Raw genomic sequence first — 48,401 nt, forward strand, 5'->3', positions numbered from 1 at the left:
TCCCGTTCTTTTAACCGTAATCCGTAGCTGACGAAATACTTGTATTCACACTGATAGAACGTCTCCATCTGAGAAATGGAACTGTAGATCGATGGTCCATATAGTGCCGCAGCTTGTGCTTGAGACAAAGGAATCGGAATATTTTGATGAGTTTGGCTTTCAAATACTTGGGCAGCTAAATCTGTCCATTCCGAACGCAGCAGCGCTTGTTTCAGCTGCTCCCAAACCCTAGGCAAATTCTCTTTGTTTTTTTGCGCTTGCTGACTGAGGTTATTGATTTGATAGATCAGGCCACGGTAACTGCCGACATAGTTTCTTGGATCGCTGACTAGCGTCAAAATCCCTCGCTCTTGCAGTGGGACATCCAAACGTTTGACCACGCGATCTAAATAAGGCGACATTTTGATGTTTTGCTGGGTATCAAAATTAACGGCATAGGACAGTGATAAGTGTTCCGTTGCTGAAAGCAAGACAGAATAAAAGGCAAATGGCTCCTTGACACTGCCTTCCACCACTGTATCTCTAAGGTATTTTTCACCATTGAACAACTGATTGAAATGCTGACGTTCTTCATTCGTCAACAACGTTTTGTTCTCTATTTTTCTTGGCAACGCCGTTTCATTCAATCCCGGTGCAAATGTGATCTTTGCTTGCTTTGGACGTGCCAGATCAAGGCGATTGATGTTGACTTGGTCGATCGCTGTTGGGATCTTCCCGAATGTGACATTTTCTAAGCCAGTCAATAAGACATCCTCAAAGAGCGCAAAATCAAAGGACTCTTCCCCATAGATCGCAGCATATTCATCCAGCAAATCCATCAAGGCTTGCCATGCTTGTTCATGATTACGGGCTTGATCCAACTTCCCTTGCTGGATTGCTTGATCTCGCCAATGCCGCAGTTGTTCTTCAACACCGGCATTCAGTAAAAAGCGATACAGCAGTTCGACCGCATCGCGGTTCGTTCTAGCAGCCGTCAGCCAGTCTAGAGTATCAGCAACATCTTGTTTAAAGGCCCTGCGCAACTGGTTGGTATACGCTGTCAAATCCACTTTATCCGTCTGCTCTTCTTCCGATTGTAAATACTCGATCAGTTCCCAATCTTCGTTTCTCGTCCAACTCGCTCCTTGGAAATCATGAGCCAACGCTTTGTTCTCGGTAATATCCACCAACTTACGAAACTGGTCACGCCCAACGAGCCAATCTGCTTCGGAGCGATAGGCTGCCGGTAAGTAAAGTTCCGTTCTAAGCAACCGTAAAATATCATTTAAGCGAAAGCCGTAGGATTGACAAGCAAAAAAAGCATTCAAAAACTCAACCAATGGATGTTGCGCCATCATCTGCTCTTCATCGATATAAAAAGGAATCTCAAACTCAGTAAAAATTTTAGGGATATATTGATGATAGATTTCTGGTTCAGCGATCAATAATTGGATCTCTCGGTATCGTAATGTTGGGTACCGTTTCTTATCGCTCATCATCCCACGGATCGACGCTGCAATCTGACGGATCTCTTCTTCTGGATTCCCAACTTTCCAAATTGCCAGAAAGTCCTTCACAGAGGACTGTTGCTGATAGTTGACTTGTGACTGAGTCTGCCGCCAAAATGTTTCAATTTCATTATACGCCTGTTGCATCGATCCCTTCGCTTCCTTGTCTACCTCTTGGTTGACCGAAAGTTTCTGATCCAAATAAATCGGCACTTGATTTTCTCGGGCAAAACTGATCAATTGATAATAGGTTCGCCCTGCTTCATAAAACAAATTTAACGGTGAAGGCAGCTCTTGTGGATACCCACGATCCAGAAAAAGATCAATAATGACATGACTTTTTTTCATCAACACTTGAATCAGCTGCTGTTCCTGTGTTGAAAAAGCGGAAAACCCACTGATAATAAATAAGGCATGGGAAAGATCTGGTGCTTTGTTCATTGACACCGCGTTAGGCATTGCTTGCTCCACTGGAGAATCATCCAGCAAGGAACCTTCAAGAAAGCGTGTCAACAAGGTGATCGGTTGTTCGACTTGTAATGCACGCTCCAGAAGTTCTTGTTCAAATCGTTGAAATATTTTCGCTAATTCACTGTATTTTTTCTCCTCGTCTTGGGTTGCGCTTGGTGCAGCACCACCTGCCAATAAATCTTCGATCCCCAATCGACTTGTATGCATTTCTTGATAGAACGCCAACAATTGCTGGATAAAACCCGCTTTGTTGATCTCACCACGGTATAAGACGAGTTCTTCTTCTAGTTCCAAAAGCAGCTTACGCATGATCATGGAGGCACCATTTTCAGTGATGGCATTTTGAGAAAGCAAGCCGGTTTGCTGCAAATAAAACCAAGCCAAACGGTGAAAACTATACACTTGCGCGCGAATAGAAGCAAAATCTTCTACGCGATCCTCTTTCAGTAATTGAAGGATCTCACGCTCTCGTTCAAATTTGTTGTAGTTAGGTACCAGAAAAAATACTTCTTGATGGTCTTTTTCTAACCAACTTTTTGCATTTTCTATCACTGCTTGATCATGACGACAACGGCCATCGCCAAGGATAAATCGTAAACTCATGAAAGGACTCCTTCTCTCCATCGTCTTTTAAAAAAAACACTAAAAATCAGCGACACGCTTCTTCAAATGCGTCTTTGTTTTTAAAAGAATCTCCTTAAAAACAAAAAAACGGTCGCAGAATTTCACTCTTTGCCTAGCATACCAAAATCGGCTATTGGCCAGAATACAAATTTTACATCACCCAAAATCGTTGCTTCATCGATCAGACCTAATTGACGACTATCTTTGGAAATTCGGCGGTTATCCCCTAACACTAAAATTTGACCTTCAGGAATGACTTCAACACCAAATAACCCCATATCAAAATCACTTGTCAATGGAAAGCCATCTGTGACAGCTGCTTTGAATTCATCCAAGTAGGGTTCATCATATGCTTGTCCATTGATATAAAGGGCATCGTTTTGATAGGAAACCTGATCGCCAGGTAAACCGATCACGCGTTTGATATAGTTTTTGCCTGCTTCATCCGGTGCTTCAAACGTTATGATATCGAAACGTTCGATCTCGGTATTTTTCAAAGCAATCACCCGCTCACCATCATGTAATGTGGGGTCCATCGAATCTCCTTTTACGATCACAGGAGTAAAGACATACTGTCTTAATAACAAGAGGAATAAAGTGAAGATCACGACAAATCCTACTGTTTTTAAAAGCTCTTTTACTTGTTGCACGCGTCCCTCACTCCTTGAATATTTTACTATATTTTCCAAGAATCGAACAAACATTCTTATTTTTCTATTCTACCATAAAATGATAGGAGCAGGACATTTCCCCTTTGGTTCTTTACAAAAATTTGGAGAATCAAGAGACTTGCATATGAATTGTCATCCTTTCTGATCCGTGCTAGGGTTAAATAAGAACCCATTATTGAAAGGAAGTGCCAAGATGAACCAACAGTTACCACAAGTACCAACAAAGTTATTGATTAACGGAAAATGGCTTGAAGGAACAAAAGAGTCGGTTTCGGTTACCAATCCTGCCACTAATGAAGAACTCGTAAAAGTCAGTCAAGGAGGGATCAAGGAAACCAAGCAAGCAATCGATGCCGCAGCGATTGCTTTTCCCGAATGGTCAAAACGCTCCCCTCGAGAACGTGCCGATTTGATGAACGTCATTGCTGATTTGATGGAGGAAGAAAGCGATCGTTTAGCAAAAATCATGAGTATGGAACAAGGAAAACCATTAAAAGAAGCGGAGGCAGAAATCCAATCCAACGTTGACAATTTCCGTTGGAATGCAGCTGAAGCGCAACGGGTCTATGGCGAAGTGATTCCAGCCCCTGAACACAATCATTGGCTGGTACGCAAAGAAGCGATCGGAGTTGTTGGCGCGATCACACCTTGGAACTTTCCTTCTAACATGATTGCAAGAAAAATTGCACCTGCTATGGCCGTTGGCTGTACCCTTGTTATGAAACCATCAAAAGAAACCCCACTATCCGCATTAGCTTTAGGCGAGCTTTTTCAACAAGCAGGACTTCCAGACGGGGTCGTCAATATCGTCTTAGGTGATTCTTCTGAGATTGGGAAAGAATTGACCGAAAATGAACAAGTCAAAAAAATCACCTTTACCGGCTCCACGAAAGTTGGGATGAAATTATATGAACAAGCAGCACCAACTCTGAAAAAAGTTTCATTGGAGTTAGGTGGTCATGCCCCGTTTCTTGTTTTTGCTGATGCTGATTTAGATTTAGCTGCTGAAAAATTAATTGCAGCAAAATTCCGCAACAACGGTCAGGTCTGTACATCCCCCAATCGAATTTTTGTCGAAGAGTCCGTCAAAGACGCCTTTACCAAAACATTACTAGCGAAAATGGAAACCGTAACGGTCGGCAATGGTCTGGAAAACCCTACTGTTGGTCCTTTGATCAACCAAGCAGGCGTTGAAAAAGTCATCGAGCAGTTGGAAGATGCGGTAAATAAAGGAGCTAAAGTTTTACTCGGTGGTAAGAAGCTTACTGAAGGTGAATACGAAAAAGGCAACTTCTTCGCACCAACGGTCATCGATGGGATTACTTCTGAGATGGCTATCTACTATGAAGAAACCTTTGGACCTGTGATTCCATTGATCTCATTTACGGATCGACAAGCAGTCATCGCTGCGGCAAATGATACGGAATTTGGACTAGCTTCCTACTTCTTTTCAACGAATTTGCAAACGATCTCGAATGTAGCCCAAAACCTCCAATATGGGATGGTTGGGGTCAATGACATTGCGATCTCAAATCCGGCGGCTCCCTTCGGCGGCGTCAAGCATTCCGGTTTTGGTCGTGAAAACGGCAAATATGGCCCTGAAGAATACGTGACCGTTAAATTCATTGCTATCGATGCCCAATAAGAAAAAGTCAGGTGCGTTTGCCTGACTTTTTGACGTCCCAAGCATTTTCTTTTACTAACATTAAGTAAGAATGTATACTTCACTCTATGACAATAGAAAAGGTGGGAATACGATGACAAAATTTCTTGATACAATCAAACAGCGCCGCTCAATCTATGGGCTAGGTAAAAATGTGGCTCTTTCCGACACTGAAATCGAAGACATTGTGAAAGAAGCAGTGAAAAATAGTCCAACTGCGTTTAACGCACAATCACCAAGAGCCGTGATTTTATTTGGCGAAGCCCACGAAAAATTGTGGACATTAACAGAGGCTGCGATAGAACCATTGACACCACCCGAAGCGTTTGAAGCGACAAAACAAAAACTTGCTGGTTTTAAAGCGGGTTACGGAACCGTTCTATTCTTTATTCACACGGATACCGTGAAAAATTTGCAAGAGCAATTTGCTCTATATGCAGAGAACTTTCCCGTTTGGGCAGAACAATCGAATGGGATCGCTCAAGCGAACGCTTGGACCGCTTTAGAAGAAGCTGGATTAGGTGCCAACTTACAGCATTACAACCCTGTCATCGATGATGCTGTTGCAGCTGAATGGTCAATTCCTGGAAATTGGCAACTGCGGGCGCAACTAGTCTTTGGTTCAAAAGAAAGCGAACCGAACGAAAAAGAATTTCTAAGTGACGATGAGCGCTTCCGCGTGTTCCATTAATCAATTTTCGACCTAAAAAAAGACCCTTGATTACGCCTTAAAATGGCAGTAATCGAGGGTCTTTTAGTCCTTTGTTCCTTGATCATGATCGACTAAAATATCGATCGGTGTCCCTTCATTCAAGTGTTCTGACAAGAAAACAACCAATTCTGCTAATGGCTGCTTGAATTTCATTAATGGGCCTCTCATCCCTCTTCGAAAATAGTTCATCTTGATGGGCTGCCCTTCCTTTTCTTGAAATAAAACGACTCGATCGATCTCTTGGTATAGTACCCCTTTGATACTCATTGGATGGACAATGATTCGATCAAGTGCTAAGCCGCGGCTATCTAAAACAAAGCTCAAAAAGACCAAACCCGAAACGATCCCTCGCACCCGATTATCAAGTGCCTCTTCCATCATCACCATAGATAGGATAATCATTACTGAAAAAATCGTAATGGCGACCTTGCTTAGTTTGCGCTCCACAGCAAGAAATTGAATGTCTTTCCTTACCACGAATAAATAAAGGTATAAAACGATCGTAAAGGCACACATCACTAGCGTTAACCCACTCATAATACTCTCCGTTCTGTTTTCTTTTCCTTATTCTACCAAAAAACCATCTGATACAAAAGGCTTAGCCTATTTCGTAGGTTTTTTGATATCTATTTTATCAAGAATTCGGTACAATAGGAAAAAAAGGAGGAATTATCATGAATGCATTTTTTGATAAATTACAACGCTATGATTTACTTCGTGCCGTCGTATATATCGTCTTTGGCTTCATCATCTTGATTGCACCACGATCTGTCTTCAACACGATCGTTTATCTTGTTGCCGGGTATATTGCATGTTTAGGGATCATTAGCTTGTATACGAGCTACAAAGAAAAACAAAAGGGCTATCGCAATGTGCAATCCGTCTCTGGTATCTTACTGTTGATTGCGGCAGCTGCGATTTTAGTTTTTGCCAAAGGATTACTTGCCATCGTGCCATTTTTCTTAGGAATCATGATCACCATCAGCGGTTGCGCCCGATTGATGGCAAGCTTTAACCAAAAACGCATTGGTTTACCTTATATCACTAGCTTGATCATCAGTCTATTGATCATTGCTGCAGGGATCATCCTAGTATTGAATCCCTTCGCCACTTGGTTGTTATTCTTCCAAATTTTTGGCGGGATCTTGATTTTCATGGGTGCCTCCGATGCGGTCAACCATTTTCAACGAAAAAGAGCCTAATAAATGAGAATGTTTTAAAATTTCCTACGAATCTAACATCTACATGTAGACTTTTCCCGCTATTCCTTTTAAAATAGGAGATATCAAACAGTCAGTCCATTGACACGCGGGAGGTGCGACATGAAGAAAATCAAGCAAGAAGCAAAACATCCAAACGATGTACCGGTAATTTTTTTGACCGATGCAACTGGCAAAGTCGTACGAAAAATCTCGATCAATGAGTGGCGTGCGCTTAAAGCAACCCCTGACCAGATCGAAGAACTTGATATCAAATTGTATCGTGAAGCAATCAGTTTTTATCTTCAAGAAGACTACGCAAAAGCAAAAGATCTCTTGCATTTCTTGATCAACAAAACAGACTATAGTCATTATGAATACGTGGAACGACTAGCAAATATCTACCGCATCGAAAACCGTCCCGCTAAAGAAAAAGACCTGTTACTGACTGCTTATCATGCAATCAAACCGTTGGATTCCTCTGAAGGGATTTTAAGAAGGATCGAAAATCGATTGCAAAAAATCGATGCCTTTGATTTTCCAACTTCGACACAATTCAGTCATTAAAAAAGCAGCTATCCTTCGATAGCCGCTTTTTTTTATGCATCTGGCAGTTTGCGCAAAAGGCGCAACCCGTTAAACAATACAATCAACGTACTTCCTTCATGGGCAAATACCCCCAGTCCAATATTCATTTTTCCAAATAGATTCAACCCGACTAGTAATGCGACGATAAACATGGAGAAGAAAATATTTTGCCAAATGATTCGATCCATTTTCTTCGCTAAGCGATAGGCATACGCGAAGCGTGAAAGATCATTTTTCATGATCACGGCGTCCCCCACTTCGATAGCAACATCTGACCCTTCCCCCATCGCAAAACCGATGTCTGCCTGAACAAGTGCGGGCGCATCATTGATGCCATCCCCCACCATGGCGGTTTGTCCGTAGGCTTCTTGGAGTGCTCGAACCGCTTCCGCTTTGTTCTCAGGCAACACATTAGCCGCCACTTGATCAACATTTAGCCGCTTTCCGATGGCTTCCCCAGCAGACGCACTATCTCCGCTGATCATAACGGTATGGATCCCTTCATTTTTTAAATAACGAATCACAGAAGCTGCCTGTTCGTTCGGCTCATCCATCAAAGCGATGATTGCGACAACCTCTTCATTAATGGAAAAAACGACCATCGTTTTTCCTTGCGCCTCCAGGTGACGGTACTGTTGCTCCAACGAACCTGTTAACTGGGAGTTTTCGGTTCTTTTTCCTAATCGATAGGTTTTTGTTCCTGAGACGGCTACTAAACCGGAACCAATCTCATTCGTAACCGTCAGCTGTTCGCTTTGCTGCTCTTTATTGTTCTTCTCAAAATAAGTAACGATCGCATCTGCCAATGGATGATTGGCTTGTTTTTCCAGCGAAACGATGATGGAAGCGGCCTCTGCTTGATCGATGGCTTCAGCGAAAATGACATCCGTGACCGTTGGTTTTCCGACGGTCAACGTGCCCGTTTTGTCAAATGCCACCGCTTTGATCTGAGCAAAATTCGTTAAGTAGTTGCTGCCTTTAAAAAGAATCCCTTTTTTCGCTAGATTTGAAATCGCAGATAAACTAGCAGGTACCGCACTTGCCGCTAACGCACAAGGAGACGCTGCAATCATCATCACGATCCCGCGATAAAAACTGGTATACCAATCCCAACCAAGTAGAAACGGTGCTGTTAAGATGAACAAAGGGACTGCAATGAAAACAATGGTTACATAGATTGGTTCGATTTTTTTGATTCGTGTTTCTGTTGGTGACTGATTCGACTGTGCCGCTTCAACGACTGAAAGAATTTTGGCAAAGACCGTTTCCGAGCTGTCTTTTGTGACTTCCATCAAAAATGTTCCATTGCCATTGATGGTACTGCCATAAACTTCGTCTCCCGCTGTTTTTTCTCGCGGTATACTCTCGCCATTGATGGAAGCTTCGTTGATGGCACTCGTGCCAGAAAGAATCACCCCATCTGTTGCTAACTGATCACCAGGCAAAACTTGTAAAATATCCCCTTTTTTTATCTCTGAAGCAGCAATTTTTTTGGCTTTCCCATCTGGGCCCATCAAACGTGCTTCCGTTGGATTCAATTTGAGAAGATTGGTGATTTCTCGTCGGCTTTGCCCTTCCGCGTATTCTTCTAAAAAGTGAGCACCAGCAAAAATCAAAATCAGTAAGGCTGCCTCATTAAAATTGCCTATGATCATTGACCCTATCGCTGCTAATAACATCAATAGATGTACATTTGGCGTAAAGCGCCGATTGATTCTTGTGCTTTTTACGGTATCCTCGATCCCTTCCCACGAAATGTGGTAGCCCGCTAATAAAACTGCAGCAAAATAAACCCCGTCTTTTACCCATTGATTCGAAATAAACAGCGCCACTATAAAGAAGATTACCCCCGCGAAGTAAACTTTACGAGGAAACGTCCCATGATCATGGGTATGCGTATGTCCCTTCGTTTTTGTGTGCTCGTGTTGACAAGTATGTTCAGCCATCATCAAAACCTCCTCTATTCCATCGAACATATGAACGATCAATCATGTTTATACCCTGATTATATATGAGCAAACAATCATATGTCAACCGAAATAAGTTTTTCTTGTGAAATGTAAGCGTTTATGGTTTTGAGAATGCGGATGGCATGCTAGAATAAAGTTAGGAGAAAAAAGGAGTGTTGGCTATGAGAACATTTACTGGTGGAATTTCACTAAGTCCCCCGTTACAAATGTTAAAAGAAAAATTAATGATCGAACAAGATGAAATCCTTACCTTTTCACCCACGATGGTCTTTATCCCTTTGGCACAACATATTGGTGCCCCTGTCGAACCGACGGTTTCCGTTGGTGAGTACGTCAAGCAAGGGCAAGTGATCGCTGAAGCAGATGCCTTTGTATCTGCGAAAGTCCATGCATCTGTTTCGGGCAAAATCGTCGATATTGTCGATTGGCCAAATCAAAACAATGAAGAAGGAAAAACCATCATCATTGAAAACGATTATGCCTTCGATAATGATTTTTTGTCTACCCCATTCAACTGGCAATCTGCTGCTAACGAAACGATCCTCAAAAAAATCCGTCAAGGCGGTATCGCCGGCAAAGGCGGTGCAACGTTTCCCACCCATGTCAAATTCAGTATTGATGAAAATAAAAAAATCCATACCTTGATCTTAAACGGATCTGAATGTGAGCCCTTTTTGCGCAGTGATGCCTTCTTAATGCAAAAAGAAGCCAAAAAAATCATCCAAGGGGCAAAAATTGCCCAAAAATTGTTAGCTGATCCAAAAATCATCATTGGCATCGAGGATGATAAACCGCTAGCCATTTCAGCGATGCAAGCCGCAAGTGCAGAGGATGACACGATAGAAGTCGTTACTGTCCCAACTGTTTATCCAACCGGTGGTGAAAAGCAGTTAGTAGAGTTATTGACCGATCAGGAGGTACCTTTAGGCGGCTTGACTGCCGATATTGGGATCGTATTGATCAATGTTGCCACCAGCTTTGCCATCGCTGAAGCGGTCTGTTATGACAAACCGCTGATTGAACGCTATACAACCGTGACTGGTGATGTTCAACATCCACGCATCGTCAAAAATCCTTTAGGAACACTCGCAGGAGAGTTGATCGATTTTGCTGGCGGCTTTCAAGGTGCGCCCAGCAAGCTGATCCTTGGCGGCCCCATGATGGGGAAATCCGTCAAAACATTAAAGGTTCCGGTCACCAAAGGCAGCAACGGGATCGTTGTTTTTAATGAAGAAACCGATTGGCTATATGCCGAAAACCCCTGCATTCGCTGCAATAAATGTGTCGAAGCTTGTCCGATGCGCCTGATGCCGATGGAGATCGATCAATTCTATCGAGCAGGCGATTATCAAAAATGTGAAGAATTGCTGGCAGAAGCGTGTATCAATTGTGGTGCTTGCACCTTTGTCTGTCCAGCCAAACGTTCCTTAGCTGCCAACATCACTGCCGCAAAAGGCAAGGTTGCACAGCTGCAGAAGGAGGCGAAGGAAAGTGCCTGATTACTACAAGGATTCCGATAGCGAGCGCCTCTTTCAGCAACGAAAAAACCAAGAAACACCACCAAGCCCCCATATTCGCAGCAATGACGAAACAGTCAAAATCATGGGCTGTGTAGTACTAGCCTTACTACCAGCAGTTTTATTCTCTGGCTACCTTTTCGGGCTCAAGGTATATGGGTTGTTTTTCATTGCGCTAGCCACGGCGTTTGCCGCCGACGGAATTTGGTCCTACCTCATCAAACGGCCATTTCGTTTCGATCTAAGCATCGTTGTGACGGCATTGCTTTTAACGATGAATCTTCCACCGACCGCACCTTGGTATTTCCCAGTGATCGGGGTGGCGTTTGCCGTGATCATCGTCAAAGAATTTTTTGGCGGTATCGGCTATAACTTTTTAAATCCAGCCCTTGGCGGTCGCGCCTTGTTGATTGGCTTGTTTTATAACCAGATGTTTTTGATCAGTTGGCCAGATCCACCTTTTGGCAGCATCGCTCCTGATGTGGTTTCGCAAGCTACGGCGAACGATGTCGTTTCCGGTGCTACGCCATTAGCTGTCATGAAGGCCGGGGACACCTTAAGCGGTTCTGATCTGTTGGATGCTTTTTTAGGATTTACTGGGGGACGAATCGGTGAAACCAGTGCCTTGCTTTTACTTCTGGGTGGAATTTTTCTCGTTTACAAGAAAATCATCTCCCCTCGTATCCCGCTGATTATTTTTGCAACGATCGGGCTCTTTGCTTTTATCCTTGGTCCAGAAGGACTTTTTACTGGCAGTTGGCAAACGGTGATTGGGCATATCATCAGCGGTGGTGCCATGTTGGGTGCGATCTATATGGCGACTGATTATTCTTCGACTCCAGGAACAAAAGCAGGAGAAAATCTTTTTGCCTTAGGCGTGGGGCTTCTCGTTGTCCTCTTCCGTTTCTTTGGTTTCACAAACGAAGGCATGAGCTATGCCATCTTGATCATGAATTGTTTTACTCCACTCATCGATCGCTTCTTACGCCTTCGCATTTTAGGGGAAGGAAAAAAGACCCCGTTCAACCTTAAAATCATGAGCTAAAACGCAAGAAAGGAGCGTTCTCATATGATGATCGCCAATCGACTAGTGGTCTTCCTAGTCATTCTACTCACAAATTACGCCTGTCAAAATTTGGCGCCGACCGTCAAAGAAAAAAAACCGAACGTGACGACACGGGTGGTTTTCCTGTCAGGGATCATTGCAATCGCATACTTGTTGAGCGGTTTAAGTTTTTATCTTTTGCTTCAAAATCGCTTTGTCTATGGCAATCAAGTGGTCACCAATTTGGTAAGTGCTGCCATCATCGCCTTGATTACTGCCAGTTTATGCTTACTGATCGTTCCAGCAAAAAAACATTTCTTGACGAATGATCTAAAAAAGACGACCCTAGTCAGTGTCATCTTGCTGACGATCGCCACTGTGACCCAATTTCCCTATACCGATTATTTAACCAATTTATTTGTTGCTGTAGGCATGTATTTTCTCTTTTCCTGTGCTTTGTCAGGGGTTCATACACGAAATCAAATTGCCGCAATTCCGCCAATTCTGAAAGGCCTACCCCTGGACATCGTGACACTTTTTCTATTTTATCTGAGCTTTTCCTTTCTCAACGGTGTCTTCTTCAATTATTTATTCTAAACAAAAAGCAAGTCCCGCTTTGGCAGCGGAACTTGCTTATTTCTTGCGGAATATTTCTCTGAAGGAACCGATCAAAAAACCAGTCGAAAAAGCATTTTGTGCTTTTTGTTCTTTTTCAGCAGCGATTTTTTGTCGTGTTCGCAGCCCTTTATTGGCATTTTTGGACTTCTTCCCTTCACGGAGTTCTTTCGAAGCCTTTTGAAACTCTTTTGAGAAACGGTTATACCCAACCATTCCTTTTGCCTCCTTTCTTTTTACGTGGCACATAATAACGAGGATTTATTATAGGAATTGCCTTTCTGATGCAAATCAGGTAACATAACAGACAGAAAGATGATTTATCCCAGGTTTATCAGAAAGGAAGATCCCATGAACGAAACCCACACTGGATTGTTAGTCAATAGCCGTGTTTTTCAAGAAACGCCAATGATGCTAACAGGTATCCAACTTTTAGAAGACCACAAAATCGTGAATTGCATTATTAAGGATCGCTACTTAGCCAGTTATGTCTTACGCCTTCCTTTAAATAAATACCAATTAGAAGTCGAAGGAAAATGGAACAAGCGGGAACAGTTAGTGATCAAGCATATGAAAATCAAGAATATCGATGAGTTTATTAAAATCGTCGGTACGCCAGAATAACAGGACTCACGAAAAGCAAGTGCAGGCAACTGCCCTTGCTTTTTTTTGAAAAAATCCAGCTGATTTTTCCCGCGTGTTCCTTCAATCGTGTTCCTCCGATGTTTATCGCGACATTCTGGTAAACCGATCGATCAAGGCTTTTTGCTCCTCTTTGATACCGATCGCCAACGGTTTGATCATTAGTTTGACAGTGGTCGAAGGTGTCTGAATCTGGACTTTTTTATTTACCACACCGCCTAGTTGTAATTTTGTGATCTCGTGGATCATAATTGTCTGCATCCCTTTTTCATGAAATTGCAGATCTAACTGAATCAAGTGGATTTTTTCTTCGTCAACCACCACGATAAAATACTTTGGTGTTGGCAGGGCAATCATTTTGGCTTCCTCGGCATAACCAGCCAGTTTTCCATGGAACTTCGCACGGTAGCTTTCTAAATCATCTTTTTTCACGATCCATTTCATCAAAAGCCACATCCTTCCTTAGATACCTTAAGGATACCTGCAGAAACCGCTTTTGCACAACAATATGCCTGCTTGTTTCCTCACATAACCCCTTTCACCTCATTTGATCGTCAAAGACTTTTTCCTCTAGTCATGGACGTTTTGCCCGACACTAGCTAATTCAACAAAAAAAGCGAAGCGCTTAGTGCCCTTCGCTGTTGTTCTTTGGATAGTAGTGTTGGAAAAGCCGCAGAAAGATCGGTGCTAGTAACAGATAAAAAATGCCATTGCCTATTGCGTGGAGGGCATCAAAGCTCAATCCTTGAAAATAATAAGCCCAAAAGCTAGGAAACCCATAAAGTTTGACACTGATCCAAGATATCACAAAGCCATAAGCAAACCCTGCAAATACACTGTAGCTGACTTGTAAAAGCAACCGTTTCATAAACAGCTTGCTTTTTGACAACAGATACATCCCCAAAATAATGATTGCATAGCTAACTAATTGAGCAATCGTCCATATTCCCATTCCCATGTAAAAATTGGTAATCAGCATCGAGAGCAGACAAACGATCAATCCACGACTAAGACCTAAATGGATGGTTACTAATAAAAAGATCACCGTCATTGGTTGAACATTGGGTAAGGGTTGAAAAAGTGACCTGCCGACGACGGCCGCTGCCACAAGCAACCCTAAATAAGCAATTTCTTTTCCAGCAAATGCAAGTGGTTTATTCGAATTTTTCATAGGTGAAAACCACTTTATCGTTGTTTCCTAAAAAGGTATCATCTGCCCCAGTTGTAATCATTTCATCATTGATCGTATATGTCCAATAATAGCCAGCTTTTTCATCTTGCGCTAAACCGTCAATGCTGGTGATCATCCCTTGATTTTCTTCCAAGTCAAAGTTCTCTTTCATGATAGTCATCAAAGAAACCCCTTCTTTAAAAGTGACCGTTTTGGTTTCGATCTCCTGGTCTTGCTCTTCACTTTTATTATTGAAGCTGATTTGGGCAGTGCGCTCTTCGGCGTTTTGTTGGACTGACGAAGATTCACTGGAGGAGTTTCCCGCATCCATCGATGGTTTGGCACAGCCGGCAAAAACCAGACTTAGTAAAAAAATATAACTAAAAACAACTGTTTTCTTCATAATAATGGCTCCTTTGATTTTTTTTACAACACCTTATTCTACTAAAAATAAATAAAAAAGGCGAAATTTTTTTGTTCCTCTCTATAGAAAGCATTGTAAAACCATGAGACTATGGGTATACTAGCTTCAATCATTCGTAAGAAGAAATGAAGGAGTGTTGGAAAGATGGATAGAAAAAAAGCGTCCTGTACCACTTTACTAGTAGGAAAAAAAGTATCGATCGACGGCTCGACCATGATTGCCCGCAATGAAGATTCTGGAAGCGGTTCGGAACCGCAAAAATTCGTCGTCATCACTCCAGAACAGCAAGGAAATGAATTTTACGCCGTTTTAAGCAACTGTCGAATCAGTTTGCCAGCAAAATCATTACGCTATACTTCAACCCCTGAAGCAGATGAATCGCAAGGAGTTTGGGCAGCTTCAGGAATCAATGAAGAAAATATCGCCATGACTGCAACAGAAACGATCACAACCAATTCACGCATTTTGGCTATTGATCCATATGTGGAAGATGGTATCGGGGAAGCTGATTTCGTCAGCATCGTACTGCCTTACATCCATTCCGCTAAAGAAGGTGTTTTACGCTTAGGGGAACTCTTAGAAACCTATGGGACCTATGAAGCCAACGGGATCGCTTTTTCTGATGCCGAGGAAATCTGGTATATGGAAACCATCGGTGGACATCACTGGGCAGCTGTTCGCATACCAGATGATGCCTATGTCGTGGCACCAAATCGCTTAAACATTGATCACTTCGATTTCGCCTCAGAAATGACGTTGTGTTCGCAGGATCTCGAACAGTTGATTGAAGACTATCAATTAAATCCTGATTTTGAAGGCATTAATCTACGCCATATTTTTGGCAGCTCCTCAGAAAAAGATACCCGTTACAATAACCCGCGGGCATGGTACATTCAAAAATACTTTAGCGGAACAGCCGCTGAACCGATCGATCAAGAGCTCCCGTTTGTATGCTACCCAAAACAAAAGCTATCCGTGGAAGATGTAAAATGGGCATTGAGCTCCCACTTCCAAAATACGCCTTTTGACCCTTACGGTACAGGGAGCGAGACACAAAAAACACAATTCCGATCGATTGCTCTCAATCGCAACCAGCAAGTCCATATTTTACAGATCCGCAACCACGTGCCCGCAGCAATCGCTGGCATTCATTGGCTTGCCTTTGGCCCCAATACCTTCAATGGCGTTGTGCCCTTTTATGCAGCTATCACTAAGACCCCACTTGGCTATTGTGATACGACAAAGACCTACGATCCATCAAATAGCTATTGGTTAGGACGCACCTTGGCGTTGATTGGAGACAGCGACTACGATCGCTATAGTGATCTTGCCAACCGTTTTGAAATGGAAACGATGGCGGCTTGTCGCCGCATCCAGAAAGAAACTGATCGTAAAGCTTCCGCTGACAAGCAGCCTACTCGTCTGCTTGAAGAAGCCAACGCTGAGATGGCCGAACTGTATTTAAAAAATGCAACAACGTTACTAGGAAAAATGGTGGAGTCTGGCAGTAATAAAATGGCCTTGCGTTTTTCTTTAGCCGATTAGTCAATCGCTGAAAATAAAAGGATTAACAAAAACTTTACATGGAATTGCAGCAATCTAAACATTGCTCTCCTATACTAAAGATACCAATTCGTTTTCTTTTTCCTTGCTGGTACAAATCAAGCAATTGATTTGTACTAGTCCCCCTATTGAAGATCAATTGGTAAAAACCGTTGGGAGGAATGAACATGACTACAAGCATTTATCGGACTGTCACCAACGAAATTGTTAAAGGTGAGATCATCAAGAGCAAGAGTCAGCAAGATATGCTGATCATTCAAGACAAAGAAGGTTATTTCCATGTCGTTGAACCAATCCCCGTTACTACTGCAATGACTCCCCGCACGACGAAAGACTAAAAAACCACTGGCGATCAGAAAGAATACAGGATCTTTCTGATCGCTCAGTGGGTTCTTTTTTATGTCAAACTCAATGTGAATCGCTTCAAGCCATCAATGAGTTTTTCTCGCGAACAGCCAATGTTTAGGCGCAAAAAATTTCTCCCCTCTTTCCCATAGAGCTCTCCTGACATAATCGCGACTTTCCCCTTTCGAATCATTCGTTGCTGCAATTCCACCATCGTTAAACCCAGTGCTGTACAATCAATCCACATAAGATACGTGGCTTCGCTTTTCGTGACCACGAGTTCTGGGTGATGTTCCTGTAAATAAGCGATCACATAAGCAATGTTACCATCAAGATAGTCATTGAGCTGATCCACCCACTTACTTTCATTATCGTAGGCAGCAATCGTTGCGGTCATGCCAAAAATACTGGTGGAGCTCAACCCATCGGCTTCTTTTAACTGAGTTAAGAAGCGCTCACGCAACTTGGGATCAGGAATGATTCCATAAGAATAAATCAACCCTGGGAAATTAAATGTTTTACTTCCCGAAGTAACAAGGGCTACATTTTCTTGCAACAAATCAATGATCGGTTGATGCCTTTGTCCTTTTCTTACAATGTCCATATGGATCTCATCAGAGATGATAAATACATCATGGGTTTTCGCCAATTCGATGATTCGTTGCAACTCATCCTTTTGCCAGACTCTCCCAGTTGGGTTATGAGGACTACAGAGGAGAAGAACTTTATTTTCAGGCTGTGCCATCAATCTTGTTAGCTCTTCGAAATCAATGCGATACGACTTAGCATCATAGATGAGTGTATTAGGTACGATTTTTCTTTTGTTCTCTTTGATCATTTTATAAAACGCATCATACGCTGGCGTCTGAATAATGATCCCATCTCCTGGTTCACTGAGTAGGGTGACGAGCTGTTTAACGCTATACATAACGGAAGGACTGTAGACCAGCCAATCGCTTTTGATCATGCTGTTAAAACGTTCAGAATACCATTTGCAGACCGCTTGCTTGAATTCATTATGATTCCAACGTGTATACCCAAAAACCGGGTGCTGCATCCGCTTGATAAGTGCCGCTTCAACTGCAGCTGGCACCTTGAAATCCGTATCGGAAATCGTAAATGGCAACAAGTTTTTTTCACCAAAACGGTCTTCAACATAATCCCATTGAGTACACTGGGTTCCTTTACGATTGATTGGTTCATCAAAAAACATTTTCTTCACTCCTACTACTTGACAATTTTGCTAAAGAATCGCATCAAGTTGATTTCTGACTGTTGTTACTTTCGTTCCAATGATTACTTGCACGTTAGTATCATCTAAGTGAACGACCCCAAGCGCACCTAGTTTTTTCAGCCGTTCATCATCAACCAATGTACCATCGTTTAGAACGAGGCGTAGCCGTGTAATGCAATTGTCTAAAGAATCAATATTGCTTGCTCCCCCTAAAGCTGCCAAAATACCATGGGCATCATAGCCACTCTTTCCAGAATAGGTCATTTCCTCTTCCAACTCATTCGTTTGATCACTGTTCTCTTCTCTACCAGGTGTCTTCAAGTTCTTGCGAAGGATTACTGTTTTAAAAACAAAGTAATAAAGGGCAAACCAGCAAGCTCCTACAATCAGAACGAGCCACCATTTTGTATATGCGCCTTGCATCACGCCAAAGATAAGAAAATCAAGCACGCCCCCATCGGTATTTCCAATCGTGACACCTAATAGACTCATTACCATAAATCCAGCACCTGTCATGATGACATGAAAAATCCATAATAAAGGGCTGATGAATAAGAATAAAAATTCGATTGGTTCAGTAATTCCTGTCACAAAAGTTGCAATGACGCCTGAAATCAACAAACCTTTTATTTTTGAACGATTCTCAGGTTTTGCCGTGTGGTACATAGCTAATGCTGCTGCCGGTAAGCCAAACATAAAGGTTGGCATCTTCCCTTGAGACAAGAACGCAGTTGCACTTGGTGAGATGCTCAAGCCGTTTTGTAATTCCGCATAAAAAATATTCAACGCCCCAAAGACTTGCTGACCATCGATCAGCTGACTTCCCCCGGCTTCGGTAAAGCGAATCATGGAAACCAAAATATGGTGTAATCCAAATGGCAGTAACAAGCGCTCACCTGAACCAAATAAGAACGGACCGAAAGGACCAGCTTGTTGGATCAAATGTCCGATTCCTGTGATGATCATAGCAAACAACGGCCAAATCATCGGAATGATCACCCCGACCACAGCTAAAGTAAGCGAGGTGATGATTGGAACAAAACGTGCTCCTGAAAAGAATGCAAAACTATCTGGCAATTGAAAATGGTAGAAGCGCATATGCAATTTATAAACGATCAATCCTGCGATAATACCTCCTAGAACACCCATTGATAATGTTTGAATGCCAAAAACGATCTCTTGCCCTGCTTCTCGTAGTTGATCTGCAGCAGCTAATTGATTCGTTTCTTGTAAATAAAAATTGATGGATAAATGCATCACGACATAGCCCACAAAGCCTGAGAATGCCGCAACTCCCTTCTCTTTTCTTGCTAGACCTAAAGGAATCGCCATCGCAAACATGACGGGTAAGTAACTAAAGGCAAACCCACCGATCGTTGACATGAAACGAAAAACCACTTGGAGCCAAGGGGCACCTAAAAATGGGAAAACGTCGATCGTTGAAGAAGATGAAAATGAACTACCAATCCCTAAAAATAAACCCATGAATGCGAGTAAAGCGACTGGCAACATAAATGTTTTCCCAAGTCCTTGAAAAATTTCCATCCAGCTTGCTTTCTTTCCTTTTTGCATATCATTTCCTCCTAACACTTTTATCTCTTAAAATGTAAACGATATCAAGAAGGCTTACAATACAGTTCCCCAAAGAAGAATGACCATTCACAAAATGGAATGGTCATTCAGGATCAAGTCCTGCTTCGATTTGATTGGCGTATTGAATAATTAAAATATCCAGTAACGCCGCTAAGGAGATCCGCGGGCTCAAATCGACTTCATGATGATAAATCGCTGTCATTTCAACAGGAAAAGAGAAGGTGGCAAGCTTTTCTAACGTGCTTTTTGGTTGACCAATACAGGCTAAAATCGGCACGCCTCTTTGTTTCAAACGAGTAGCATAATTTAGCATCCCGATCGTTTCTCCACTATGACTAATAAAAAGAGCTAAATCATTTTTTGATAGTTGGTTCGCGATGGTTGTCAATTCATCCCAATCCGTTGATGCACCCACTGTTTTACCTAAAAAGCGCAATTTTCGACTTGCAGATAATGCGACCGGCGCACTTTGCCCTAAAGCGAAAAATTCGATCCGTTGTGCTTGCTGCAGCATTTCCACGGCACGCTGAAAGTCAGCTTCTTCAATCATTGATAAGGATGTCGTCAGCTGGTCAATCATTTGCTTGATCAGTGGGGATAAACCAAGAGAGGCTTGGGTAGCTGACTCGTTTCTTTCAAGGCTTTGATAACTTTTCAATGAAAACTTGAATTCTTGAAAACCCGTAAAGCCAAGCTTTTTCGCCATTCGACTGATCGTTGCCTGACTAGTATAGGTTTGAGAAGCTAACTCATCGGCCGTCATTTCCGAAACTTTCTCAGGCGCCCTCAAACAATAGTTAAGGACGGTTCGTTCTACTCGGTTTAGCTCAGGGATTTTGTATTGGATTCGTTTGTATAAATGGTTCATCACCTGCTTCTCCTCTCCACTATGCTTCATTTACTCATTATACCTTCCCCCAAGAAAAGTACCAACTGATGATGAAGAACTTGACAGCAAAAAAGTGACTCACCTTTTACCTGGTGAGTCACTTCTTCTATTTTCTCTCTATCTATCATTTTTGCGCAGTCAATTCTGTAAACTCTTGCCCATTGCCATAGTCACTTTCTTTTGAGGGTTGCTTTCCAGATATTCGTTGTCGGCAACTGGCAAGTTTATTTTCGACATATTCCATTGTATTGGCGGCGAACATTACTACATTTGCTAGACCTTTGATCAAGGGATCATTTGATTCCATCCTCTATTCCCCCATTTACTTCACGTGTAAGTCGTTACTGACACTTCCTTATCAATGAATATAGACGAGGTACCTTAAATCAAACTAAAAGAGGACCAACACTACGAAAAGCAAAGCAGACTAGTTTCCCTTTCTGGTAAAATATGGTACATGTAGTAGGAAAGGATGATCAATCTCATGATAAAAACCTTAGTGGTGGCTAGCCACCCAGATTTCCACAACTCTCTTTCCCAACGTTTTTTCAGTGAAAGTGCCAAACTTCCTAATGTCACCATACACTTTCTTGATGATTTTTCTGACTTTTCTCTTGCCGATGAACAGGCGCTGCTGCAAAACTGTGACCGTTTGGTTTTACAATTTCCCTTATATTGGTACAGTGTTCCAGCAAAAATGAAAGCTTGGATCGATACGGTTTGGGAAAATTGCGCGCCTGCTTTGGTGGGAAAAGAAATCAGTTTCGCCGTTTCTACTGGTGTTGCTGCCAAAGAATTTCAGTTAGGCGGTCGAGAAAATACGACCTTTAACGAAATTTTGCATCCACTCGTACTGATGGCAAAAAAACACCAAATGACCGTGTTACCCATCGTTGTCCTTGACCAACTGATGTATAAAACGGAAAAAGAAAAGCGTGCCTTTGTCATTGCCTATCAGCAATTATTATCAATGCCCGCTCCCTTTACGTTTGATCAAAAGCAACAATGGTTTGCTGAGAAGCTGGCGCATTTGGTTTCTGAAAAACCACAGCTTTCTCCTTTGCTATCCCTGTTGCAGGAAAACCATGAAACATTGAACGAATTAGAAGATGCTTTAGCTGAATTGGAGGTGCTTTGATGGGTCATGATTGGCTAACACCGCTGATAGAACAATCCATTCAAGAAACCACTGATTACCACGAAAAAGCATTTTTGCAAGAGCTGGGACAGTTGTTGCAGCAGCAAGAAACCCGCATCGAATTGAAACAAGGAGAACTTGACGGGAAGTTGTGGAACCCTAGTGAATGGTAAGAAATAATTTTCAACGCAAGAAAAAGCTTTGGTCCCACCCAGCCTTAAAAATACTGGGTGTTGCCAAAGCTTTTTCAGGTGGTTTCTATTGCATAATCACAATGAATCGCTTTTATTCTTTGTGGCAGCGATATACGCTGTTTGCAATTGTTTCGTGATTGAACCCAATACGCCAGTGCCAACGGGTTTCCCATCAATGGCAACGATCGGAACGATTTCCCAAACTGAGTTGGTCAAGAAACACTCTTGCGTGTTGCGTAGTGCCTCAATCGGGACGGGTTCTTCTCGATAGGGAATTTCTAATTGGCGACACAACTGAAGGACCTTCATTTTCGTGATCCCCGGTAACACCAATCGCCCGTCCGGATGAGTATAGACGATCCCATCAATGACAAACCAGAGATTGGATGCAGATGCTTCTGTAAAAAAGCCATCTCGTTGCAGTATCGCATCATCGAAGCCAGCTTCGATCGCTTGATCCAGCGCCAAAAGATTCCCTAACAAACTCAATGATTTGATATCACAATGCAACCAGCGTTCATCAGGAAGGACGGTTGCCGAAAGCCCTGCTTGCTGCATTTCATCTGGTCGTTCAAAGGGGATCACATTTGCCGTCACCACCCCTTTGACCGATCCGGCTGGTGGAAACTCGTGATTTCTCGGAGAAGCGATTCCTCGGGTGATCTGAAGATAGATTTCTCCTTCTGTGATTCCTTCAGTCTTAATGAGTAACTTTAGATTTTCAGTCAATTGGGGAATCGAATAGGGTAACGTCAGCTTAATTTTTTGTGCACTGCTTTCCAATCGAGCCATATGCTCCGCTAACATAAAACAGCGGCCATTATATATTCGGATAACTTCATAGATCCCATCACCATACTGATAGCCACGGTCTTCGATATCAATTCTCACTACCTCTCGATCAACGATCTGATCATTCCACAAAACCTTCATTTCCTCACTCCTATCGTCGTTTTCGTTTCAATCAGTATAGCATGAGTCTTTCTACCGTGCTATGTGTCATCTAAAACAAAAAACTTGCTGATGAAGATTTCTTCAACAGCAAGTTTTATTGTTACAATGACTCCTTATCGATCACAGAACGTTCTAGTTTGCGTTCCTGGAAAAAACGGAGTAGCGTGCCAGACATCGCCATTATGATCGAATACACTGGAAGTGCAACGATCATACCAACAAATCCCAGCAAGTTGCCTGCGATCAATAATAAGAACACCGCAATAATCGGATGGATATGCAACACTTTATTCATTACTAGAGGTGAAACTAGATACGATTCACCCAATTGAATGATCGTGATGCCCACTACCAATAAAATGGCAGTCCGGATATCTAAACTTAAAGCAAATAGAAACGCGGGTGCCGCTCCGATAAATGGTCCGAAGTATGGGATGATATCCAAGACACCACAAATCAGGCCTAAAAGCAACGCATTCTGCAAACCTAGCAAAGAAAAAATCAAATAACTGGAAACGGCAACGTACGAACATACAAGCAATTTCCCGCCAATATAAGCAGACGCTGCTTGGTGGAAATCACTGCATAATTGACGCATCAAACCTTGATACTTTTTCGGTGTTTTGTTTGCTAAAAAGTCTGGCACTTTCTCACCGTCTTTAAACATATAGACTAAGAGCAGTGGGATCGTAAACAAAACGATCGCTGAGTGAGAAACGATGGAGATCAAACTCGTCAGACTATTCGTTGCCCCGGTAATAAACTGCAAAGCGAAATTGCTCGCTTGCGAAATATCGATCGAATCAATGAAAGGACCGAAAAGTTCCTCCAAATAGGAATGATCGATGTTATCGATCACCAAATTGATGATAACGGGTATTTGATTGATAAAGCGTCCCATCTCATAGGCTAATGCGGGTCCAATCACCTGAATGATCAAATAGGCTGCAAAAACGATCAACAACAGTGTCGCATACAGCGCAATGCTTTTCTTTTTCGTCCTTCTTTTTACCCAATTAAAGAAAGGCAAAAAGATATAAAAAATAAAAATGGATATCAGTACTGGTAAAAAGACACTAGAAAAGATTGCTTCTAATGGTCGAAAAACAAACAGTATATTTGAATAGATCCAGACGGCGATCCCTAAAAGGCAGACGATCACCAGACCTGCAAAAATTTTTGATTTTTTAAGAAACTCCAATAATTGATCCTCCTGATTCTAGAAAATACGTTCACTTCTTTCAGTTTATCATAATTTTTTAAGTGAATGATCCTTTTGCGAATATTTTTTCAAAAATCCACGTTTTTCATAGGAAACTTTTGAGTAATTTAATTATTTCCCCCATAAAACCCTTCTGCAAAATCAATTTTGATGAGCAGAAAAAGGAACCGAGAGTTGCAAGTGTTTGATACAGTAAGCTGCCACACCGAGCTGGAGTAAACCTAACACTAAGAAAATCAGATGCAAAACATTCCCGCCCCTTAATAAAATCACTTGAACAATGATCCAGATAATTAAACAGATGCCTAAAAGCAATTCGCCATGATACCCTTGGTTGCGCCACAATCGGATAGCTGCCAATAAATTGCCCAGTCCTAACACAATTAGCAAAAACACCCCGGGAATCAAAAATGTTGTAAATGGCGTTCCTTGGAGCATGGACGATTCCAACCCAGCAAATGACTGTCCTTTCCTTAATGGCTCAATACTCATAAACGCCAGCATGCTTCCTCCACATGCGCCAACACCAATCACTAAACTTAACACAAATAACGCAAATCGCAGCTTCATTTCTCCCACTCCTTCATCTAACATAAAACCGTTAATAAATTGACCATTTTCAACTAGCGATCGGGTTTCTGGCTATTTACTCGTTTTTAGGTGAATAAATGAATGCTGCAATTTGCTGCGTTTCTACAGAGGAAAAGCCGCAAGACTCATAAAATCGGCGCGTTTTCTCTGTGTTGTCCGTGATCAAAACCTTTTGTCGAATCGATGGATATCTCGCCAGCATTTTTTTGAGCAATCGCTGGCCAATTTTTTGACGTTGGAACGCTGGCGCTACTAACAGATCCTGAATATAAAGAATAGTTTGTCCATCGGTTATACATCGAATAAGTCCGACTAGCTGCTCTTCAACATAGGCAGTGATCACCTGCGACTGAGCTAGGCCTTTTAATAGTCGCTCTGGCTCTTTCGTATAGGCGACCCAGCCAACACATTTATACAAAGCGAGTATCTGATTTGAATCCGCTGGTAATTGATCTTTAAAGATGATAGTCATTCTTTTCCCCCCTTGTAACTTTTAACCAAACGATATAGCAACAAATAAAGAGTTAACAGTCCTTCTCCGAACAGGCTCTTGCTACCCTTCAAGCCGAATTGCTTTGCTTGACTAAAGAGTATCCTGAGGAAAAGCAGCTGTCAACTCTAATCACGATTTACTAGAGGAACAAAGAGGAAGTGGTGTTGTTACTAATTAAACCCAAGGCTTACTTAATCAAGCATTAATTCGCTTTTTAAACGCTGACTCGTCGCTTGTTGTTCTTCAGGCGACACTTCTTGATAAGAGATACCGTATTCACCTCTAAAGCCATCGCCAGTGAACCCAGTACCCGCCATTTGGTAAGATTCGACAGTAACGAGTGCCGATTGATATTGGGTGAATAGTTGACTCATCTGAGAAAACGTTAAATCTGTTTCACCATTTTCCCCAATAATCGTTAACAGATCCTGAATCCGCATCACGCTTGATAGAGAAACTAATTCATTCGCCAAAATCTCTGTCACTTCTCGCTGACGACGTTGGCGTCCATAGTCACCTTCGGGGTCATCTTTGCGCATACGAGTATATTGAAGTGCCTCCCAGCCATCTAATTCGAGCGTTCCCTCTGGATAATCGATTTTTTCTGCCGTAAAAGCAAACTCATTTTCAACCGTGATTCCACCAATCGCATCGACAAGATCTGCCATCCCATCCATGTTTAAGGAGAAATAATGATGAATCGGTATATCCAAGTATTGTTCGACAGTTTCGATCATCATTTTTGCGCCACCGAATGAATGGGCATGATTGATCTTATCCAGATAGCCTTGCCCAACGATCTCCACATAAGCATCTCGAGGAATACTTGTGAGGGTCGTTTTGCGTGTAGCAGGATTCAACGTCGCTACCATGATCGTGTTTGCCCGGTAATCCGTTTTGCGACGAGAGTCATTGGCGATCCCTAACAAGAGAAGACTTAAGGGCTCGGCGTTTTCGATAACCTCCGCCTCTTCTCGCCCTTCGATCGGTCGATGGATAGACTCCACGACATCCTCTACTTGAAAATACACCCTAATAGCATAGGCGGTTCCGGCGGATACGATGCCCATCAACAGTACTAAGAAGACAATTATCAGTTTTTTCGCTGTACTCATTTTACTTCCCCCTACGCACACTTTTTTTGAACGAAAATACAAAAGCAGATGTGATAAAACTGATTCCACTTGCCAACAAGATACTCGCTAACAAGTCACTAGGATAGTGAACCCCAAATAGCAAGCGGCTCATCATAATAAGCAGTAAATAAACCAATCCCAAAAACATAGCTAGTTTTTGGCTAATAGGACGTTTGCCTCTTTTGCCAGGCGCTGTTTGTGCGAAGAAAAAGAGGAGAGAAATAATTAGCGTGGTCGCTAATAGTGTATGGCCACTTGGAAAACTGGCGGACGCCCGTTCCATACTGTCAGCAAACTCCGGTCTTGGGCGATCAACGAATTTCTTGATCACTTGGCCAACACCACTGATTATGATCATATTTCCCATCAACCAAAAACTCTCGATCCGTTTCTTTCGAAGAAACAAAATTGCTGCCAATAGAAAATGAATAGCCGCTATCGGGACGATCGTTGCCGTGCTAGCAAGCGGAACAAAAATCGCTTCTACTGTAGCCGTCCGCCATTGAGGCACGTGGGAAAACAGGGTATCAAGCGTTTGGAACCACTGCGGCTCTAATGCTACAAGGAAAAACAACCATGCGAAACAGCTACAAAGCAGTCCACCTATCACCCCTTGTTTTGCTGTCTTGCTCATGTTAATCCCCTACTTTCTTTTAATGCGTACGATCGTTTCTTCGCTTTAGTCGGGAATTTTTCTAACCCGAAAATAATTCCCATCGCAATACTGATCGCAATCAACGAGGTTCCTCCTTGGCTTAAGAATGGCAGAGGAATTCCCGTTAATGGCAGCAACCCAATCGCCGCTCCGATATTTTCAAAGATCTGAAAGACTAAGCCAAAAACGTACGTGATGGCGATATAGACCGACGCCTTGTTATTCGTTTTTAACGCTGCGAAGATGATTTGATAGATGAGATAAAAATACAAGAAGATCACTAAGGTACTTCCTAAAAAGCCATAGGTTTCACCAATAACTGTAAAAATCATATCTGATTCACGAACCGGCACGTACACTGTCGTATGGGTTTCAGGCGCTCCCAATAAGCCTCCTGAGCCAATCGCCCACATACTGCGAACTTGTTGGAACGCGATAGAGTCTTGGTACGCTAGGGGATCTGCCCAAGCTCGCACTCGGTCTAATTGATACTGCGAGAAATGAAGTCGAAACAAGACACGATTGCCCCATTCCGTAAACACGAGCAGCAATAAAATAGCGCCGAGGGCTGCGATCAAACCGATCACTACGGTCAAAATTTTCCAATGAACACCCGAGATAATAAATAAAGCCCCTAACATCACAATAAACACTAAACTCGTACCAAAGTCCCGTTGCATAAACATCAATAGAAATGTCGGTATACTATAAAGCAAGATCTTAGTGACGTAGATCAAATCAGATTTAATGGTCCGTTCGGCTTTTCGTTTTTCATATACTAAGGTGAGATAGACCATAAAAAGCATAAAGGCCACTTTCATAAACTCTGAGGGCTGAATTGTAAAGTCGCCGATTCTGATCCAGCGTTTGGTAGAAGTCTGCTCAAACATCGTTTGATCGTAGAACCAATGAAGAGAAGCCATCAAACCTAGCGCCAATACATACAAAAGACCCGAAAAGCGTAAGAGCAAATTGGTTGGGATCAAACTTGTAACGAAGAGCGCGATGGCGGATAGAACACAAAAAACGATCTGTCGAAAAACGATTCCAGAAGGATCATTGCCATCCATTACAGAAGCTTGATGTTGTACCCAAATGCTTAGCAAAAAAAGCAGAAAAACGGGTAGCAGCAAGGCATAGTTTGCATCATGTCGTTTGAGGAACTTCATTTCGTTTGCCCTCCTCTCGCTCTAATTTCAGGCACATACTAAAGGCAAATGAAAGAATAAAGTAACTGGAGCCACCATAGCTGATAAATGGTAACGGTACCCCCGTCATCGGCATCAACCCTAAAATACTGGCTATATTGATACTTGTTTGCAACAAAAGTAATGTACTTGTTCCTAGCAATATCAACCCAATCTGAGGGTTTTCAATAGCTGCGGAACGAATAAATAAACGTAAGATGATTACGAATAATAAGCCAATAACAAAAATCCCGAAAAGCAAGCCAAGCTCTTCTACTAAAACGGAAAAAATAAAATCGGTTTCCGCAACTGGTAAAAAGCCTTTTTTCGTAATACTGTTTCCTAAACCGAGACCAGTAAGCCCGCCATTAAATAAAGCATAGTAAGAATGGATCATTTGGAACCCCTGATTGTAAGGGTCGGAGAATGGATCACCTACTAGGCGAATTCGGTTATATACGTGCATAAAAATATGAGGCAATAAATCATTGTCGCCTAAAAACATGATCAACAGGGCAGCCAAGAATAGACTGATCACTAAGCCACCAAATAAAAGAGCCGTCAGCTTCACGGGGACTTGTACCGTAGTTATCATGACAAATGCTAAAAAAAGCAAAATCATCACACCGGCTATTTTCGGTTGAAACAGGATCAACACACAGCACAAAAACAAAACGAAAAGCGGACGTTTCATTTCCTGCAAGGTGGTTTTTGCAGTTTGAAAGTAATGAGCAAGGTACAAGACCATCCCTACATTCACAATCTCTGATGGTTGAAATTGAATCCCTGCGATCGAGACCCAGCGTTGTGCCCCATTAACAGAGACACCGAAAAAGGGCAAACGAGCTAAGAGCAAGGTAAAGATCCCAAATGCTAGCAGACCGATCGCTAAGTATTTGCTAAGCAAAATCTCTCTTCGCGTCCGCTGAATAATGAATAAAAGAACCCAGCTAAGTAACAAAAAGACCAATTGACGGATAAATAGCGACGCTGGTGGTTGATCTCTCGTTAATAAACGGTATGAACTTGCACTATAAATCATTAAAAGACCGATAAGGCTCAATAGCAAATAAGCTATGATCAGCAGCCAATCGATCTTCTTTTTTTCTATCATTGCTTCCACTCCTCTTGCCTTGGAGTAGGTGTTCAGACGGTACCAGTTATTTTGCTCTATGAGCTTCGTCATCCATCAGAAAGAAAAGCAAAAAAGTCTCACTTCTCTTAGGACGTCAGACTTTAGCAGCAATCTCATCGTCCGAGTTTTAGCACTATACAACGTAAAGAAAGTCATTTGCTCTCTTAGCTATTTTATGAAAAGCCTTAATCCGACAATTCCTGTTTTACACATTGGCGTCTTTCGACGTTTCTGCGCAATAGCTTGTGTTTGTATAGGAGCCTCACCTAACACTGTCTCTTATACACATCTAGATGTGTATAAGAGACAGGAATTTAGATATTTCGAATATTTTCTGCTCTATAAAGAAAAAACAACCAAAATAATCATCCAAACAAAGGAACAGCATCGATAAAGGACGTTATTAAAAAAACGAACATTTAAAAAAAGCAGTCCTTTTTCTAGGTGCTGAAAAAGGACTGCTTGCTTGATTTTGGTCTATCGATTGAAAGTTTTCTTAATCTATCAATCCACGGGTCGATTGGTTTGCCGTTCTTGCGCTGCTTTTCGTAACTGCTTCTGCGCTTTTTTAGATCCCCGTTCAATATCTCGAGTAAACTTGCGCTGCGCAAACTCAACGAATAGCTGATCAAGATCATAACCTGCGGGATAGAGCACCTCTCGCTTTGTGAGGAGTTGCAAGCGACGAGCGGCAACGACAAAAAATTGTTTCTCTATTGAAATTTTCGCTTGTCCTTGTTCCAAATACTCATAAAAAAGCCCGCGCTGGTTATGTTCTGTTGAAAAGACCAAGTCTCCTTTTTGAAAAATAAGATCTATCTTGGCTTCTTGTTGAGGGGGGTGTTTCTTCCCCTTTTCAAAAGGCTGCTTCTCAAAAGAATAGGTTTTATGCTTTAAATATTCCTTTGCTGTTTGGACTACGTCAGCGGGGATCGCCATCTTTTCGGCAATCCAAAACGCATTACTATCACCGACTGCATTCGTCAGCAAACGATATTTTGGTGTCAAGGTTTTGGCATCAAAAGCCATTGCCGCTGTTTCGAAATCTTGATGATCGACGGCAAACTGCTTGATTTCACCATAATGCGTTGTTGCGATCATTAAAGCTCCTGAGCGATAGATGGATTCCATGATGGCGATCGCCAAAGCAGCCCCTTCATTGGGCTCAGTGCCGCTGCCGATTTCATCCAATAAAACAATACTGTGTCGGGTAGCATTCTTCATAATCTGAGCAATGTTCGACATGTGTCCAGAGAAGGTACTTAAAGAATTTTCCAGACTTTGTTGATCGCCAATATCCATCCAAAGACTTTTTAAAAACGGAACAGTGCTTTTGCCATTGTGTGCTGGAAATAAGCCATAATGAGCCATGGCGCAAACAAGTCCAACGGTTTTTAAGACGACGGTCTTGCCTCCAGCATTTGGACCCGTGATGACCATGCAGCGGTTTTCTTCGCCAAGTTTTAAAGAAAGAGGAACCGCATCACTCCCCAGCAAAGGATGACGGACTTGATCAAAAAGCAAAACTTCTTCCTCAGTCATAGTTATCGCCTGCCCATTGATTTCTCGACAATATTTTCCCCGAGCAAAAATAATATCCAGCACAACTAAAATGTCAAGACAGGCAAACACGGCGTTCATTTGTTCGGCGATCGCTCCTGTCAACTCTGACAACACTTGGTATTGAGCGGCTGTTTCTTCTGCTTTCGCCAAGATCAATCGATCATTTAAACGGGCAGCTGCCTCCGGTTCAATAAAGACAGTCGCTCGTTTATTGGAACGTTCGATGATCGTTCCGTTAAATTGCTGTTGAAATTCAGCACGCACAGGTAACGTATATCGGTCGTTCTTTTTGATGACACGATTTTCTTGTAAATAGCGACTTTCCTTAAAAAACTTTGCAAAAACTTTTTTCAGATCAGCTTCATTTTTTTCGATCGTACCGCGAATTTTCCGCAATTCTCGGCTGGCATTACTATCAACCTGACCATTGCGAATCTTTTGGAAAATCATTTCGGCGATTTCAGAAAAGTCTTCTAACCCTTGTGCATATTGATGTAATCTTGGGGCAATCGATTGATTCTTTTCGAACAATTGACGGATGATTCGAAAAGACCGTAAAAAGTCTCCATATTCGATAAGCTCCTGTGGTTCCAAAACAAACCCTTTTTCAATTTTCTCCGTATGGTGTAAGACATGCTGCAGCCCCATAAAAGGCACTTGACGACCAGCAGCTAATAGTGCCATCGCTTCAGTGGTCTCTGTCACTCGTTTTTGGGCAGAGTGGATCGTCGCTGCTGGTTTTTCATTCGCAAAGCGCGCTTTGCCGTAATCGCTGATTATTTTTTTACTTACTTGTTCTTTAATTTGTTCAAATTCAGTTGCTTGAGGTATCTTCATGAGTTATCCTTTCTTGTGCCTGAGGATTCCGATCAGATCCCCGTCCAAAAAAGTGTACAAAAAAAGCGATAGTCTCCCATCACCTGATTCATCAATAACGATTTTTATCGGTATCTACAGGCACAACAAATAAACAGTCTGTTTTTGCTTATTTGTTTTAATTGGCTGATTAGATACCTACGACACTCATCAATATACCTCTTTCTTTTTTGAACGAGTTTTTTTCATTGTAATATAGAAGCTGTCCTTCTGTCAACTGGACCCAAACTGCCCTTACAAAAAGAAAAAACGCTCAGCAGCTCCTAGAAGCCCCTGAGACGTTTTTTGATTTTAAATGATGCAAGGCGCTTACGAGCGAATCAGGTAATCAAAGGCACCTAATGCCGCAGTGGCACCTGAACCCATTGAAGTGATGATCTGTTTGTATACACTATCGGTACAATCCCCTGCTGCAAAGACCCCTTCAATATTGGTTGCGCCGTGTTTGTCTACGATGATCTCATTGCGTTCGTTTAAAACGATGCGATCTTTTAACCATTCGGTATTCGGCATCAAGCCAATCAGGATGAAGACACCCTCAACAGCTAATGTGAATTCGCCATTCGTTTCACGATCAACGTAGGTCAATTGTTCGACATGATCGGATCCAGCAATTTCCTTCGTTGCCGCATTCGTAATAACAGACACATTTTCTAACGTGTTCAAACGGTTTTGTAGCACAAGGTCCGCTTTTAGTTCCGGTAAAAATTCAAGAACATAGACGTGTTTTGCCATGCCAGCTAAATCGATCGCTGCTTCGATCCCAGAGTTTCCGCCGCCAATGACAGCAACCTCTTTCCCAGCAAATAACGGGCCGTCACAATGTGGACAATAGGCAACACCTTTATTTTTGAATTCTTTTTCTCCTGGAACATTGATGTTACGCCAGCGAGCGCCAGTTGCTAAAATGGCCGTTTTGGTTTTTAATACTGCACCATTTTCTAATTCAACTTCGATGACATCATTGCGACGAATATCTTTCGCACGCTGCCCTTTCATCACGTCTACATTGTATTCGTTGATGTGCTCTTCTACCTGACGCATTAATTTTGGTCCTTCGGTATAAGGAGTACCGATCATGTTTTCGATCCCCAGGGTTTCCATTACTTGTCCACCCATTGTTTCGACGACCATCCCAGTATTGATGCCTTTACGCGCTGCATAAATCGCTGCGCTTCCGCCTGCAGGTCCGCCACCGACAACTAACACATCGAAAAGCTCTTTTTCAGCAAAGTCATCTTTACTCGTCGGACCAGCTGCTTTTTCCAACAACTGTTCGATCGTTTGACGGCCGCTTGCAAATTCTTCACCGTCTAAAAAGACGGTTGGCACAGCCATAATTTTTTTCTTGTCAATTTCTTCTTTGAACATCCCACCTTCGATCATGGTGTGACTGATGGAAGGATTTAGCACTGCCATGATATTTAACGCTTGAACAACATCAGGACAGTTATGGCAGGTCAAACTGACATAGGTTTCAAAATGTAATGGCTTATCGATCGCTTTGATGCGCTTTTGAAGTGCTTCGTCAATTTTCGGCGGACGACCGCTTACTTGAAGCAACGCTAAAATAAACGAAGTGAACTCATGTCCTAACGGTAAACCAGCAAAAGCGATGCCGCTTTCTTCACCGGGACGATTGATCGAAAAGCTTGGTGTCCGTTCACTTGCTACAGCTTGGATAGTGATTTTTGGCGACATTTCTGCGATTTCTTCTAAGAATTCACGTACTTTTGTGGAAGAATCATCCTCACCTAAAGTTGCCGCAAAAACAACCTCTGATTCTAGCATCGCGAGATACTGCGTCAGTTGGTCTTTGATTGCCTTATCTAATGCCATGAGAGCCTCCTAAATCTTGCCTACAAGGTCTAAGCTTGGCGTTAAAGTTTCTTCGCCTTCTTTCCATTTTGCAGGACATACTTCACCTGGATGAGTACGGACATATTGTGCAGCACGGATTTTATCGATCAAGCCACTAGCATCACGACCGATACCGTCCGCATTGATCTCAACTGTTTGGACTACGCCATCTGGATCGATGATGAATGTTCCACGTTGAGACAACCCAGAAGCTTCATCTAGTACATCAAAGATCTCTGAGATCACATGAGAAGGATCTGCAATCATGATATATTCGATTTTATTGATGGCATCAGAATGATCATGCCATGCTTTATGAGTGTAATGAGTATCTGTTGACACAGAATAAACTTCTGCGCCTAATTCTTTTAATGATGCATATTGATCTTGCAAATCTTCAAGCTCTGTCGGACAAACAAATGAGAAATCTGCAGGGTAAAAACAAACAACGTTCCATTTTCCTTTAAAATCTTCTGATGAAACATCGATAAATTTTCCATTGTGGTAAGCTTTCGCTTCGAATGAACCAATCTCTTTTCCAATTAATGACATATCATTTCCTCCAATTAGAATAATTATTTGAGAATAATCTCTATTAATTATTAGTATATCTAACTATAAAAAGCAATAGTTTATTCAGAAATAGTCAAAAAAAATGTTATCCTCCTCAGAAATGAGCATATTTATTTCCTATCCAATACAAATAGAGTATAATTGTAAGTTTGACTAATCGTTTCCATTTTAATTCCCTACTTGTTAGATTCTCAATTACACCCCTCATTCTCAATTAAATAAAAAAGATTGCCTCTTCCTATGATTCCTCACCAAGTAAAGTGAGCCATAGAAAAAGGCAATTTTTTATTTAGTATTTAAATAGTTGAACAATCCACTGATCGTTCGATCCCTCAATGTAATCCGCTTACCGTCTAAAAAAACTTCTTCGACTGGGTAATGGTCTTGAAAAGGTGGAACTTCCAAGTATTGACTTGCGAGAAAGCGCTCCGGAGATTCGACTGTTGCTATTTCTTTGCTGCCATTTTTCAGATAATGAATTTCTAACATATTCATTGCCTCTTTTCTTGTATTCTGAACTTTTAAAAAGCATTGAGAGAACCATATTTCTCGCTGTTCTTTTTTGATTGGTTCAGTTACAAGGCGTATTATAATCTTCCTTTTTTTAAAAGTAAAGAAAGCACTCTCGATTGAAGTGTCTCTTATTTTTTAGCTTTCGTATGTCCGATAAAGTAGTCCTCTAAGACACCACCAATAACAAAAATGACCCAAGAGTAAGCCCATGCATGAAACATGAAGGACCAAAGCATGTAAACGACCAAAATCACTGGCCAGTAGACTGTTCGAAAAAAGGTAACTCTACCAGCGGATTCGCCATATTTATGACGTGTTGCTCGATCCCCAGGATGGTCTTCGTCGCGAATAAAATACGTCTCAGTTGCCAGCTTCGCAAAGCCTGTACGGATAATACTTACATAAATAATAAAGAACACACCTGCTGCAACCGTCAAGAAAAACAAGGAAATCCCAAACTCAACAGAATAATAAAACACTTCACTTAAAAGTACAGGCGCAATTGATAAAATACAGGCACCAATTCCTAAAACAAGACCAATCCGAAAACTTTTTTCATAATTTGCGAGTTGCTGAGCGGCTTCTCGTTTGGCATCCCTTTTTATTGGACGATCATCCAACTGTTTACGAGCACCGGAAAAGTGCAAGCTGCTAGAGATAATAAAACCGACCCCGATGGCGATAAAAAGAAACATCACCATTATTCCAAAGGTCTCAGCATATATACTAACAAAGAGCATCAAGGCTGCTAGGGATGCGATACAAAAACCGATTCCTATAGATAACGAGAAAGCAAAGTGTCGCACAGTTCCCCAATAATCAAACGCATCGTCTTCTGTGATGGCATCGGACCAATCATCAATCGGCGCTTCTTCTTTTGAAACATTTAACTCTTGCAACAGCTCATCTACGGAACCAAACTCACTGATTACTGCACCGATGGCTTCATGCTCGCTTTTCCCTTGGTGAATCAGTTCTAAGTAGTGGTCTTCCATAATCGCTAAGAGGTCTTCTTTCGCCTTTTTGGTTTCCGGTGTGATGGGTACTGATAAAAATAAGCTGTCTAGATAGTCATGAATGGTTTTCATTTGTCTCCTCCTTGTAAGAACTGGTCAACGACGATCTTTGTCTGCTGCCACTCCAATATTTTCTCCGTAAGGCTTGCTCTTCCGTCTGCAGTTATCTGGTAATACGTCCGCTTTTTGCCATGCGTCACTTCTCCAGGATATGAGCGGATCAATCCTTGTTTTTCTAACCGAGTAAAAGCGGAATACAACGTCGTTTCTTTGATCACATATAAAGAATCTGTTCCTTCGCGAATACGCTTGGATATTTCATATCCATAAGAATCTTCATTGGAAAGAATGGATAAAATGATTGCGTCGTTATAGCCGCGAATTCCGTCACTCGAGATCACGCAATCGCCTCCTAAATTACTTCATCTGTCGTACTAATTATAAAACAATTACTACGACAGGTAAAGTAAAGCAGGGAAAGTTTTCAAAAATCAGTCGTAGGTCTTAGAAAATAGGAAAATAAAAAGGGACACGCATTCTCAGTAAACTGATACGCGTGTCCTAATTACTTGATTGCTTTTCTCACCTATTTATTCAATGGCTGGTTTGACATCGTCCATCATTAGTTGAATCGACTCCAAGCCTGAACCTGCTAAATACCAAACCGCAGCATCCAATTCAATGACTTGATCGTTTTGCCCAGCATTTGTTTCTTGGACGATTTCATTTGCAACAAATTCACTTTCACTTTCATTGCCGCCGATCGCTTTTGTCCGGTCGATCACGAAAATGATATCAGGATTTTTCTCAAGCAAGTACTCATAAGAAATACTTTGTCCATGTGTCGACGCCTCTAATTCCTCATCTACTGCAGGGAAACCAAACGTATCATACAAGATACTGTAACGAGAACCTGGCCCAAAAGCAGAAAGATTGCCTTCATTTACCATAACAACCAAGGCTTTCTCGTCAGCATTTTGCGCTTGCTCCTTCAAGGTATCGATCTGACCTTGTAACGATGCTAGTTGTTCTTGCGCTTCCTCTTCCTTACCAAAAATTTGACCAATGGTCGTAATGTTGGCTTCGATCGATGCCCAAGTATCACTATTGTCAACGCTTAAGAAAACGGTTGGCGCGATTGCAGACAATTCCTCTTGGAAATCACGTTGTCGCCCAGAAATAATGATTAGGTCTGGCTGCAGTTGATTGATTTTTTCTAAATCAGGCTCTTTGATTCCCCCTGCTGATTCAACATCTGCATACGCTGATAAATAATCTGGTAAATTGCTGGTCGCAGCAGCAACGATTCGATCCCCAAGGCCAAGCGCATCCATCGTGTCTAAGGCACTATTGTCAAAAACCACCACTTTTTCTGGTGCATAAGGAACAGTAACGGTTCCATTACTATCAGTGATTTCAACCTCTGTCGGTGTCTGTTCACTCTGAGCAGTTTGGCTTTGCTGTGTCCCTGTCGATTCGATTGTACCAGTATTATTTGATCCGCATGCGGTCAACACAGCTATTACGAAAATACTCATAAAGCTTACTACAATTTTTTTCATTTTTTTCCTCCTTAGAAATACATTTTATTGGAAGGTATAGCAAAATTGCCGACCATCCACTTGTACCAGTTTGATTGGAATCTCATATAACGATGCCAACACTTGCTCCTGGATCACAGCCTCAGTGTCGGCCGCTTTAAAAATCTGACCGTCTTTCATGGCAACGATGTGATCGGCGTAGCGAGCGGCAAAATTAATGTCGTGCAAGACGATCACAACGGTTTTTTGATAGTCTTCCACCAAGGTGGTCAATAGCTTCATCAGCTGGTTGGCGTGCTTCAAATCTAGATTGTTTAACGGTTCGTCCAACAGCAGATAATCTGTATCTTGAGCCAAGATCATCGCCAAGTAAACTCGTTGTAGCTGACCACCAGAAAGCTCATGAATCGATTGATTGGCGTATTCGGAAAGGGATAGCTTAGCCAAAGAATCATCAATGATCCTATCATCCGCTGCCGATTGTCGCCCGCGGTTATACGGATAGCGACCAAATGCCACCAGTTCTCTTACAGTCAGATTGACTGCATAGCGATTGCTTTGCTGCAAAAAAGCCATTTTTTTGGCTAGCTCTTTGGATTTCCATTGGCGAATCTCAGTTCCATCCAAATAAATATCACCAGTTCTTTGGTCCAGCATCCGACTGACCAGGGAGAGTAAGGTGCTTTTTCCCGCACCATTAGGCCCGATAAAGGCAATCATTTTCTGCTCAGGCAATGCTAAAGAACACTCGGTCAACACCTGTGTTTTCGCATAATTTTTGGATACGTTTTTTGTTTCAATCATGATTTTTTCCTTTCCAGCAGCAATTTGCTTATAAAGAAGACGCCACCTAATAATTGAATCACCGTACCAATGGTCGTTTGCCATTGAAACACTTGTTCCACTAAGAACTGCCCTCCTACTAACAGGAGAAAACCAATCAGGCTGCCACCCGCAAACAACCACCCATGGCGATAGGTGGGAAAAAGCTGATAGGTGATCGTTGCCACTACAAAGCCGAGAAAAACAGCTGGACCTACGAGTGCCGTAGCGGTACCTGTCAAAAGCGCAATCAAAAATAAAATACCTCTATGAAGCCATTGAACAGGAACGCCTAGACTTTTAGCTTGCCCGCTTCCTAAATGTAATAGATTCAATTCTGGAATCAACAGAATCAGGCAGCTACTACCGATCAAAATGATCACAGCAGCAATTAAGAGATGTTGCGTATTGATATTGCCAAAGCTAGCAAATAAGCGTCCTTGCAGTAAATCATATTCATTCGGGTCCATCAAGACTTGCAAAAACGTGCTCAGACTACTGAACATCGTGCCGCATACCATTCCAGCCATCAACAACAAAAACAATCCGTTGACGGCTTTTTGATAGAAAAAACCGATCAATAAACTTCCTAGAATGGCAGTCAGACTGACAGAGAATAAAAACATCGCTGCTGTTTCTTGGCTTAGCATCTGGATCCCGCCGATAAAAAAGAAACACAGGGTCTGAACCAGGACATATAGTTGATCCAAGCCTAAGATTCCTGGTGTTAAATAGCGATTGCTCGTAACAGTCTGTAAGGTGATCGTACTAAAGGAAATTGCGATCGCCACCAGAGCAAAGGCGAAGATCCGACGGCCCCGCAATGCAAAAGCAAATGACCAATTACCATAGGTGTTATAGGTCAGATAGGCAGTAGCGGCACAAAGGATCAGAAAGAACAAAAGAAAGAGTTTTTTCTTCATTGAAACTTCCTCCCCAGCAGCAAAATCAAGAAGCAGCAACCACCTAGTACACCGGCAACCACACTTACGGGCATCTCATACGGAGCAATCACGATGCGTGCCAATACATCACATAAAAGTAAAAATGCACTTCCAGCAAAGCTGATCAACAGTAGATTATTCTTCAAATGATCCCCAAAGACCATGCCGATCATATTTGGGATAACGATCCCCAGAAAAGGGATTTGTCCAACGGTCAATAAAACGACACTACTGGCAAACGCCACCAGAGCGAACACAGCAAAGCGTAAATACAGATAATTGATCCCCAGACTCTTGGCGGCACTTTCTCCTAAACCAGCAATCGTGATCTCATAAGCTAGGAAATACAACAGACCGAATACTGGAATCGTCAAATACAAAAGTTCATACTGGCCAGCCATAATGGTAGCGAAATTTCCTTGTAGCCAAGAAGAGACATTTTGAACCAATTGGAAACGGTAGGCCAAGAAGCTGCTAATGGCACCGATGATATTACCGAACATCACCCCGGTCAAAGGGAGCATCATTGGATCTTTCTTTGGTAGAAATTGGCTTAAAAATAAAAAGAACAAAACACCTGCATAAGCAAACACAAATGCTGCGGTTGTCCGAATCAAGTTAGAAGCATTTGGCAGAAAAAGCATGACTAGCAAAATTCCTAAACGAGCACTATCAGATAACCCGATCGACTCTGATGCCACAAATTTATTTTGCATCATATGCTGCATGATTTTCCCACATAAACTAATGATTCCACCTGCAATGATCAAACTGATCGTCCGTGGGAGCCTAACTTTTACCAAAACAAGCCAATGATTCGGATCACCCTGCTGTAAACCACTTAATGATAATTCATGGGTACCTACCAGTAACGAACAACCCACAAGAAGAATCAAGATCAGCAGTAATCCGATTTTTTTCAACATGCCCCGCCCCCTCCTTATTGAGAATGATTCTCACTCTCTTTAATAGGGTAACGTATTTCACTTAAAATCACAAGAAGTTTTTAAAAAAAATCCCTTTACCAACGCAATTTCAGTGAAAACGAATCTGCGAAGGCAAGGGATTATGTGATATTTTTCTCTTATAAAAGACTGCGAGCACGTCTTTTTTATCAATGAAGTCTGTTTAATCGCTTTAATCAAATAAATACTTGAGAAGGCTAGATTCAACTTCTGAGTTTCATTCAATAACAAATCATTTACACGTTCAATCGTTTCAATCTGTTGAAACCCCTGTGTAGTTAACACATGCTCATCCCAAGCTGGGGGTAACTTTTCAGATAAAGGGTACTGATGAGCTAACGTGTCCATACAAGGAACATTCGTCTACCGATAACAATCAATTACCAAAAATCGTTCAGTCATAAAACGAGCGTCGTCATATTTTTTACGGGTTTCTTCATCAAAAAGATAGCGATACCAGTCGGCATCAAAGTTCAGCAGAACCCCACCTGGTTTTAATACGCGATACCTTTCATGGGCGCAATCGCTATTTTCTCCCGATTAACGTCAATTCACAAAAATAAACCTGCGATCATCGCAGGTTTATCAAGACTTACTATTTTACTTTAACAAGCCATCAAGGGCCAATTGATTCAAAAAGTGCAGTGGAAATGAGATGGTTGGATTGAAAAAGTAATCCATTGTTGCTAATTGGTGCAAGGTCGTCTTGCTATTGATCAAGGTTGAGATCGTATTGATGATCTCCAAACTTCCACGATCACTCGTAATGATTTGTCCCCCCATGATCACTTTCGTTTGCTGATCAAAAATCAGTTTTAACGTTACTTCAAAATCCTCATCTGTCGCGAAAAATGTCCGAGAATGAAATGTTTGCGTCACTGAATCTACTTCAAAGCCGTAATACGGTGCCTCGGTCTCATTAATACCTGAACTGCTGACGAAATAGCCAAACAATTTACTGACGACGGTCCGTTGCATTTTTGGAAAAGGAATTTTCGTTGTTCCCCGTTCATTTGCCAATAAATTGGTGGCAGCAACGATCCCGGTGCGGTAAGCATTTGTTACTAAAGGAATATACAAGGAGCTATCCGAATGATTAAATGGGATCGAAACAAGATCCCCAATTGCATAAATCGCTGGGTCAGACGTTTGCAAATACTCATTTGTCGATACCGTGCCATCCAGATTTAATTTCAGAAAATCTTCTACTAGCGCAACATTTGGACGTGGATTGACAGCATAAACGACCACGTCAGCTTGAATTTTCGTTCCATTTGACAGCTCAATTCCTTGATAATCGCCTTTCTCATTTTTGATCGTATGAGCGACATTGCTGTTAAGATAGATCTGCAAATTTTTAGGAAAGCGTTCCATCAAAATTTTGGCAATTTCATGATCAAAATAACGGAACAACAGCGTATCCATGCGATCGATCAAATGAACGGCTTTTTGTTGTCCGCTTAAAGATTCCGCTAATTCAAACCCGATCAGACCAGCGCCGACGATCGCAACGGTTTGGGCATTCTCGATTTTTTCTAATGCTTGCTTTGATTGACCAATGGTTTTGTAGGTCGTTATATGTGCTTCGACATCTGAGGCAAACTCCGAACGGAAAGTACTCGATCCCATCGCCAAAATCAAGCCATCATAACTCACTTCATCTTCTTGCTGATAAGATTCCGTTGATGTGACAAAATGAACCGTTTGTTCTTGCGGAAAGATTTTTGTGACTTCACTGTTTAGCATCACATTGATTCCTTCTGAAAGAAGTTCACTGGCAGTTGCCGTTTTGGAATCTTCCAAACGCTGAATGTAACCTTCCAGTACTAAATTCAAACTGCTGGCAACATAACCAAGAACGCTTGATTTTTCTATAATTATCACATCGACTTTTGGGTCAACTTTTTTTAAATGACGGGCAGCAGCAATTCCTGCATGAGAGCCTCCAATAATCACTATTCTCATATCTTTTCCAACTCGCTTTCAAGGTTCTCATTTCGTATTTCATCCACGATTTGATGAAGCCGCTCTTCTTCAAATGGGGTTGCACCACCTGTTAAAATCAATCGTTTTTTATAACGATAGCCTTCCGAGATCTCAGAATGATCAACGATCAATAGATCATAGTCCTTCTCCTTCGTCCCATCGAAGTGAATATTCGGATAGCCAGCCAATTCTTTGATCAAAAAGCGCCGTAAAAAGCCACTGCGTAATCGTGATTGAGTCAGTAAAATCCCTACCGTAAATGCTTTTTCCTGTTTTACTTGAATCCATTGACGGATCAAAAGCAATTCATTGGTCAAATGCTGCTTTTTCTCAAGAGAAAAGGACTGGTTTACGTTTTTCTCCAACTGTTCGATTGCTTGCTGTGCCACTTCGATCAAGCTCTCATTCGCAACACTTTGCGGCTGAAATTCAGCAAAGGCAATAATGCCGCCATGAATATACAACGCTTGGATCGTCACACTCGTCAAGAAGACGCGTAATTCCGTAGAAGTTTCTGTAGTCTTTCTTTCACTATCACCAATGGCCTGCAGCAGCTCCCCATTTAACGCATCGATCTCTTGGAAGAAAAGTGATTTTTGCAAGGAGTCATCCAGTGAAGGGCGAATCAAGCCTTCAGCTAATAAAAATAAATAGAAATATACCGTTTCATAATCGCTCCAGGATACGGCAAAACGACTGAGATAGCGCCCTAATATATTCCGCAAAAGCTGGAACATCGCTTCATTTTCCAATGACTTCAACAATGGATACGAGGCTTCATGCTGTTGCGAGCCGCGATAATCAAAACGGGCTTCCATAATGCCTAACCAAAGCCCGACTTTCCAACGCTCTGCTTGACTAAACGTTGTCTGCAACTGTTTTTCAATGACTCGAATCAAATTGTTGATGGCTGGTGCATTCAAGCGAGCGATCAATTCTTCATTGGGATAACTTTGTGAAAAAAACTGATAATAGAAAAAGCGAATCTGTTTTTCATCCCCAATCAATTTTTTATTTTTTAATTGGATGTCGAATTCTTTCAATAACTGATTGATCGCTTTGAATCGACGAAACAATGAAGCTTCACTCAACATCAGTTCTAACATCATTTTCGTCGTTGACTCATCTCGATGAAAAAACAAATACGACAATATCTGAAAATCGATTGCTTCTGAAAGATACGCATAAAAAAATTGCTTCAGGGAAAAATCAAGAGGCAATACCAATTGCACTTGATCATTTTCTGAATAGATCAAAGCTGCGTCTTCATGGAAAGCAGCTAAATTTTGATGAAGATTTTGAAGTTCTTTTTGCAAAGTGGGCGCGGAAATGGATAACGTTTTTGCAAGTTTTTTATAAGAGACTTCTGAGCCATTCTGAAAAAAAACAGCCAAAATTTGAAAATGTACCTGCTGATTTTTTTCAAGCAGCTGCATCACATTCATTCTTGAACCTCCTTCACCTTTCACATACTAATTTCCCAATTAATGAGTCGTTTGTCAACTATAAAAATTGCCTGAATGACTTTGAGTTCGATGGAAAAAGCGTTATTTATTGTTCCTAAAGCATAGGAATGGTAAAATTCTTGAGAAGAAAGGTGGTGAACTATGGGAAAACGAATGTTAGCATTTTTTCGAACGGATCGATTATTTTCGATTTCCCTGCTACTAGCACTTATTGCGTGTTTTTTCGGCACCTTCCGTTGGTCGTTTATTGACTTTAAAGTGATTTTATCACTGTTTGGATTAATGTTAGTAATCAATGGGTTAGAAGAAGCTGGTCTTTTACGAGCATTTGGACAAAAATTAGTGGAAAAAAGTCGCAATCTGCGTGACTTGATCCGCGCAAGCGTCTTGCTAAGCTTCTTCAGTTCGATGTTTTTAACAAATGACGTGGCTATCTTAACTTTATTGCCCATCTATTTACTCTTAACGAGGAAAGAACAACAGCACACCAGTGTCTTATTAGGCGCTGTCTATTTGATCGTAGCAGCCAATTTAGGAAGCAGCCTGTTTCCATTTGGAAATCCGCAAAATCTATTTTTATTTTCTTACTATCAGATTTCGCTGCCACAATTCATGTGGACTACTGGCACCTTTGTGGGACTTTCATTACTATTACTCCTTGTTTCGATCCAGCTCATCCCAAAGACTCCATTGGAAATCGCCCTGCAAGAAGAACCCTTTGAAAAAAAGCCAGCGCTGCTTAATTCAGGATTATTTGTTCTTATGATTCTTGGTATTTTTAGTGTTCTCCCTATTTCAATCGCCGTGCTTGTCGTCGCAGCCGTGGTTTGGTTTAGTAATAAACGATTATTTGCAAAAGTTGATTATCGATTACTACTTACCTTTCTCTGCTTCTTCTTGATCGTCGGGAATATTCAAGACCTATCTCTGGTCACCGATCACATTCGACCGTATTTTCAAGAAACGCATCGCGCTTTTTTAGGTAGTATTTTACTCTCCCAAGGAATATCTAACGTTCCAGCAGCAATTTTGATTGCTCCTTTTACCGATTTAGAAAAAGCCGTTCTTTTGGGCGTCAATGTTGGTGGTTTGGGTACATTGATTGCTTCTTTGGCGAATTTGATTGGGTACAAATTATTGAAACAAGCCAGACCAAAAGAAGCGAGAACGTTTCAAAAGCTGTTTTTTATCGTCAACATCATTTTTTTACTGTTATTAGGCAGCATCGTATACCTTCTATTGTAGCAAATTCACTGTAAAACGAGATTCCAGCATAAGATGTTTCCAGTCAGCAGCCAAAAGAAGCCTAGCTCCTGTACCTGTTTCTTGATCTTATGTCAGAATCTCGTTTTTTCGATACCCATTGTGTGATTTTACTTAGGCTAAGAGAAGCTCAAAGGTGATTTTCGTTTGGCTTTCGACAGTCAATGCCTCACCAAAGACATGTTGAACCATTTGTTGCCGTTGTTCCAATGAATACTCCTCCTCAAAATAAAGATGAAATATTTCTTGATCGATCTCTTCCTTCAAAATATACTCGAATTGCCGACTCTGCCAATCGATCGCTTCTTCTGAAAACCACTTCTTGTACCAAGTGTTTAAGTTCAGGTCATTCTTCGCTGAAAGATTTTTTTCATAAGGCTGAAACACGTTTTCTTCTTCTGCGATCATTCTTAGAATAATCAATTGATGGGCCTTTTTTTGAAACTGAAGCAATGCTTCTTTGTCTCTGACTGCTGGATTCATTGCCATAAAAATACAGGGCCAGTGCTGGTCTGCAGATAAAAAGTCTTTTTGGCTCTGCTGAACCAGATGGAGCTTGTTCATCGGATCTTCCGTCGTTTCTTCAATGATTTTTAACATTTCTTTTGAAAAATCAATTGCGTAATACTCATCTACATAAGGATAAAATGCTGAAATGTAGCGGCCAGTCCCCGCAGCAAAGTCAACGAAGGCCGATATCGGGAACACTTTCTGCTCCACCAAAAAAGCTGCTACCTCTTCGGCAATTTTCAATTGGGATTCTCTTTGAATCTGTGCATATTCTTGGGCAAATTCATCCCAAAACAGCATCGCTTCCTCTTCTTCCATCTAGCGGACGCCTCCAGTGATCACTGTCTTTCCTTTTGTTCCTTGCTCAACCGCTTTTGTAGCGAGCTTTAAGGTCTCGATGGTAATTCCTCCATCAAACGTTTGGACCGCAGTCGTATGGATCTTTTTGTCAGCGAGTAACGAGGCGATCCGTTGCAAAATGCTCCCTTGTGTTTCAATCATCAACTGAGCATCTGTTTTTGCGAACATATACTCCCAATAAAAATCGATGCCGAGGTTTTTATATGGATTTAAATCTAGCGCTTCTTTCGTATTCACGATCATTCCGACTTTGCCAAACGGCAAGATTGCTTTCGTTAATTGTGGCAAATAGGCCGAGGCGTCATAAAAAATTGCAACGGCTGAAAAAGGCTCAGTGATTTGTTCAGCTAACGGCAAGCGATGATTAAGTACTTGATCCACTTGATTGTTTTTAAGCCACTGATCGTTCTTAGGACTCGCAGTGCCATAGACTGTCAATCCTGCCCATTTTGCTAGTTGCGCCGCAATTGAGCCAACACCACCGCTGGCATTGACCAATAAAATCGATCCTTCATTCGCGTTTTCTTCAGGCACGTACCCAAATTTTTCAAAAAGCAATTCCCACGCTGTAATACTCGTTAATGGCATAGCTGCAAGATCGCCATCAGAAAAGCCGGCTGGTGCCTTTGCTGCGATCCGAGAATCAACTGTTTGGAACCTTTGATTCGCACCAGGTCGTTGTGTGGTTCCAGCATAAAACACCCGATCACCAACGGCAAAGCCATTAACTGCTGAGCCGATTTCTTTAACGATCCCAACGGCGTCATACCCTTGGATCTGGAACGCTTCACTTAAAGCAGTCATCTGCCGTCTTTTTGTATCGATTGGATTGACCGAAACTGCCTGTACTTCCACCAATAAATCATTTGCTTGGCAATTGGGTATCGGAATTTCCTTTTCAATAAATACATTTGACTCATCTAAAGATCGTCCTTCATAAAAACCTAGTGCTTTGTTTTTCATCATACTGCTCCTTCCAAAAAAAGTGCTGAATAGTTATAAAAACCATTCTAGCACTTTTAATGAATTTAGAACATTTATTCTTCACCTTCCACGACAAGCGGAACCAAAAATGGATAGCTTGTGAAGAAATCTAATAAGGATCGCTTCCATTGATCTGAATCAATCGTTAGTAAAGTGGACTCTGTATACAAATGGATCGTCAATCGTTGATTTTTATCAAGTAAAACAAGAATTTCGCCTTTGTTTTCTGTGATAAAATCATATTGCTGATTCTCCATTGTAATAATGAAAATTTGATCGAGAACTTCTGCTGCAACAGCAAAGTCCGTCTCCATATCGACAGCCAATGTTTGGGTATTGTCGATCAAGCTTGGTGAAACCGTAAAGCCTAATTCTTTTAAATGCGCCAATACCAAGTTGACATCATAATTAAAGAGCGAAAGCTGATTGACCGAGAAAATATTCTCCGCATGCCATTGACTGATTAAATGCAAAATCTGTTCATCATTGACAACCACCGACTGGGAGTTTGAATTGATAGTCAACAATGGCAAATAATTAGATTGATACGTAGAATTGACTGGATTAAGTTTGAAACTAAACTCGAGCTCCTTTGTTTCTGTTAAACGAAAACGGACATTGAAATGCTTTGTCTTCCATGTGTCATAGTTATCAGTAGCAGTTAAATGAATCGTTTTTAATGGTTTCAAGAATTCATAGGCATAGTATTCAAGCAATGTCTTTTTGGCGATCACCGAAATATCTTGATCTGTTAAAATCAACTGGCGGTAATGAGCAAGCAATCCAGAAAAATCAGCTTCCATAATTGATTTTCTCAATTTTAAATCAGCTAGTTCGTTTTCGGCTTGCTCAATAAGCGATTCGATTCGTTGGTGATCTTGCGCTTTTACAGCATAATAATCATCTTCGTAGTCAGTTTCTTCTTTTGCTGAATCAAAAGAATCATCCACTACATTTCCACTATCTTCTACTAAAGGACCGTCATTCACTAAGTCCGTCGCATTTGTTGATACGTTTTCCTCGACTTCATTAGCCCCTTCTGTTTGGACCTCTAGAGTCGGTTCCTGCTCCAGCAGCTGTGATTCCTCAGGATTCGTCTGCGTTTCTTTCGTCAACTTCAGTCAGCTCCTTTCCAGTATAGTGAGCTAAGAAAGCCATTATTTTTGCCGTAAATTCATCAAATGATCCAAAAAAGGTATCAATTTGACGGAATTCTTTTTCCACGATTGCTTTCTTTAAGCGCAATGTTTGGTATTGCTGTTGCAGACGCTCTTTTTCAGCAAAAACCTCTTCGTCATTATTTGAATATCTTTCCCATTCCCGACGTTTGGCTTCTAATGCTTTTCGCTCAGAAGTCAACTGCTCTAGTTCTTCATCGATTTTTGTCCGATTGAAAAAGCCCTTTGACTCACTCAATTCATTTACAGATGCCGTAAGCTTATCGATCTGATTTTGGATTTCCTTTACTTCTGATAGGGCAGTGATCCGTTTGGCTTCCAGCTTATCCATTTGTTGTTCGATGGCTGTCAGCATCTCACGATCGCCTCGTTGAAACTTCTCCCATTCTTCGTCTATCTCAGGGATAACAAAAATTTCTGGAATGCTCGCATCGATACCAATCGTCGCTCGCTCATGATAATAGGTCCCTAACTTATAGTAATGCACGGTAGGAGATATTTTGGCACAATGCATCATGAAAGGAAATGTTTGGGTGAAGTTATCATGGAACTTTCTTGATAGTAATTCGTCAATCTCATGATTTTGATTTGATGTTTCTTTTAGCTGTTTATGCAATCGACCATTATATATACGATAAATTTCAGGAATATCCTCTTTTTCGATCGCTACTTCAAAATCTTGCAGGTCTTGCAGCATCTGACCGATATTTTTCGAGGCTACTTGTTTGATATCGCCAAAGGATACTTCTTCATTCGTTGAAACTGAAACAACGTCTTGATCTTGAACAAATTTTTGTTCTTTTTTGGCATCGTCAGTCATATGATCCCTCCTAAAAATACTTCACTACTAGTG

Annotated in this window: 49 protein-coding genes and 1 riboswitch (1 of these 50 cut by a window edge); of the genes, 13 read left to right on the forward strand and 36 right to left on the reverse strand. The window is 41.6% G+C overall.

Features of this window, described 5'->3' with window-relative positions; translation table 11 throughout:
* On the reverse strand, positions 1-2,561 hold the 5' portion of the coding sequence (locus A5867_RS10385) for a PD-(D/E)XK nuclease family protein (protein ID WP_087627545.1). 1,057 nt of this gene lie to the left of the window's left edge; 2,561 of the gene's 3,618 nt are visible here — the first part of the coding sequence; the start codon lies at positions 2,559-2,561; its stop codon lies beyond the left edge, outside the window.
* 122 nt (positions 2,562-2,683) lie between these two features.
* Complete coding sequence (gene lepB / locus A5867_RS10390; protein ID WP_087627546.1) at positions 2,684-3,232, reverse strand: signal peptidase I; 549 nt, start codon at positions 3,230-3,232, stop codon at positions 2,684-2,686.
* A gap of 214 nt (positions 3,233-3,446) precedes the next feature.
* On the opposite strand from lepB, the gene A5867_RS10395 reads away from it, so the two are divergent.
* Positions 3,447-4,898 (forward strand): NAD-dependent succinate-semialdehyde dehydrogenase, encoded by a 1,452-nt coding sequence (locus tag A5867_RS10395; protein WP_087627547.1) that lies wholly within the window; start codon positions 3,447-3,449, stop codon positions 4,896-4,898.
* 112 nt (positions 4,899-5,010) lie between these two features.
* Complete coding sequence (locus A5867_RS10400; protein ID WP_015509778.1) at positions 5,011-5,607, forward strand: nitroreductase family protein; 597 nt, start codon at positions 5,011-5,013, stop codon at positions 5,605-5,607.
* A 63-nt stretch (positions 5,608-5,670) separates the two neighbouring features.
* Here A5867_RS10400 and A5867_RS10405 read toward each other — a convergent pair whose 3' ends face one another.
* A complete protein-coding gene (locus A5867_RS10405; protein WP_005226198.1) occupies positions 5,671-6,165 on the reverse strand; it encodes a hypothetical protein in 495 nt (164 codons plus the stop codon).
* 137 nt (positions 6,166-6,302) lie between these two features.
* Between A5867_RS10405 and A5867_RS10410 the strand changes: the two genes are divergently transcribed.
* Together A5867_RS10410 and A5867_RS10415 are read left to right on the forward strand one after the other, a co-directional pair.
* Positions 6,303-6,830, forward strand: coding sequence for a DUF308 domain-containing protein (locus tag A5867_RS10410; protein WP_087627548.1), 528 nt, complete (start codon positions 6,303-6,305; stop codon positions 6,828-6,830).
* Positions 6,831-6,950: 120 nt separating this feature from the next.
* Positions 6,951-7,394: a hypothetical protein gene (locus tag A5867_RS10415; RefSeq protein WP_005226200.1), complete on the forward strand. Its 444-nt coding sequence runs from the start codon at positions 6,951-6,953 to the stop codon at positions 7,392-7,394.
* A 32-nt stretch (positions 7,395-7,426) separates the two neighbouring features.
* Here A5867_RS10415 and A5867_RS10420 read toward each other — a convergent pair whose 3' ends face one another.
* The gene (locus A5867_RS10420) at positions 7,427-9,364 is read right to left on the reverse strand and encodes a heavy metal translocating P-type ATPase (protein WP_170927529.1); all 1,938 of its coding nucleotides are present in this window, start codon (positions 9,362-9,364) and stop codon (positions 7,427-7,429) included.
* 182 nt (positions 9,365-9,546) lie between these two features.
* On the opposite strand from A5867_RS10420, the gene rsxC reads away from it, so the two are divergent.
* Genes rsxC through A5867_RS10435 form a run of 3 tightly spaced genes read left to right on the forward strand, consistent with a single transcriptional unit; the run spans position 9,547 to position 12,544 of the window.
* Positions 9,547-10,884 carry an electron transport complex subunit RsxC gene (rsxC, locus tag A5867_RS10425; protein WP_005226202.1) on the forward strand — a complete coding sequence of 446 codons (1,338 nt, stop codon included), beginning with the start codon at positions 9,547-9,549 and terminating at the stop codon, positions 10,882-10,884.
* Positions 10,877-11,947 carry an RnfABCDGE type electron transport complex subunit D gene (locus A5867_RS10430; protein ID WP_015509781.1) on the forward strand — a complete coding sequence of 357 codons (1,071 nt, stop codon included), beginning with the start codon at positions 10,877-10,879 and terminating at the stop codon, positions 11,945-11,947. The genes rsxC and A5867_RS10430 overlap by 8 nt, the downstream gene beginning before the upstream one ends.
* 24 nt (positions 11,948-11,971) lie before the next feature.
* A complete protein-coding gene (locus tag A5867_RS10435; protein ID WP_005226204.1) occupies positions 11,972-12,544 on the forward strand; it encodes a hypothetical protein in 573 nt (190 codons plus the stop codon).
* Between the two features lie 36 nt (positions 12,545-12,580).
* On the opposite strand, the gene A5867_RS10440 is transcribed toward A5867_RS10435, so the two are convergent.
* A complete protein-coding gene (locus tag A5867_RS10440; protein ID WP_015509783.1) occupies positions 12,581-12,778 on the reverse strand; it encodes a hypothetical protein in 198 nt (65 codons plus the stop codon).
* Between the two features lie 135 nt (positions 12,779-12,913).
* Here A5867_RS10440 and A5867_RS10445 point away from each other — a divergent pair, with 135 nt between their 5' ends.
* A complete protein-coding gene (locus A5867_RS10445) occupies positions 12,914-13,186 on the forward strand; it encodes a hypothetical protein (protein WP_005226206.1) in 273 nt (90 codons plus the stop codon).
* Positions 13,187-13,288: 102 nt separating this feature from the next.
* On the opposite strand, the gene A5867_RS10450 is transcribed toward A5867_RS10445, so the two are convergent.
* The 3 genes from A5867_RS10450 to A5867_RS10460 all read right to left on the reverse strand — a co-directional run bounded on the left by A5867_RS10450 (position 13,289) and on the right by A5867_RS10460 (position 14,778).
* On the reverse strand, positions 13,289-13,660 hold the full coding sequence (locus tag A5867_RS10450) for a hypothetical protein (RefSeq protein WP_005226207.1): 372 nt from the start codon (positions 13,658-13,660) through the stop codon (positions 13,289-13,291).
* A 169-nt stretch (positions 13,661-13,829) separates the two neighbouring features.
* Positions 13,830-14,375 carry a metal ABC transporter permease gene (locus A5867_RS10455; RefSeq protein ID WP_015509784.1) on the reverse strand — a complete coding sequence of 182 codons (546 nt, stop codon included), beginning with the start codon at positions 14,373-14,375 and terminating at the stop codon, positions 13,830-13,832.
* A complete protein-coding gene (locus A5867_RS10460; RefSeq protein ID WP_005226209.1) occupies positions 14,359-14,778 on the reverse strand; it encodes a DUF4430 domain-containing protein in 420 nt (139 codons plus the stop codon). The genes A5867_RS10455 and A5867_RS10460 overlap by 17 nt, the downstream gene beginning before the upstream one ends.
* Before the next feature lie 165 nt (positions 14,779-14,943).
* Here A5867_RS10460 and A5867_RS10470 point away from each other — a divergent pair, with 165 nt between their 5' ends.
* Together A5867_RS10470 and A5867_RS10475 are read left to right on the forward strand one after the other, a co-directional pair.
* Positions 14,944-16,344, forward strand: a complete 1,401-nt coding sequence (locus tag A5867_RS10470) for a C69 family dipeptidase (protein WP_087627551.1) — start codon at positions 14,944-14,946, stop codon at positions 16,342-16,344.
* A gap of 185 nt (positions 16,345-16,529) precedes the next feature.
* A complete protein-coding gene (locus tag A5867_RS10475) occupies positions 16,530-16,700 on the forward strand; it encodes a hypothetical protein (RefSeq protein WP_010748430.1) in 171 nt (56 codons plus the stop codon).
* Positions 16,701-16,759: 59 nt separating this feature from the next.
* Here the strand turns inward: A5867_RS10475 and A5867_RS10480 are convergent, their stop codons facing one another.
* From A5867_RS10480 to A5867_RS10495, 4 genes are all read right to left on the reverse strand, one after another.
* Positions 16,760-17,920, reverse strand: coding sequence for a MalY/PatB family protein (locus A5867_RS10480; protein WP_087627552.1), 1,161 nt, complete (start codon positions 17,918-17,920; stop codon positions 16,760-16,762).
* Between the two features lie 30 nt (positions 17,921-17,950).
* On the reverse strand, positions 17,951-19,513 hold the full coding sequence (gene malX, locus A5867_RS10485; protein WP_016609246.1) for a maltose/glucose-specific PTS transporter subunit IIBC: 1,563 nt from the start codon (positions 19,511-19,513) through the stop codon (positions 17,951-17,953).
* A gap of 103 nt (positions 19,514-19,616) precedes the next feature.
* The gene (locus A5867_RS10490) at positions 19,617-20,402 is read right to left on the reverse strand and encodes a MurR/RpiR family transcriptional regulator (protein WP_087627553.1); all 786 of its coding nucleotides are present in this window, start codon (positions 20,400-20,402) and stop codon (positions 19,617-19,619) included.
* A gap of 145 nt (positions 20,403-20,547) precedes the next feature.
* Positions 20,548-20,730, reverse strand: coding sequence for a hypothetical protein (locus A5867_RS10495; protein ID WP_087627554.1), 183 nt, complete (start codon positions 20,728-20,730; stop codon positions 20,548-20,550).
* 165 nt (positions 20,731-20,895) lie between these two features.
* Here A5867_RS10495 and A5867_RS10500 point away from each other — a divergent pair, with 165 nt between their 5' ends.
* Complete coding sequence (locus tag A5867_RS10500; protein WP_087627555.1) at positions 20,896-21,561, forward strand: NAD(P)H-dependent oxidoreductase; 666 nt, start codon at positions 20,896-20,898, stop codon at positions 21,559-21,561.
* Positions 21,561-21,734, forward strand: coding sequence for a hypothetical protein (locus A5867_RS17970; protein ID WP_005226215.1), 174 nt, complete (start codon positions 21,561-21,563; stop codon positions 21,732-21,734). Before A5867_RS10500 ends, A5867_RS17970 begins: the two co-directional genes overlap by 1 nt.
* A gap of 96 nt (positions 21,735-21,830) precedes the next feature.
* Here the strand turns inward: A5867_RS17970 and dat are convergent, their stop codons facing one another.
* The 20 genes from dat to A5867_RS10610 all read right to left on the reverse strand — a co-directional run bounded on the left by dat (position 21,831) and on the right by A5867_RS10610 (position 43,232).
* Positions 21,831-22,688, reverse strand: a complete 858-nt coding sequence (gene dat / locus A5867_RS10505) for a D-amino-acid transaminase (protein WP_087627556.1) — start codon at positions 22,686-22,688, stop codon at positions 21,831-21,833.
* A 121-nt stretch (positions 22,689-22,809) separates the two neighbouring features.
* Entirely contained in the window at positions 22,810-23,910 is a 1,101-nt protein-coding gene (locus tag A5867_RS10510; protein WP_010748435.1) for an AI-2E family transporter, read from the reverse strand.
* Between the two features lie 162 nt (positions 23,911-24,072).
* The gene (locus A5867_RS10515; protein WP_010748436.1) at positions 24,073-24,501 is read right to left on the reverse strand and encodes a hypothetical protein; all 429 of its coding nucleotides are present in this window, start codon (positions 24,499-24,501) and stop codon (positions 24,073-24,075) included.
* Between the two features lie 76 nt (positions 24,502-24,577).
* Positions 24,578-24,994, reverse strand: a complete 417-nt coding sequence (locus A5867_RS10520) for a GNAT family N-acetyltransferase (RefSeq protein ID WP_087627558.1) — start codon at positions 24,992-24,994, stop codon at positions 24,578-24,580.
* A gap of 212 nt (positions 24,995-25,206) precedes the next feature.
* Positions 25,207-26,130 carry an LCP family protein gene (locus tag A5867_RS10525; RefSeq protein ID WP_087627559.1) on the reverse strand — a complete coding sequence of 308 codons (924 nt, stop codon included), beginning with the start codon at positions 26,128-26,130 and terminating at the stop codon, positions 25,207-25,209.
* A gap of 1 nt (position 26,131) precedes the next feature.
* Positions 26,132-26,785, reverse strand: a complete 654-nt coding sequence (locus A5867_RS10530) for a phosphatase PAP2 family protein (RefSeq protein ID WP_074933647.1) — start codon at positions 26,783-26,785, stop codon at positions 26,132-26,134.
* Complete coding sequence (locus tag A5867_RS10535; RefSeq protein ID WP_087627560.1) at positions 26,782-27,975, reverse strand: FtsW/RodA/SpoVE family cell cycle protein; 1,194 nt, start codon at positions 27,973-27,975, stop codon at positions 26,782-26,784. Before A5867_RS10535 ends, A5867_RS10530 begins: the two co-directional genes overlap by 4 nt.
* On the reverse strand, positions 27,953-29,107 hold the full coding sequence (locus tag A5867_RS10540; RefSeq protein WP_034868647.1) for an FtsW/RodA/SpoVE family cell cycle protein: 1,155 nt from the start codon (positions 29,105-29,107) through the stop codon (positions 27,953-27,955). Before A5867_RS10540 ends, A5867_RS10535 begins: the two co-directional genes overlap by 23 nt.
* 123 nt (positions 29,108-29,230) lie before the next feature.
* A riboswitch (M-box (ykoK) riboswitch) is annotated at positions 29,231-29,409 on the reverse strand.
* 223 nt (positions 29,410-29,632) lie between these two features.
* Positions 29,633-31,528 carry a mannonate oxidoreductase gene (locus A5867_RS10550; RefSeq protein WP_087627562.1) on the reverse strand — a complete coding sequence of 632 codons (1,896 nt, stop codon included), beginning with the start codon at positions 31,526-31,528 and terminating at the stop codon, positions 29,633-29,635.
* A gap of 348 nt (positions 31,529-31,876) precedes the next feature.
* A complete protein-coding gene (gene ahpF, locus A5867_RS10555) occupies positions 31,877-33,406 on the reverse strand; it encodes an alkyl hydroperoxide reductase subunit F (protein WP_087627563.1) in 1,530 nt (509 codons plus the stop codon).
* Positions 33,407-33,415: 9 nt separating this feature from the next.
* The gene (gene ahpC, locus A5867_RS10560) at positions 33,416-33,979 is read right to left on the reverse strand and encodes an alkyl hydroperoxide reductase subunit C (protein WP_005226227.1); all 564 of its coding nucleotides are present in this window, start codon (positions 33,977-33,979) and stop codon (positions 33,416-33,418) included.
* 306 nt (positions 33,980-34,285) lie between these two features.
* Positions 34,286-34,489 carry a hypothetical protein gene (locus A5867_RS10565; RefSeq protein ID WP_010748444.1) on the reverse strand — a complete coding sequence of 68 codons (204 nt, stop codon included), beginning with the start codon at positions 34,487-34,489 and terminating at the stop codon, positions 34,286-34,288.
* Between the two features lie 152 nt (positions 34,490-34,641).
* Positions 34,642-35,601 (reverse strand): permease prefix domain 1-containing protein, encoded by a 960-nt coding sequence (locus A5867_RS10570; protein ID WP_074536724.1) that lies wholly within the window; start codon positions 35,599-35,601, stop codon positions 34,642-34,644.
* Positions 35,598-35,930: a PadR family transcriptional regulator gene (locus A5867_RS10575; RefSeq protein ID WP_087627564.1), complete on the reverse strand. Its 333-nt coding sequence runs from the start codon at positions 35,928-35,930 to the stop codon at positions 35,598-35,600. The genes A5867_RS10570 and A5867_RS10575 overlap by 4 nt, the downstream gene beginning before the upstream one ends.
* Before the next feature lie 189 nt (positions 35,931-36,119).
* Positions 36,120-37,091: a siderophore ABC transporter substrate-binding protein gene (locus tag A5867_RS10580; protein ID WP_087627565.1), complete on the reverse strand. Its 972-nt coding sequence runs from the start codon at positions 37,089-37,091 to the stop codon at positions 36,120-36,122.
* A gap of 24 nt (positions 37,092-37,115) precedes the next feature.
* Complete coding sequence (locus A5867_RS10585; RefSeq protein WP_087627566.1) at positions 37,116-37,874, reverse strand: ATP-binding cassette domain-containing protein; 759 nt, start codon at positions 37,872-37,874, stop codon at positions 37,116-37,118.
* A complete protein-coding gene (locus A5867_RS10590) occupies positions 37,871-38,815 on the reverse strand; it encodes an iron chelate uptake ABC transporter family permease subunit (protein ID WP_005236195.1) in 945 nt (314 codons plus the stop codon). Before A5867_RS10590 ends, A5867_RS10585 begins: the two co-directional genes overlap by 4 nt.
* A complete protein-coding gene (locus tag A5867_RS10595) occupies positions 38,812-39,762 on the reverse strand; it encodes an iron chelate uptake ABC transporter family permease subunit (protein WP_074933634.1) in 951 nt (316 codons plus the stop codon). The genes A5867_RS10590 and A5867_RS10595 overlap by 4 nt, the downstream gene beginning before the upstream one ends.
* Before the next feature lie 639 nt (positions 39,763-40,401).
* Entirely contained in the window at positions 40,402-41,766 is a 1,365-nt protein-coding gene (locus A5867_RS10605; protein ID WP_005226235.1) for an FAD-dependent oxidoreductase, read from the reverse strand.
* On the reverse strand, positions 41,763-43,232 hold the full coding sequence (locus tag A5867_RS10610; RefSeq protein ID WP_010748448.1) for a helix-turn-helix domain-containing protein: 1,470 nt from the start codon (positions 43,230-43,232) through the stop codon (positions 41,763-41,765). The genes A5867_RS10605 and A5867_RS10610 overlap by 4 nt, the downstream gene beginning before the upstream one ends.
* A 162-nt stretch (positions 43,233-43,394) precedes the next feature.
* Here A5867_RS10610 and A5867_RS10615 point away from each other — a divergent pair, with 162 nt between their 5' ends.
* Entirely contained in the window at positions 43,395-44,498 is a 1,104-nt protein-coding gene (locus A5867_RS10615) for an SLC13 family permease (protein WP_087627567.1), read from the forward strand.
* A gap of 132 nt (positions 44,499-44,630) precedes the next feature.
* On the opposite strand, the gene A5867_RS10620 is transcribed toward A5867_RS10615, so the two are convergent.
* The 4 genes from A5867_RS10620 to A5867_RS10635 form a co-directional block, all read right to left on the reverse strand.
* Positions 44,631-45,344: a class I SAM-dependent methyltransferase gene (locus tag A5867_RS10620; RefSeq protein WP_074933632.1), complete on the reverse strand. Its 714-nt coding sequence runs from the start codon at positions 45,342-45,344 to the stop codon at positions 44,631-44,633.
* The gene (locus A5867_RS10625; RefSeq protein WP_034695642.1) at positions 45,345-46,352 is read right to left on the reverse strand and encodes a zinc-binding alcohol dehydrogenase family protein; all 1,008 of its coding nucleotides are present in this window, start codon (positions 46,350-46,352) and stop codon (positions 45,345-45,347) included.
* Positions 46,353-46,423: 71 nt separating this feature from the next.
* Complete coding sequence (locus tag A5867_RS10630; RefSeq protein ID WP_060793107.1) at positions 46,424-47,485, reverse strand: hypothetical protein; 1,062 nt, start codon at positions 47,483-47,485, stop codon at positions 46,424-46,426.
* Positions 47,457-48,368: a hypothetical protein gene (locus tag A5867_RS10635; protein ID WP_005226241.1), complete on the reverse strand. Its 912-nt coding sequence runs from the start codon at positions 48,366-48,368 to the stop codon at positions 47,457-47,459. The genes A5867_RS10630 and A5867_RS10635 overlap by 29 nt, the downstream gene beginning before the upstream one ends.
* Positions 48,369-48,401: the final 33 nt, after the last annotated feature.

Source organism: Enterococcus sp. 6D12_DIV0197, assembly GCF_002174385.1.
GTDB classification, from domain to species: Bacteria; Bacillota; Bacilli; order Lactobacillales; family Enterococcaceae; genus Enterococcus_D; species Enterococcus_D casseliflavus.

Excerpts from the sequence above, each read along its gene's own strand:
- A5867_RS10395 (WP_087627547.1), top strand. The coding sequence starts at position 3,447 with ATGAACCAACAGTTACCACAAGTACCAACAAAGTTATTGATTAACGGA.
- A5867_RS10400 (WP_015509778.1), top strand. The coding sequence starts at position 5,011 with ATGACAAAATTTCTTGATACAATCAAACAGCGCCGCTCAATCTATGGG.
- A5867_RS10405 (WP_005226198.1), bottom strand. The coding sequence starts at position 6,165 with ATGAGTGGGTTAACGCTAGTGATGTGTGCCTTTACGATCGTTTTATAC.
- A5867_RS10410 (WP_087627548.1), top strand. The coding sequence starts at position 6,303 with ATGAATGCATTTTTTGATAAATTACAACGCTATGATTTACTTCGTGCC.
- A5867_RS10415 (WP_005226200.1), top strand. The coding sequence starts at position 6,951 with ATGAAGAAAATCAAGCAAGAAGCAAAACATCCAAACGATGTACCGGTA.
- A5867_RS10420 (WP_170927529.1), bottom strand. The coding sequence starts at position 9,364 with ATGATGGCTGAACATACTTGTCAACACGAGCACACAAAAACGAAGGGA.
- rsxC (WP_005226202.1), top strand. The coding sequence starts at position 9,547 with ATGAGAACATTTACTGGTGGAATTTCACTAAGTCCCCCGTTACAAATG.
- A5867_RS10435 (WP_005226204.1), top strand. The coding sequence starts at position 11,972 with ATGATGATCGCCAATCGACTAGTGGTCTTCCTAGTCATTCTACTCACA.
- A5867_RS10440 (WP_015509783.1), bottom strand. The coding sequence starts at position 12,778 with ATGGTTGGGTATAACCGTTTCTCAAAAGAGTTTCAAAAGGCTTCGAAA.
- A5867_RS10445 (WP_005226206.1), top strand. The coding sequence starts at position 12,914 with ATGAACGAAACCCACACTGGATTGTTAGTCAATAGCCGTGTTTTTCAA.
- A5867_RS10450 (WP_005226207.1), bottom strand. The coding sequence starts at position 13,660 with ATGTGGCTTTTGATGAAATGGATCGTGAAAAAAGATGATTTAGAAAGC.
- A5867_RS10455 (WP_015509784.1), bottom strand. The coding sequence starts at position 14,375 with ATGAAAAATTCGAATAAACCACTTGCATTTGCTGGAAAAGAAATTGCT.
- A5867_RS10460 (WP_005226209.1), bottom strand. The coding sequence starts at position 14,778 with ATGAAGAAAACAGTTGTTTTTAGTTATATTTTTTTACTAAGTCTGGTT.
- A5867_RS10470 (WP_087627551.1), top strand. The coding sequence starts at position 14,944 with ATGGATAGAAAAAAAGCGTCCTGTACCACTTTACTAGTAGGAAAAAAA.
- A5867_RS10475 (WP_010748430.1), top strand. The coding sequence starts at position 16,530 with ATGACTACAAGCATTTATCGGACTGTCACCAACGAAATTGTTAAAGGT.
- A5867_RS10480 (WP_087627552.1), bottom strand. The coding sequence starts at position 17,920 with ATGTTTTTTGATGAACCAATCAATCGTAAAGGAACCCAGTGTACTCAA.
- malX (WP_016609246.1), bottom strand. The coding sequence starts at position 19,513 with ATGCAAAAAGGAAAGAAAGCAAGCTGGATGGAAATTTTTCAAGGACTT.
- A5867_RS10490 (WP_087627553.1), bottom strand. The coding sequence starts at position 20,402 with ATGAACCATTTATACAAACGAATCCAATACAAAATCCCTGAGCTAAAC.
- A5867_RS10495 (WP_087627554.1), bottom strand. The coding sequence starts at position 20,730 with ATGGAATCAAATGATCCCTTGATCAAAGGTCTAGCAAATGTAGTAATG.
- A5867_RS10500 (WP_087627555.1), top strand. The coding sequence starts at position 20,896 with ATGATCAATCTCATGATAAAAACCTTAGTGGTGGCTAGCCACCCAGAT.
- A5867_RS17970 (WP_005226215.1), top strand. The coding sequence starts at position 21,561 with ATGGGTCATGATTGGCTAACACCGCTGATAGAACAATCCATTCAAGAA.
- dat (WP_087627556.1), bottom strand. The coding sequence starts at position 22,688 with ATGAAGGTTTTGTGGAATGATCAGATCGTTGATCGAGAGGTAGTGAGA.
- A5867_RS10515 (WP_010748436.1), bottom strand. The coding sequence starts at position 24,501 with ATGAAGCTGCGATTTGCGTTATTTGTGTTAAGTTTAGTGATTGGTGTT.
- A5867_RS10520 (WP_087627558.1), bottom strand. The coding sequence starts at position 24,994 with ATGACTATCATCTTTAAAGATCAATTACCAGCGGATTCAAATCAGATA.
- A5867_RS10525 (WP_087627559.1), bottom strand. The coding sequence starts at position 26,130 with ATGAGTACAGCGAAAAAACTGATAATTGTCTTCTTAGTACTGTTGATG.
- A5867_RS10530 (WP_074933647.1), bottom strand. The coding sequence starts at position 26,785 with ATGAGCAAGACAGCAAAACAAGGGGTGATAGGTGGACTGCTTTGTAGC.
- A5867_RS10535 (WP_087627560.1), bottom strand. The coding sequence starts at position 27,975 with ATGAAGTTCCTCAAACGACATGATGCAAACTATGCCTTGCTGCTACCC.
- A5867_RS10540 (WP_034868647.1), bottom strand. The coding sequence starts at position 29,107 with ATGATAGAAAAAAAGAAGATCGATTGGCTGCTGATCATAGCTTATTTG.
- A5867_RS10550 (WP_087627562.1), bottom strand. The coding sequence starts at position 31,528 with ATGAAGATACCTCAAGCAACTGAATTTGAACAAATTAAAGAACAAGTA.
- ahpF (WP_087627563.1), bottom strand. The coding sequence starts at position 33,406 with ATGGCATTAGATAAGGCAATCAAAGACCAACTGACGCAGTATCTCGCG.
- ahpC (WP_005226227.1), bottom strand. The coding sequence starts at position 33,979 with ATGTCATTAATTGGAAAAGAGATTGGTTCATTCGAAGCGAAAGCTTAC.
- A5867_RS10565 (WP_010748444.1), bottom strand. The coding sequence starts at position 34,489 with ATGTTAGAAATTCATTATCTGAAAAATGGCAGCAAAGAAATAGCAACA.
- A5867_RS10570 (WP_074536724.1), bottom strand. The coding sequence starts at position 35,601 with ATGAAAACCATTCATGACTATCTAGACAGCTTATTTTTATCAGTACCC.
- A5867_RS10580 (WP_087627565.1), bottom strand. The coding sequence starts at position 37,091 with ATGAAAAAAATTGTAGTAAGCTTTATGAGTATTTTCGTAATAGCTGTG.
- A5867_RS10585 (WP_087627566.1), bottom strand. The coding sequence starts at position 37,874 with ATGATTGAAACAAAAAACGTATCCAAAAATTATGCGAAAACACAGGTG.
- A5867_RS10590 (WP_005236195.1), bottom strand. The coding sequence starts at position 38,815 with ATGAAGAAAAAACTCTTTCTTTTGTTCTTTCTGATCCTTTGTGCCGCT.
- A5867_RS10595 (WP_074933634.1), bottom strand. The coding sequence starts at position 39,762 with ATGTTGAAAAAAATCGGATTACTGCTGATCTTGATTCTTCTTGTGGGT.
- A5867_RS10605 (WP_005226235.1), bottom strand. The coding sequence starts at position 41,766 with ATGAGAATAGTGATTATTGGAGGCTCTCATGCAGGAATTGCTGCTGCC.
- A5867_RS10610 (WP_010748448.1), bottom strand. The coding sequence starts at position 43,232 with ATGAATGTGATGCAGCTGCTTGAAAAAAATCAGCAGGTACATTTTCAA.
- A5867_RS10615 (WP_087627567.1), top strand. The coding sequence starts at position 43,395 with ATGGGAAAACGAATGTTAGCATTTTTTCGAACGGATCGATTATTTTCG.
- A5867_RS10620 (WP_074933632.1), bottom strand. The coding sequence starts at position 45,344 with ATGGAAGAAGAGGAAGCGATGCTGTTTTGGGATGAATTTGCCCAAGAA.
- A5867_RS10625 (WP_034695642.1), bottom strand. The coding sequence starts at position 46,352 with ATGATGAAAAACAAAGCACTAGGTTTTTATGAAGGACGATCTTTAGAT.
- A5867_RS10635 (WP_005226241.1), bottom strand. The coding sequence starts at position 48,368 with ATGACTGACGATGCCAAAAAAGAACAAAAATTTGTTCAAGATCAAGAC.